The sequence below is a fragment of the Streptomyces sp. NPDC004667 genome (assembly GCF_040609475.1).
GTDB lineage: Bacteria > Actinomycetota > Actinomycetes > Streptomycetales > Streptomycetaceae > Streptomyces.
This window is the reverse complement of record NZ_JBEXKC010000048.1, coordinates 1-56239: the sequence shown is the minus strand read 5'-3', so window position 1 is coordinate 56239 and position 56239 is coordinate 1. Positions and strand designations below refer to the sequence as shown.

Genomic DNA, 56239 nt, shown 5'->3' with positions numbered 1-56239 from the left:
GCATCACCGACGTCCCCGTCATCATCGCCACCGCCCGCGACGACGAGGCCGAGATCGTCCGGCTGCTCAACGACGGCGCCGACGACTACCTGACCAAGCCTTTCTCCGTCGAGCACCTCTCCGCCCGGATGGCCGCCGTCCTGCGCCGCTCCCAGGCCGCCGCCGCCGAACCGCCCTCCCGCGTCCTGCGCGTCGGCGGACTCGCCATAGACCCGCTGCGCCGCCAGGCCGAACTCGACGGCTCCGTACTCGACCTCACCCGACGGGAGTTCGACCTGCTGGCCTTCCTCGCGGGCCGCCCCGGGGTGGTCGTGTCCCGGCGCGATCTGCTCGCCGAGGTGTGGCAGCAGTCGTACGGGGACGACCAGACCATCGACGTGCACCTGTCCTGGCTGCGCCGCAAACTCGGCGAGACCGCCGCACGACCCCGCTACCTGCACACGCTGCGCGGGGTCGGGGTGAAGCTGGAGCCGCCGCTGTGAGCCGGTCCCGATGAGGTGGTCCCGATGAGGTGGGCCCTGGTCAAGGTGTGCCTCGCGGTCACCACCATGGTGGTCCTGGCCTTCGCCGTACCCCTGGGACTGGTGGTGCGGGAGATGGCCAGCGACCGGGCCTTCTCCAACGCCGAGCGGCAGGCCGCCACCATGGGGCCGACCCTGTCCATCACCACCGACCCCGTACAGCTGCGCAAGGCCGTCGAGTCCACGCAGATGGGCGCCGCCCGCCGGATGGCCGTCCACGTCCCGGCCATCGGCGGCGCCGCCCCCGTGGACATCGGCGAAGGCTGGGCGGGCGCCCGCGCCGTGGCCGAGACCCGCAGCCTCGGCCGTGCGACCACCGCCCGGGTGACCGGCGGGGGTTCCGCGCTGCTCCAGCCGACCGCCCTGGGCTCCGGCGACATCGCCGTCATCGAGATCCTGGTCCCGGAGAGCGAGGTCAGCAACGGCGTCACCACCGCCTGGCTGGTCCTCGCCGGTGTCGGGCTCGCGCTGGTCGTGGGCTCCGTCGCGGTCGCCGACCGGCTCGGCGCCCGCCTGGTGCGGCCCGCCGAACGGCTCGCGGACGCCGCCCACCAGCTGGGCGACGGACGGCTCGGGGCGCGGGTCCCCGAGGACGGGCCGAAGGAACTGCGCTCGGCGGCCGTCGCGTTCAACGCCATGGCCGACCAGGTCGTGGAACTCCTCGCCAACGAGCGGGAGCTGGCCGCCGACCTCTCGCACCGGCTGCGCACCCCCCTGACGGTCCTCCGGCTCAACGCCGCCTCGCTCGGTGACGGCCCGGCCGCCGAACACACCCGGGCCGCCGTGGAGCAGCTGGAGCGGGAGGTCGACACGATCATCCGTACGGCCCGGGAACAGCGCCCCGCCACCACGCAGGCGGCCGGCTCGGCGGGCGCCGGCTGCGACGCCTCCGAGGTGATCCGCGACCGGATGGCCTTCTGGTCGGCGCTGGCCGAGGACGAGGGCCGCGAGGTCCGGCTGGCGGGCGTGGACCGTACCGTACGGATCCCCGTGGCCCGGCCGGAGCTCGCCGCGGCCCTCGACGCCCTGCTCGGCAACGTCTTCCGGCACACCCCCGAGGGCACCCCCTTCGCGGTGGACGTGCACGACGCCGGCGACGCCGTCATCGTCCTCGTCTCCGACGCCGGACCCGGCATCGCCGACCCGGACGCCGCCCTGCGGCGCGGCAACGACGGCCGCCGCGACGGCTCCACCGGCCTCGGCCTCGACATCGCCCGGCGGGTCGCGGAGTCCACCGGCGGCGACGTCCGGCTGGGGCGCTCCGTACTGGGCGGCACCGAGGTCCGGATCTGGATCGCCCTCGACGACCGGGCCCGGCGGGACGGCCGAGGACCCGGCGTCCGGCGCGGCCGGCGCAAGCGGCGGGGCAACTGACCGACCCCGGGGGCGCGCCGCACGGGAGGGAAGTGCGCAGGTCGGTACGGTCCGCCCCATGGACACCCCCGTCTTCGGCGGGCTCCTGGCCACCCTGATCGCGATGTACCGGGAGTCGTCCCGGACCGTGGTGCTCGGGGCCCGGCCCTGGTCGCCGTGACGGCGGGGTCGTTCGCGGCGGGGTCGGGTGGAATACCGTACGGGCCGGGCGAGTTGAGGCCGCCGGGTGCGCGGGTGCGTTCCCGGGCGGGTCCCGCCCCTCGCCCCACGTGCTGAAGCCCTCGCCTGATTGGAAACCGCATGCGTTACGCAATCCTCGGCACCGGCGTCGTCGGCCGGACGGTCGCCGCCCGGCTCGACTCCCTGGGCCACGAGGTGGTCATCGGCACCCGCGACCCCGCGGCCACCCTGGCCCGCGCCGAGTACGCCGCCTGGCAGGAGGCGCACCCGCGGGTCTCCCTCGCGGACTTCCCCGAGGCCGCCCGGCAGGGCGACACGCTCGTCAACGCCACCGGCGGGAAGGTGAGCGTCGCCGCCCTGACGGAGGCCGACGCCGCGCACCTGGACGGCAAGATCCTGATCGACATCGCGAACCCGCTGGACTTCTCGAAGGGCTTCCCGCCGAGCCTGGACCCCGTCGACACCGACAGCCTGGGCGAGCTGATCCAGCGGACGTTCCCGCAGCTGCGGGTGGTCAAGACCCTGAACACCATGAACTGCGAGATCATGGTCGACCCGGCCCGGGTGGAGGGCGACCACACCGTCTTCCTCTCCGGCGAGGACGCCGACGCGAAGAAGACCGTGCACGCCCTCCTCTCCTCCTTCGGGTGGCCGGACCGTTCGATCCTCGACCTCGGAGGCATCGAGACCGCCCGCGGCACCGAGATGCTCCTGCCGATCTGGCTGCGGCTGATGGGGGCCCTGGGGCACTCGGAGTTCAATTTCCACATCCAGGGAGCCTGAGCCGGCGCGCCCCCGTCCCGCCCCCGGGAGGGGTCTTCTCCCCGTCGGGGAGGCCGCGCCCGGACGGGGGCGCAGATGTTGCCGGGCCCGGGGGCCGCCCGGACCGTGGGGGTGACGGAAGGAGACGCGCATGAGAGTCATGCTCAGGGCCCACATGGACACCGCCGCGACCAACGAGGCCATCCCGACCGGTGCCCTGCCCCAGTCGATCCGGAGGCTGATGGACACGGTCAAGCCGGAGGCGGCGTACTTCGGGCTGCACGAGGGCGTACGGTCCTGCTGGATGGTTTTCGACCTCCAGGACAGTGCCCAGCTGCCGTCGCTGACGTGGGACCTGTTCCAGCAGTTCAACGCCGAGATCGAGGTCGCCCCGGTCATGAACGCCGCGGAGTTGGCGGCGGCGATGGGAGCGCTGCAGTCCTCGTAGCGGCGACGGCGACGGCGACGGCGACGGGGGCGGAGCCGGACCGGGCCCGCCCCGAGGCGGCCGGTGCCCCCTCCGCCGCCGTGGCGGCCGCTCCGCACGGCAGGGCGGACGGCGCCTGAGCGAGGACCGGCCCGCTGTCCACCACCGGCGAGACGCCCCGGAGCCCGGCCACCGCGAACGGCGGGGCCGGCTCCGTCATGTCCTGCGGGGAGCCCCTGTTCAAGGCGCGGTCAGGTGCGGTCCTCGGCGCGCAGCCGTTGCGTCTGGGCCCTTCCGACCTCGGCGGCGCGGCGGAGGTAGTCGGCCACCACGGCCAGCTCGGCGTCCGAGTAGCCGTCCAGTACGGCACCGAAGGCGCGGCCCGGGACGTCCCAGGCCGCGCCGATGCGTTCGCGGGCGGCGGGCGCGAGGACGACGAGGGAACGCCGCCGGTCCTCCGGGTCGGCCCGGCGTTCGACGACCCCGGCCTTCACCAGGCGGTCGACGAGGCGGGTGGCGGAGCCTGAGGTCAGGCCGGTGAGGCGGGCGATGTCACCGGTGGAGACGGGGCCGGGCTCCATGTCCAGGAGGGCCACGCACTGCATGTCCGTGGGGTGCAGGCCGACGTGGTCGGCCATGGCCTGGGTGAAGAGGGAGTAGTCGGCGTAGTGCCGCTGGCTCTCCGCGACGATGCGCGCCATCAGCTCGGCGCGGCTCCACTCACCCGAACGGGGGGAATCGGTTGACATCGGCTTCTCCATGCCTGAGATTTATCTGTGTCGCGCAGTTAATGCATGACGCGGAATCTGCACCACGTAACTCTTGCTCACCCTACCCGCGCCCGAGGGGCGTGGCACCGGCCACGACGGCAACACGCATGACGACACAGGCAGCACCACGACCCTGCGATCGCACCGGCAGCATCAACACCGATGAATCAGGAGTCCCACCATGTCCCTCCTCGTCACCGGCGGACGCGGCGCCGTCGCCCGCCACCTCGGCGGCCTCCTCTCGACCCGCGGGATTTCCCACCGCGTCGGGTCGCGCGAGCGGGACACCCCCGGCGCCGTGCACTGCGACCTTTCCGACCCCACCACCTTTCCCGCCGCCCTGGCCGGAATCCGGTCCGTCTTCCTCTACGCCGAGGCCTCCGCCGCCGAGGCCTTCGTCGAGGAGGCCGTCTCCGCCGGGGTGGAGCACGTGGTCCTGCTGTCCTCCTCCTCGGTGCTCGGCCCGGATCCGGCCGGGAACCCCTTGTCGGCCGGACACCTCGCCGTCGAGCGGGCCCTCCTCGCGTCCCCGCTGCGCAGCACCCTGCTGCGGCCCGGCTCCTTCGCGAGCAACGCCATCGGCTGGTCCTGGGCGCTGAAGTCCGGCCGCCCCATCCACCTGCCCTACCCGGGCGCCTATGCCGACCCCGTCCACGAGGCCGACCTCGCCGAAGCCGCCCTCGCCGTCCTGACCGACCCGGCCCTCGGCGGCGGCGCCCACACCCTGACCGGCCCGCAGTCGCTGACCTTCACCGCGCAGCTCGCGATACTCGGCTCCGTCCTCGGCCGGGCCGTGCCCTTCGCCGCCGTCACCCCCGAGGAGTGGAAGGCCGAGGTGGAGGGCTACATACCCGGCCCGTACGCCGACGCCCTCCTCGACTTCTGGGCCGCCTCCGACGGCCTGCCCGTACCGGTCACCGATGCCGTCGAGCGGCTCACGGGGCATCCCGCCCGTTCCTTCGAGACCTGGGCCCGGGACCACGCCGAGGCCTTCGCCGGCTGAGCGGTACCGACCTCCTTCCGCGGGCGCCGACGGGCCGGCCGGGAGTAGATTCGCAGCCTGGAGGCAGCGATGAAGGCTCACGGGCGCAGCGGGGGCCGACCGACCTTGGAGGAGGTCGCGCTCCGGGCCGGGGTCGGGCGCGGCACCGTCTCGCGGGTGGTCAACGGCTCGCCCGGGGTCAGTGCGCGGACCAGGGCCGCCGTCGAGGCCGCCGTCGCCGAGCTGGGATACGTACCCCACCGGGCCGCCCGGGCGCTGGCCGCCGACCGCGCCGACGCCGTCGCCCTGGTCGTCCCCGACCCGGAGGCACCCCTTTTCCCCGGCGGCTCCTTCATCGAGGTCGTGCGCGGGGTCGGTGCCGTCCTGGCCGACACCGACGTGCAGCTGGTGCTCGCCCTGGCGGGCGGCGAGCGGGAGCGCCACCGTCTGGAGGGGTTCCTCTCCGGGCGCCGGGTCGACGGGGTGCTGCTGGTGGCGGTGGGCGCCGGAGATCCGCTGCCGGAGCTGTCGACGCGGCTGGGCATCCCGGTGGTGCTCGGTGGGCGCCGCTCGGCCGCCGAGACGCTGCCGAGCGTGGACTGCGACGACCGGGAGGGCGCGGTCACGGCCGTACGCCACCTCCTGGAGCGGGGCCGGCGGGCGATAGCGGCGATCACCGGGCCGCTCGACGCGTACGGGGACCGGTGCCGGCTGGAGGGCTACCGGCAGGCCCTGGTGGCGGCGGGGCGCCCCGTGGACGAACTGCTGATCTCGGCGGGGAAGCCCACCGCGGAGGGCGGTCGGCGGGCCGTGCGCGAACTGCTGGAGCGTCGCCCCGAGCTGGACGCCGTCTTCGCCGCCTGTGACCCGCTGGCGGCCGGGGCGCTGGCCGGGCTGCGTGCGGCGGGCCGTCGGATACCGGGCGACGTGGCGCTGGTCGGCTTCGGCGACTCCGTGGCGGCCCGGTACCTGGATCCGCCGCTGACCAGCGTCCGCCAGCCCGGGGAGGAGATGGGCCGGGCCATGGCGCGGCTGCTGCTGGAGCGGATCGCGGGCGGCGGGGGAGTGCCGGGAGCGCCGGGGGAGGGGTCGGTGGTCCTGCCGACGCGGCTGGTGGTCCGCGGGTCCTCGTAGGACGTCGCCGGGGAGGGGGGGAGGGGCGGGGAGGGGAATGCAGAAGGCCCCGGTCCGCTTCCGCGTACCGGGGCCTTCCTGCAGGGTGAGTGACGGGACTTGAACCCGCGGCCACCTGGACCACAACCAGGTGCTCTACCAACTGAGCTACACCCACCATGTCCGGTCGCAGAACGACCGGCCGAAGAAAAGGGTACAGGGTCCGGGAGGGTGCTCGCTCCACCCTTTTCCCGCACCCCTCTCCGGGGGTCCTACTCGCCCGCCACCACGTGCTTGGCGGCGATGGTGCGGGCGGTGTCCGAGTCGGGTCCGGGCTGCGGTACGAAGACGGCCTCCCGGTAGTAGCGCAGCTCGGCGATGGACTCCTTGATGTCCGCGAGCGCCCGGTGGTTGCCGTTCTTCGGCGGGCTGTTGAAGTACGCCCGCGGGTACCAGCGGCGCGCCAGCTCCTTGACCGAGGAGACGTCCACGATCCGGTAGTGCAGGTAGCCCTCCAGCGCGGCCATGTCGCGCAGCAGGAATCCGCGGTCGGTGCCGACAGAGTTGCCGCACAGCGGCGCCTTGCGCGGCTCCTTGACGTGCTCGCGTACGTACGCGAGGACCTGGGCCTCGGCGTCGGCCAGGGTGGTGCCGGCGGCCAGCTCGTCGAGCAGACCGGAGGCGGTGTGCATCTCGCGCACCACGTCCGGCATGGTCTCCAGGGCCCGGTCCGGCGGGCGGATCACGATGTCCACGCCTTCGCCGAGCACGTTGAGTTCCGAGTCGGTGACCAGTGCGGCCACCTCGATAAGTGCGTCGTCCGTCAACGAGAGCCCGGTCATCTCGCAGTCGATCCACACCATGCGATCGTTCATGCGCCCCACCTTATGCCGAAGGTCCCCCACATTGGTGCTCGGCCGATGTGGGGGACCTTCGTCAGGCGGTGCCGGGAGTGGTCGCTACGCGTGCTCGCGCAGGACCCGTCCCGGGGAGTACAGCTCCGTCACGCTCGGACCGGAGGCGGCCAGGGCCGCCGCCGCCCGCTGGGGCTGCGGTGTGCGCTGGTGCGGCAGCGGACCGCCCGAGAGCTCGGACACCGGGGACACGTCGGCCTGCGGCCGGCGCGCCCGGTAGGCGGAGCGGTAGGCGGCCGGGGAGGACCCCAGCTGCCGGCGGAAGTGCCCGCGCAGCGCGACGGGGGAACGGAACCCGCAGCGTCCGGCGACCTCGTCGACCGAGTAGTCGGAGGTCTCCAGCAGCCGCTGTGCCTGGAGCACCCGCTGGGTGATCAGCCACTGGAGCGGCGCGCTGCCGGTGAGCGAGCGGAACCGCCGGTCGAAGGTGCGCCTGCTCATGTAGGCGCGGGCGGCCAGCGTCTCCACGTCGAACTGCTCGTGGAGGTGTTCCAGTGCCCAGGCGACGACCTCGGCGAGCGGGTCCGCGCCGATCTCCTCGGGCAGCGACCGGTCGAGGTAGCGCTCCTGGCCTCCCGTGCGGCGCGGCGGGACGACGAGCCGGCGGGCCAGTGCCCCGGCCGCCTCGCTGCCGTGGTCCGTGCGCACGATGTGCAGGCACAGGTCGATTCCGGCCGCGGTGCCCGCGGACGTCAGCACGTCGCCGTCGTCGACGAACAGCTCGCGCGGGTCGACGTGGACGGACGGGTAGCGCTTGGCCAGCGTCGGCGCGTACATCCAGTGCGTCGTCGCGGGCCGGCCGTCCAGCAGCCCGGCGGCGGCGAGCACGAACGCTCCCGTGCACAGGCCGACGATCCGGGCCCCCTCCTCGTGCGCCAGACGCAGTGCGTCCAGGGCCTCCGGCGGCGGCGGTGAAGTGATGGAGCGCCAGGCCGGAACGACGACCGTGCCTGCCCGGGCGATCGCCTCCAACCCGTACGGCGCGGTCAGTTCGAGTCCGCCGGTGGTCCGCAGCGGACCGTCCTCCCCGGCGCACACGAGCAGTCGATAGCGTGGAACTCCCGCGTCCTGCCGGTCGATGCCGAACACGGAAAGTGGAATGGAACTCTCGAAGATCGGCCCGCCGCTGAACAGCAGCACGGCGACGATCTCCCTGCGGCGACGCCCCGCGAGCTTCCGGCCCGCGTCGGCGACGACTGCGGCGGTGGAATCCTGGCTCATGGCGCTAAGCCCCCCTTGGGTGTCGCGACTCCTTGGTCTGGTCGCACCTGCACGTTTCCCCTCGGCCTTGCACGTGGATCCCCCGCCGTAAATACATGATCGAATCTACTGCGTCCCGTGGTGTCGGCGTGACAAGTTCAGCACGCAGCGCTATGTCGACTTGGCAACTTGGCGAAAAGCATTCGATCAGGAAGCGTTCCACTCCGCTACCCGGGTGGGAAGCTCGCCGCCCGGCCATGGCCAGTACCCGTAGGGTCTCGGCGCCCCCCGAGGCGTGTAGTCGCTGGTGGTAGGGGGGTTGGGGGGACATTCCGGCAAGGGGGGCACCCGGTCCGGAAGTTGGCTGAAAACAAGCGGGTGTGTACGTGCGAACCGGTCAGTCGTGAGGGGAGAGGGCGCCGGAACCGTGGCAACCGCGGTGCGAACCGGCCCCGCTGCGCGAGTGCCGGCCCCGGTGGCCGAGCGGAAGCGGATCCTCCGAGCGCACCCGCGCGGCGGCCCGCTCCGCCTTCTCCGAGTGCCTCAGCAGCACCCGGCAGGCGGCGGTGACGGCGGCCAGCCCCAGCGTCGCCACGGCGGCCCCGCCGTAGGAGGTCCCGTAGACGACCAGGACGACGGGGACGAGGAGGCAGCTGAAGGCGGCCCAGCGCACCACGTCACCCGCCGGGTCGTCAGGGGCGCGCCCGGCGGACCGCACGGACGGGTGAAGAACGGAGGGCGCGTGAGACCCGGCGGCGGAGTGGGGGGACGGGAGGGACTGCGTCGGCGGAGCGGGCTGGACGGGCTGGACGGGGTGAACCGGATGGCCGGGCACGGCGTACTCCCTGCGGGCTCTTCCTGGACGGTCGGACGTCTGTCCAACGCCTCGTCGCACGGCTCGGTCACTGCGCGCACGGGTGGCGCGCGGGCCTCTCGTCACTGGCTGTAGGGGACAGCCGCCATTGCCAAGGCGCCGTCGCTCCGGCATGCTCCCTGGGACGCTCTCCAAGGGCGGCATGCCCTGTGCAGGACAGGAGTGTCGCCGTACCCTGGTGGGTAAGGGCCTGGGAAGATGCTTCCCGGACAGAGCTCCGTCACCCTGCGTCGTCAAAAACCCGCGTCGTCAAAAACCTGCGTCGTCACACACCTGCGTCGTCGAAATCGCCCCTGTCGCTTCCCCCGAGGACTCTTCACCGAGACACCCATGGCCGGTCACGAATTCTCCGAACCCGCGGACCGCAAGCGCAAACCCCTCGCCGATTCCGTATCGAGCGACCTGCGCGCGGTGGAACAGACCCGACTCCCCTGCGACCCGGCCTTCCGGCACGGCGTGGTGGTGGGCTTCGACGGCTCCACGTCCAGTGAGCGAGCCCTCGCGTACGCGATCGGAATGGCCCGGCGCTCGGGCTCCGGTCTGATCATCGTGCACGTGGCCAACCGGCTCCCCACCACCGTGTGGGCGGGCTGCGAGCCACCCGTCTTCGTGGACGTGCCGGATCACCGCACCGAGGTGCTGGGGCTGGAGCTGGCCTGTGCCGACTACCTGTCCGAGGTGCCGTGGATCCTGGTCGAGCGCGGCGGGGACATCTGCCACGAGCTGGAGGAGGTCGGCCGCGAGTACTCGGCCGACGCCATCGTGGTCGGCTCCACGCACGGGATCGTCGGCCGGATCTTCGGCTCGGTGGCGGGCCGGCTGGCCAAGCGGGCGCAGCGACCCGTCGTTGTCATTCCGTAACCCTCTGTACGTCGGTTGTGCGGTTGTGAACCCTCTTGTAAAGGGTAGATAAATGCTGCTGGGACGCAGCAAACAACTGCAGATCGAAGGGAGCCCGCCGTGGACAACGGTGTCTCTGCGGGAAGCACGGCCTCGACCTCGACCCTGGGGAACATCGCCCTGGGGCTCACCCTTCTCGCGTTCGGTATCGGCCACACGGGCGTCGTCAGCGGCGTGACCGTGGCCGACTCCGTGTCGCTCGCCATGTACGTCGGCGGTCTCGCCCTGTTCGTCCTCGGACTCCTCGAATTCCGGGGTGGCAACGGCTTCAACGGCACGGCGTTCGCGGGCCTCGGGGCCTTCTGGTTCACCTGGGCCGGCGGCGCCGACGGAAAGGTTTCAGCACATGCGGCGGGCCTGTTCCTCGTCCTGTTCGCGCTGCTCGCGCTGACGCTCACCGTGAGCGCGGCGAGCGGACTGTTCGGCCAGGGCGTCTACGCCCTGCTCACCCTCTCCCTGGTGCTCCTCGCGATAGGCGCCTTCGCCGGCGGCGACGGGCTCGGCAAGGCGGCCGGCTGGGTGGCGGCGCTCTCCGGGCTGCTGGCCTGGTACGGGGCCACCGCCGCGCTGGCGCACTGGCCGACGGCGCTCGGCAAGGCCTCCGGCAGCGGCGCGGTCGCCGCGGGCTGAGCGGCCGGGCACCGTACGCGCGGAAGCGGCCCCCGGGGAATGCTCCCCGGGGGCCGCTTCGCGCGTGCCGTGGTGGTGGCGGTCCGACTACTCGACGGTGACCGACTTCGCCAGGTTGCGCGGCTTGTCGATGTCCCGGCCCAGGGCCAGGGCGGTGTGGTAAGCCAGCAGCTGGAGCGGGATGCCCATCAGGATCGGGTCCAGCTCGTCCTCGTTCTTGGGCACGAGGATGGTGTGGTCGGCCTTCTCCTGCTCGCGGTGGGCGACCGCGAGGATGCGGCCGCTGCGGGCCTTGATCTCCTCCAGCGCCGCGCGGTTCTTCTCCAGCAGGTCGTCGTCGGGGACGATCGCGACCGTCGGCATGGCGGGCTCGATGAGGGCGAGCGGGCCGTGCTTGAGCTCGGAGGCCGGGTAGGCCTCGGCGTGGATGTAGGAGATCTCCTTCAGCTTGAGGGAGGCCTCCAGGGCCACCGGGTAGCCGCGGACCCGGCCGATGAACATCATCGACTTGGCCTCGGCGTACTCGGCCGCCAGCTTCTTGATGTCCTCTTCGCCTTCGAGGATCTCCTGGATCTGCGCGGGCAGCTTGCGCAGGCCCTCGATGATGCGCTTGCCGTCGGTGACCGACAGGTCCCGGATCCGGCCCAGGTGCACGGCGAGCAGCGCGAAGGCCACGACCGTGTTGGTGAAGCACTTGGTGGAGACGACGCAGACCTCGGGGCCGGCGTGCACGTACACGCCGCCGTCGGCCTCGCGGGCGATCGCGGAACCGACCACGTTGACCACGCCGAGGACGCGGGCGCCCTTGCGCTTGAGCTCCTGCACGGCCGCGAGCACGTCGTACGTCTCACCGGACTGGGAGACGGCGATGTAGAGGGTGTCGGGGTCCACGACCGGGTTGCGGTAGCGGAACTCGGAGGCCGGCTCGGCGTCCGCGGGGATGCGGGCCATGCTCTCGATGAGGCCGGCGCCGATCAGGCCCGCGTGGTAGGAGGTGCCGCAGCCCAGGATTTTGACCCGGCGGATGCCGCGCGCCTCGCGCGGGTCCAGGTTCAGGCCGCCCAGGTGCACGGTGTTGAAGCGGTCGTCGATCCGGCCGCGCAGCACGCGGTCGACCGCGTCGGGCTGCTCGGAGATCTCCTTGTGCATGTACGTGTCGTGGCCGCCCATGTCGTAGGAGGCGGCCTCCCACTCCACGGTCTCCGGGGTGGAGGTGGTCTTCGTACCGCTGGTGGTGTAGGTGCGGAAGTCGTCGGCCTTGAGGGTGGCCATCTCGCCGTCGTTGAGGGTCACGACCTGGCGGGTGTGGGCGATCAGCGCGGCGACGTCGGAGGCGACGAGCATCTCCTTCTCGCCGATGCCGAGGATGACGGGGGAGCCGTTGCGGGCGACGACGATGCGGTCGGCGAAGTCGGCGTGCATCACGGCGATGCCGTAGGTGCCCTCGATGACCTTGAGCGCCTCGCGGACCTTCTCCTCCAGGCTGTCGGCCTGGGAGCGGGCGATCAGGTGGGTGATCACCTCGGTGTCGGTGTCGGAGACGAAGACGACGCCGTCCGCCACCAGCTTGGCGCGCAGCTCGTCGGCGTTGTCGACGATGCCGTTGTGGACGACGGCGACCTTGTTCTCGGGGTCCAGGTGCGGGTGCGAGTTGATGTCGCTCGGGGCGCCGTGGGTGGCCCAGCGGGTGTGGGCGATGCCGGTGGTGCCGGCGAACCGCTTGGGGACGCGGGACTCCAGCTCGCGGACCCGGCCCTTGGCCTTGACCATCTTCAGCGCCGAGGCCTTCGGGCTGTTGACGACGATGCCCGCCGAGTCGTAGCCCCGGTACTCCAGCCGCTGCAGACCCTCCAGCAGCAGCGGTGCCACGTCGCGCTTGCCGATGTAACCCACGATTCCGCACATACGGTATTGCCCCTCCTGTAGTTCGCTGTCCGTGCCCTGCGCCGTCCCGGTCGTCCGATCGTCCGGTGTCTCAGCCGTAGACGATGCGGCGCAGCTGCCGGAGCGAGAGCTCCGGGGGCGCCACGGCGCGGTGCGGCAGTTCGGCGGCGATCCGTTCGAAGATCTCCGCGTTGACCGCGCCGCCCGACTGGAGCTCGCGGTGACGACGACGGACGAACTCCTCGGTCGTCTCGTCGAAGTACGCGAGCACGTCGAGCACCACCCGGGCGGCCTCTCCGCGCTGCAGCGCGGTGCTGCGCACCAGGTGGTCGACGAGGTCGTCATGGGACGGGCGGCGGTCGAGCACCTGTAGATATTGACGGTCCAAGGGCCGGAACGCAAAGATCCTGCCCGGAATCGGGCAGGGTCCAGCTGGTCTGGACCAGAGGAATGGGTAATTCCGGTCGGGGTCGGTCAGAAACGGCCCAAAATGGCGGCCTTCGCGGCGCTGAACTCCTCGGCGGTCAGGATCCCCGTCCGGTGCAGCTCGCCCAGCTCGCGCAGGCGCCGCAGCAGGGTGTCGTGGTCCACCGGCTCGCCCGCCAGGGCCGCGCGCGCCTCGGACAGCGGCAGCGCCGCGGGCGCGGGCGCCGCCGGGTGCGGGATCCGCACCGCCACGGCCGCCGCGACCAGCGCCATCAGGGGGTCCTTCTTGAAACCGAAGAGCTCCAGGGTGTGCGGGTCGTACTTGGGCGCGGCCGCCGCCGTGACACCCGTCAGGGTGAACCGCAGCCAGCCGTTCTCCAGCCCCCTGGACGGCGTCCACTCCACCGACCGCACGTCGCCGAGGCGGAACTCCCTCGGTCCGCCGGAACGCTTCGCCTCCTCCGTCGTCCAGTTCCAGTCCAGCACGACCCGGTCGCCGTCGAAGGTCACCGAGCCGTCACCCGCGCCGACCGAGATCGGGACGGCGGGCCCCGGCAGCAGGTAGGCGTCCGAGGGGCCGGGATCGACCTGGTCCAGCAGCAGGGCGTTGCGCAGCTCGTCGACGAAGTACTCCGCGACCCCGGTCCGGTCCGGTTCCACCGTCAGGAGGTAGGGGTCCGAGGACTCCGGCAGCCGCCCTCCCGTCACCTGCAGCAGCGGGTCCGCCCCGTCCCGCAGCCGCAGCCGCAGCCGGCCCGCCCTGCGGCCCGGCTCGTGACTGACCCCCGCGACGGCCCGCAGCGGTACGACCACCTCGCCGAGGTGCTGCCGGAGCAGGCCCACCCCCTTGTCGCGGCCCGGCACGATGCGCACCGCGTCCCCGTCGAACGTCCAAGTGCCGTCCTTCTGGATGATTTCCGCCATGCGGGGATTCTCCCACCGGCATTCCAGGGCCGGTTGGCCTATACCTGGGCGCATGAGAGTCCTGCGACGCACGCTCGGCACCCTCCTCGCCCTCGGGGCGGTCGTCTCCTGCACCGCGGCCCACGGCGACGACGCCAAGGCCACCCGCCGCCCCGCCGCCCTCGCCCCCTACGAACGGCTCCTGCCCGCGCCCGCCTCCGCGCGGGCCGAAGGCGCCCCGTACGTCTTCGGGGCCGGCACGGTGATCCGTACGGGCGTGGGCGCGCCGGAGGAGGTCCGGCGGGTCGGCGAGCTCCTCGCGGAGCAGCTGCGCGGGCCCGGCGGGCTGCCGCTGCCGGTGGTCGACGGCGAGGACGGGGACGGGGTCCGGCTGCGGCTCGACCCCGGGGACGCGGAACTCGGCGCGGAGGGCTACCGGCTGCGCACCACCGCCGCCGGGATCACCCTGACCGCCCGCACCCCGGCCGGGCTCTTCCACGCGGGGCAGACGCTGCGCCAGCTGGTGCCGGTCCGGGGCGCGGGCGGCGTGCCCGGCGGGACGGTGGTGGACGTCCCGCGGTTCGCGTACCGGGGGGCGATGGTGGACGTGGCCCGCCACCACTTCCCGGTGGAGCAGGTGAAGCGGTACGTCGACCAGCTCGCCCAGTACAAGATCAACACCCTGCACCTGCACCTCACGGACGACCAGGGCTGGCGGCTCGCGATCGACTCCTGGCCCCGGCTCGCGGAGTACGGGGGCGCGAGCGAGGTCGGCGGAGGGCCCGGCGGCCACTGGACCAAGGAGGAGTACCGGGACCTGGTGGCGTACGCGGCCGAGCGGTACGTGGACGTGGTCCCGGAGATCGACATGCCCGGCCACGTGAACGCGGCGCTCGCCTCCTACCCGGAGCTGACCTGCGACGGGAAGGCCCCGGAGCGCTACACCGGGATCAAGGTCGGCTTCAGCTCGCTGTGCGTGGGCAAGGAGCGGACCTACGAGTTCATCGACCAGGTCCTCGGCGAGCTCGCGGAGCTGACCCCCGGCCGCTACCTGCACATCGGCGGCGACGAGGCCCACTCCACCCCGGCGGCGGACTACGCGGCCTTCATGGACCGGGCCCAGCAGGTGGTGGCGAAGCACGGCAAGACGGTGGTGGCCTGGCACCAGCTCGCGTCGGCCCGCCCGGCGCCGGGCGCGGTGCTCCAGTACTGGGGCCACGACAGGACGGCCGCCGCCGAGAAGGCGGCGGTCGTGGCGGCGGGGAAGTCCGGCCACCCGGTGATCCTCTCGCCGGCCGACCACGCCTACCTGGACATGAAGTACGACACGGCGACGAAGCCGGGCCTGGCCTGGGCGGGCTACGTCCCGGTGCAGCGCTCCTACTCCTGGAACCCGGGCTCCTACCTCCCGGGCCTCCCGGAGTCCGCCGTCCTCGGGGTCGAGGCCCCGCTGTGGACGGAGACCGTCGCGAACCGCTCCGACTGGGAACTGCTGGCCTTCCCCCGCGTCCTGGGCCTGGCGGAACTGGGCTGGTCCCCGGCGAGCGCCCTCGACTGGCCGGCGTACCGCGAACGCCTGGCGGCCCAGGCCCCCCGCCTGGACGCCCAGGAGATCGCCTACTACCGGGCTCCGGAGGTGCCCTGGGAGTAGCCGGGGCGGGTTCGTCGCCGTCCGTGCGACGATCTGATGGGCCGTGAGGCCCGTCGGCGGACGGCAAGAGGGGTAGCTCCGGGTGGGGTTCGACGAAGAGTGGGCGCAACTACGCGCCGCGGCGGCCGCACGAGCGGCATCACCGCCCGCGGAAGCGCCGAAGCCCGCCGGGGCGCCGGCGCCCGCCGGGGTCCGGACGGATCCGCGCGACGTGGCACACGAGGCGGCCGGGGCGCGGGCGGCGGAGTTCCGCGGCCGGGTGGTGCTGGTGCCGCTGGACGAGCGGGGCGGGCTGTGGACCGCCGAGCTGGGCGGTCTGGACTGGATCTGCGCGTTCTCGGACGAGGATGCCTTGGCCCGCTTCGCCGAGGCGCGCGGCGAGGCCGAGCGGGAGTGGCCGTACCGGCGGGTGGCCGGCGCCCGCCTGTTGGACGAGGTGGTCCCGGCACTGGACTTCCCGTGCGGGGCGGCGTTGGACGCGGCCGGGCCCGACGGCGCGGTGTTCCCGCCGGTGCGCGGGATCGTGCCGGATGCCGTGGCACTGGACGGGGAGGTGGCGGTGTGAGCGGGGACGGGGCCGATCTGGACGTGTCGAAGCAGGCACTGGGTCAGATAGCGCAGGGGATCACGCAGACGCTGGCGGAGCTGAAGGAACTGGGGATGGTCGGCTCGGCCAGCATGGGGCGGGGCTTCTCCGACCTGTCGCTGTCGGGCATGGAGACCGGGCACGACGGCCTGACCTCCTCCCTCGGGTCGTTCTGTCAGCGGTGGGAGTGGGGGGTGCGTTCCCTCGTCCAACAGGGCAACGACTTCGCCGCGAAGGTCGGCCTGTCGGCCGGCGCCCTGCACGAGCAGGACCAGTACCTCCAGGGGAGCTTCAAGGTGCTGGTGAACGCGGGGATGGGCAATCCGTACGCGTCCGAGGACGACATCACGGGGAAGGACTGGGGCGCGGTCCTGGCCGACAATCCGTACACGCAGGTCAGGGACGCGGACTACAGCGTGGAGTCCTCCGAGAAGGCGAACGAGAACATCAAGGAGACCTGGAAGGGCACGGTGCGGGACGTGAACAGCTCCCACATCTTCCTGCCCAACCAGATCATCGACGGCGCCGGTCTGCGCGACGAGATGGACAAGACCGTCGACGACATGCTCGGACCCGCGCCCGAACCCCGCGGTGGCGGTGAGCGCTGATGCCGGACTGGGGCGGGCTGGTCGACCGGGGCCTGGGCAAGCTGGAGGACGGCTGGGACTCCGCCAAGAAGGCGGTGGGCGAGGGCGTCGACAAGGCCGCCCACGGCGTCGGCGACGTCCTGGACCAGGTGGGCGCGCACGGCTGGGCGGACAAGGTCGACGACTGGGGCGACGACGTCGCCTCGGACCTGGGCGTCTCGGTGGGCGAGCAGCAGCTCGGCCAGTCGCAGCAGGCGAACGAGCTGGTCCACGGCAAGCCGTCGGCGATCCGGGAGTCGGCGAAGCACCTCACCGACTTCCAGGCCGCGTTCGACCGGGTCGGTCAGGGGATGAAGGCCCTGGACTCCAGCCACTGGAAGGGGGCCGCGGCCGACGCGTTCCGCGAAAAGTTCGCGATGCATCCCACGGACTGGCTCCACGCCTCCGACGCCTGCCAGGCGGCGGCGGGCGCCCTCACGCACTTCGCGGAGACGGTGGACTGGGCGCAGAAGCAGGCGCAGCAGGCCATCGACCTCTACCAGCGGGGAGTGAAGGCGTCGAAGGAGGCCGCCGATGCCTACAGGGCGAAGGCCGACGCCTACGAAGCCGCCGCCAAGGCCGGGCGTGACCCGGGTCCGTGCCCTTCGCCGGGCGCCGACCCGGGCGCCGAGGCCCGTGACAGTGCCCAGGAGATCCTTGCCGAGGCCCGCCGGCAGCGCGACGACGCCGCCGGCGCCGCGCAGCGGGCCATCGACGCGGCCACCGAGAAGGCCCCGGCCCTGCCGTCGGCCTCGGACCGGGCCTGGGGCAGCTTCCTCGACTACGAGGCCGGGCAGGTCGTCGAGCTGAACCACGTAGTGGGCGGCGCGGTCAAGGGCACCGCGGGCATGCTCGACTTCGCCCGGGGCCTCAATCCCTACGACCCGTACAACCTCACCCACCCCGCGGAGTACGCGCAGCACGTCAACATGACCCTGGCGGGCCTCGTCTCCACCGCCGCCCACCCCGAACGCGTCCCTGCCGGGCTGATCGACCCCTTCAAGGACGACCCCAGCGAAGGCCTCGGCCGCCTCCTCCCGGAACTCATCGGGACGAAGGGCATGGGCGGTGCCCGTACGGGGGTCCGCGTCGCGGAGACGGCGGCGGCGAAGCCGTCCGCCTGGTCCCACCTGGCGCAGCCGGCGAAGGGGGTGACGGAGCGGAACGCGATCCATGCCGACTCCGTCGCCATTGAAGACGCTCAGAGGTTCATCGACGAGGAGTACCCGTGGTTGAACGACATGAACAACACGCACCAGCCCGGCTATGAGTACAACTGCACGCACAACGTCGTAACTCTCGACCGGCGGTTGGACGGCATAGAGGTTTCGGCCGCGCCGAAGACCCAAGCGGGTGACATACCGTACAAGGAGCTCGGGGTGGAACCGAGCGCGAAGAAGGTCGTGGACAGCTATGACGACATCATCAAGGACCTTGAGATGCGGGGTGAGGGATCGCGCAGTGTGGTCGCCATCTCTCGTCATGGAGTTCCGGGCCATGTCTTCAACGCCGTGAATACCCCTCATGGGGTCGTGTTCTTGGACGGGCAAACCGGCACGCTCGCCAAGCTCGAAACGGTGAACATCAGAGAAATCGCCCATGTCCCCTACAAATAGCGCCGTCAGGGATCAGAAATGCTCACGTTGAACGAGGCCGTCGAGGCGGCCAGGCCCTATCTCGAGCAGGCGTTCGCACACGGCCCCTGGACGCTTGTCGTACAGCCGGAACTCAGCGAAGAGAACGAGCTGGCCTGGATCATCAGGATCGACTCCCAGGAGAGCATCGATGCCGGGGATCCGTGGGTGGGGCCCATGGAGAAGGCGGTACTCGTGCCGAAGGACGGGGCGGCCGTGCGCTTTCCCCCGACCCACCTGCCGCTCGACGAGTACTTCGCTTATGTGCGCCACGGCGGCTGGGACACGGCGGGCAGGGGCAAGACGAACAAGGCCGAGCCGTGGCAGAAGGCATTGCAGTGGCTTCTCGACACGTACCACGGGCTCGTCGAGCTGGTGGGCATCGAGCCGATCGCCGAGGACGCGGGGACGTGGCTGTTCGCCTGCCGGACCACTGAGCAGCCGGGGTATCCGCGGACGCCGATGCTGGCCGCCTCCCTGGTCGTGCCCAAGCGGCCGGGGACGCCCTTCCACCCCGCCTCCAACGATCCGTGGGGCGACGTGGCCGCGTACACGCAGGCCCCCGAGAGGCGGGACCCCGAGGTCCAGGCGCGGCGGTTGAACTCGCGCGGGTGTGTCGTGACCGTGGCCGCCGCCATCGCCGGGGCGCCGTCGACGCCGTTGCCGTGGCAGCCCGCGCACGAGGCGCCGGGGTGGTGGGAGCTGCTGCTCAAGCGGTACTTCCCGACCTCCGAGCAGATCCGCTGCGGGAGCTGGGACGAGGTGATCCGGCGGGCCGAGGAGACCGGGCCTGACACCCAGGGCGTCGTGTGGGTGCGGCGGGTGATCGGCGGCACCGAGGTCAGCGGGCACCTGCTGTACGCGCACAACCACAACGGCAGCGTCGTGTTCCTGGACGGCATGACCGGTGGCCTGGCGCGGCTGGACACCGTCGGCGTGCTGGAGCTGGTGTTCGCGCGGCTGGCTGCCGCCCGGTAGCAGGCCCGGCACTCCCCGAAGGGACCGTGTTCGGGGAGTGCCGGCCCGGGGCCGTCAGCGCCGGGTGAAGGGCGCGACGGGGTTCTTGAGGGTGCCGATCAGCTGGAGGGCCGCCGACGGGTCGGCGAGGTCGACCATCTGCTTGTTGTTGCGCAGCTGCAGGCGGTTGAGGCAGGACAGCTGGAACTCCGGCGCGAAGAGGTCGTAGCGCTCGAAGCGGTCAGCGAGGGCCGGGACCGAGTCCTGGTAGGCGTGGGCGCAGTCGGCCACGGCCTTCCAGAAGGTGTCCTCCTCGCAGATGCCCTCGGTGGCGAGGATCGGGCCGAGGAAGCGGAAGAAGCAGTCGAAGACGTCCGTGAAGACCGACAGCAGCTTCATGTCCTCCGGGATGTCCGCCCGGACCCGCTCGACCGCGGGCGGCAGGACCGCGTCCGCGTCCATGACCACGATCTCCTCGGCGATGTCCTTGAAGATCGCTCGCTGGACGACGCCGTCCTTGATGACCAGGATGGTGTTCTCGCCGTGCGGCATGTACGCGAGGTCGTACTGGTAGAAGCAGTGCAGGAGCGGGACGAGGTAGGCCCGGAGGTAGGAGGCCAGCCACTCGGCCGGGGTGAGGCCCGACTCCTCGATCAGGGCGCCGACGAACGACTTGCCGTCCGCGTCCACGTGCAGGAGGGAGGCCATCGTCGCCAGCCGCTCGTCGCCCTCGACGAAGTTCACCGGGGACTCGCGCCACAGCGCGGCGAGCATCTTGCGGTACGGGGAGTAGCGGTCCGTCGCGCGCTCGTACTGGCGGTGGTGGTAGCCGATCGCGGCGCGCTCGCGGATGATCGAGAAGTCGACGGACCGCAGGACCTCGTCGTTCTCGATCAGCTGGTGCAGCCAGTCGTTGATGGCCGGGGTGGCCTCCATGTACGCCGCCGAAAGGCCGCGCATGAAGCCCATGTTGAGGACCGAGATGGCGGTCTTCACGTAGTGCTTCGTGGGGGTGGTGGTGTTGAAGAAGGTGCGGATCGACTGCTGCGCCAGGTAGGCGTCGGAGCCCTCGCCCAGCAGGACCAGGCGGCGGTTGGCGATCTCGGCGGCGAAGGTGACCGTGGTCTTGTTCCACCACTGCCAGGGGTGCACGGGCAGCAGGTGGTAGTCCGCGAGGTCCAGGCCGAGGGAGGCCATCTTCGCCGAGAAGAGCGTGAGGGCGTCCTCGCCGAGCTCCTCGCGGACGAAGGCGTCGTAGTCCAGGCCCGCGCCCGCCGTGAAGGTGGACACGTCCCTGCGGGCGGCGACCCACACCAGGTGGACCGGGCTCGCGGTCTCCGGGGCGTACGAGAGGTACTCGTGCACGCCGAAGCCGAGACGGCCGTTGTTGGCGACGAAGCAGGGGTGGCCCTCGGTCATGCCGGTCTCGATGTCCTGGAAGGAGGACTTCGCGAGGACGGCGGAGGAGACCTGCGGCTTCGTGTACTTGTAGCCCGAGCCCGCCAGGGTGGAGGAGATCTCCTCCAGGTAGACGGGGAGGACCTCCGCGCTCAGGCCCAGGGTCTCCCGGAGCTCGATGTGGAAGTCGAGGGCGTCCAGCTCGGCCGGCCCGCCGTCACGGTGGCGGGTGATGGACTCCTCGTCCACCGACCAGTGGTCCAGCGCGTGGAGGGTCGCGGCGAAGCGGTACTCGACGGTGGCGTCGTCGCTGAGGACCGAGTACAGGCCCGAGTCCAGGAGCTTCGGGGTCAGCAGGCGCTCGTGGGAGAACTCGGCGAGTGCCTTGCGGACCAGGGCGCGGTTCGCGCGGGCCCACAGCTCCGGGGAGAGGTGGGAGATGGCGTCGGACAGGCTCATATCGACTCCTGCTGGGTGGCCTCGAACTGCTCGCGGGTGCAGAAGCTGAGCAGGGCGGTCTTCTCCGGCTTGACGACCTCGCGCTCGGGGACGAAGCCGACGGCCTCGTTGAGGGCGTGGACGGCCTTGTTGCGGACGTCCGGCTCGACGACGACGCGGCGGTTCGCCGGGTCGGCGAAGAGCGAGGCCATCACCGTGGTGATCACGGCGCGGGTGAACCCGCTGACCGGGGTGTCGGTCGGGGCGACCAGGAAGTGCATGCCGACGTCGCCGGGCTCGGCGTCGTACAGGCCGACCAGCTCCAGGTGCGCCGGGTCGTAGCTCTCCATGAGGAAGGCGGGCCGGCCCTCGTGCAGGCCGATGAAGGCCTGGTGGTGCTCGTGCGTGGTGATGCGCACGTACTCGCGCTCCACCTCGGTGAGGGTGGCGTCCTGCATCATCCAGAACGCGGCCTTCGGGTCGGTGACCCAGCCGTGCAGCAGCTCCGCGTCGGCGAACGGGTCCAGGGGACGGATCGCGAAGGTCCCGAGGACGGCGTCGGTGCGGGTGAAGAGGATCTCGGTGGTGGTGCTCATGCGTGCGTGCCTTCCGGGGCCGCGAACTGCTGGAACGCGATGGACTTCTCGACCTTGTAGTACTCGCGGCCGAGCAGCTCACCGACGATGTACGCGTTGCGGTACGCGGCCATGCCCAGGTCGGGCGAGGTGATGGAGTGGTTGTGGGTCGTGCCGTTCTGGAGGTAGACGCCCCGGCCGGTCGTGTCCACGCTGTAGTTGCGGCCCGCGTCGAGGCGGCCGTGGCCGTCGAAGTTCAGCCGGTCGCGGACCGGGTCCAGGAACCGGGGTACGACGTACTTGTAGCCGGTGGCGAGCACCAGGCCCTCGGTGGAGAGGGAGAAGTCCCGCTCCTGTTCCTCCTGGCGCAGCCCCAGGGTGTAGGTGCCCGTGGTGGTGTCGTACGCCGTGCTGTTCAGGGAGGTGTTGGTCAGCAGGGTGGTCGGGACGGGGCCCGGCATGCTGATCTTCTTCTGGTAGAGCAGGTCGAAGATCTCGTTGATCAGGTCGCCGTCGATGCCCTTGAAGAGGTTCTTCTGCTGGGTCTCCAGGCGGTAGCGGGTGTCCTCCGGGAGGGCGTGGAAGTAGTCCACGTACTCCGGGGAGGTCATCTCCAGCGTCAGCTTGGTGTATTCGAGGGGGAAGAAGCGCGGGGAGCGGGTGACCCAGTTCAGCTGGTAGCCGTACGCGTCGATCTCGGCCAGGAGGTCGTAGTAGATCTCGGCCGCGCTCTGGCCGGAGCCGATCAGGGTGATCGACTTCTTCTTCTGCAGCTCCGCCTTGTTCTGCATGTAGGCCGAGTTGTGCAGGAAGTCGCCGCCGAGGTCCCCGCAGGCCTGCGGGACGTGGGGCGAGGTGCCGGTGCCCAGGACCAGGCGGCGGGCGAGGTGGGTCTCGCCCTTGTCCGTGTGGACCTCGTAGAGACCGGCGGCCTCGTCGTAGGTGACCTCGGTGACCGAGGTGGAGTACAGGACGTTGTCGAGCCGGTCGGCGGCCCAGCGGCAGTAGTCGTTGTACTCGGCGCGCAGCGGGTAGAAGTTCTCCCGGATGTAGAAGGAGTACAGCCGGTCCTTGTCCTTCAGGTAGTTCAGGAAGGAGAAGGGCGAGGTCGGGTCGGCGAGGGTGACCAGGTCCGACATGAACGGCGTCTGCAGGTGCGCACCGTCGAGGAACATGCCGGCGTGCCACTCGAAGTGCGGCTTCGACTCGATGAAGAGGCCGTCGAGCTCGTCGATCGGCGCGGTCAGGCAGGCGAGTCCCAGGTTGAAGGGACCGAGGCCGATGCCGATGAAGTCGCGGGGCTTAACGGTGGACGGCAAGGGATTCTCCCAGGAACTGCTCGGCGTGTGCGGCGAGGAGGTCGAGGACGGCCGCGATGTCGGACGTCGTGGTCTGCGGGTTGAGGAGGGTGAACTTCAGGTACTGGCGGCCGTCCACCTTGGTGCCGGCCACGACGGCCTCACCGGAGGCGAACAGGGCCTTGCGGGCGTGCAGCTGGGCCTCGTCGAGGAGGTCCGCGCGGTACTCGCCGTCGGTGGGGACGTAGCGGAAGACCAGGGTGGAGATCTGCGGGCGGACGACGACCTCGAAGCGCGGGTCGGCCTCGATGACCTCGTAGCCGGCCGCGGCCAGGTCGATGACCTCGTCGAAGAGCGAGCCGAGGCCGTCGGCGCCCATGACGCGCAGGGTCATCCAGAGCTTGAGGGCGTCGAAACGGCGCGTGGTCTGGATCGACTTGTCCACCTGGTTCGGGATCCGCTCCTCGGCCATCCGGCGCGGGTTGAGGTAGTCCGCGTGGTACGTGGCGTGCTTGAGGGTGTCGCGGTCGCGGACCAGCATCGCGCTGGAACTCACCGGCTGGAAGAAGGACTTGTGGTAGTCCACCGTGACCGAGTCGGCGCGCTCGATGCCGTCGAGGAGGTGCCGGCGGGTGGGGGAGACCAGCAGTCCGCAGCCGTAGGCGGCGTCCACGTGCATCCACGCGGAGTGCTCGGAGGCCAGGCGGGCGATCTCGGGGAGCGGGTCGATGGACCCGAAGTCGGTGGTGCCGGCGGTGGCGACGACGGCCATCGGGAAGAGGCCCTCGGAGGCGAGGTTCTCCAGCTCCAGGGCGAGCACCGAGGTGTCCATGCGGCGGTTGCGGTCGACCGGGACGGAGATGACCGCCTCGTAGCCGAGGCCGAGCATGGCGGCCGACTTCTGGACGCTGAAGTGACTGGCCTCGGAGGTGAAGATGCGCAGCTTCGGCAGCAGTTCGGCCTTGGTGAGCTCGACGCCCTCGTCCAGGGCGCGCTTCATGACGATGCGGCAGGCCTCGTCGCGGGCCAGGAGCAGCGCGTGGAAGTTCGACTGGCTGCCACCGGAGGTGAAGATGCCGTCGGCGCCCTCGCCCAGGCCGATGCGGCGGGCGGTCCAGTCGATCAGGCGGCGCTCGATGAGCGTGCCGCCGATGGACTGGTCCCAGGTGTCGAGCGAGGAGTTGACGGCCGAGAGGACCGCTTCGCCGACCACCGCGGGGATGACCACCGGGCAGTTGAGGTGGCCCAGGTAGCGGGGGTGGTGGAAGTAGACCGCGTCGCGGAGGTAGACGCCTTCGAGCTCGTCGAGTGCGGCCGCGGTGTCGGCCAGCGGGGTGTCGAGGTCGATCGAGGCGATGACCGGGGCGAGCTCGTCGACGGATATGCCGGTGTGGGGTTGTTCCGTGGTCGCGAGTTTGGCGGCGACGCGGTCGACGCCCTCGGTGACGGAGCGCCGGTAGAGGTCCGCGGTCGTCTCGTTCAGCAGATGCGAGCGCATCAACTTTCCTCCGGGCAGGGGGAGAAGCGGGTGGGGTGTAATGATTAGGTTAGCCTAACCTAATCATTCGGCCAAATGGAGAAGGGCCCCGGCGACTGCCGGGGCCCTTCTCCCAAATGCCGGTTGTGGCGCGCGTGTTGCTACAGCTCGGACGCGGGGTCCTCGCTGGCGGCCTTGCCCGCGTACGCCTCGGCGAGCAGCTGCTCCTCGCTCGCGCCGAGGCGCCAGTAGCCGGTGAACCGCACCGCGCGCCGGTCGACGGAACGTTCCTGCACCAGGTGGCGGCGTACCGCGCGGATGGTGCCGGCCTCGCCCGCGATCCAGGCGTACGGGGCCTCGGCGGCGGGCAGCGTGCTCGCCCGCACTCGCTCCACGACCTCTTCGGTCCGTTCCCGCCCGGCGCCCTTCTCGCGCACGATCCAGGTGACGTCCGCGTCCGCCCGGGTCGCCAGGGCGATCCGGTCGTCCTCGTGCGGGACCTCGAACCAGGCCTTCACCGCGGTTCCGGCGGGGAGCCGGTCCAGGATCGCCGCGGCGGCCGGCAGGGCCGTCTCGTCCGCGTACATCAGCACCGCGTCGGTGCCCGCGGGTGGCTGGAAGCGTACGGACTTGTTCTCCGCGACGGCCGGGCCGATCGCCATGATCCGGCGGCCGGTCACCGCCCCGCCCGCCCAGCGGGAGGCCGGGGAGGAGTCCCCGTGCAGGACGAAGTCGATGTCGACCTCGTCCGCGCCGTCGGGCGTGCGCCGCTGCTCGCGCACGGTGTACGAGCGCATCACGGGCCGCTCCTCCTCCGGCATCCCCCGCCACTCGGCGAACCAGGTGTCCTCGGCGGTGGAGGGGAGTTCGGTGTGCTCCCGGTGCCCGGGCGGCAGGAAGAGCGAGAGGCTCTGGTCGAAGCCCCCCGACCGGAAGCCGGCGAGGGACTCCCCGCCGAAGGTGACGCGCAGGAACGAGTGGCCGAGGCGCCGCGTGCGCAGGACTTCGAGCGTGAAGAAGCCGAAGTGCGCGGCGGATTCGGTGGCGGTCATGCGGAGGATCCCCCCTGGGATTTTCGCCGGAGCGGCGGTGGTCAGCTGACCTTCTTGGCGTTCTGGACGGTCTTCGCGAGGTCTTCCAGGAGCTGCGCGCACTTCTCGTACGAGTAGATCGGCTCCGTCACGCGCGGGGCGACCTGGCCGGCCTTGACGGCGGGCAGCGCGGCCCAGGTGGGCTTCTCCTTCGTCAGCTGCTCGTTCTGCAGGGTGCCGGTGCGGTTGTCGAGCAGGATGACGTCGGCCTTGTACTTGGCGGCGTTCTCCCAGCTGAGGCTCTCGAAGAAGACGCTGCCCTGGTCGAGGTTGTCCGGGGTCACGAACTCCACGCCGAGGGACTCGAAGTACTTCAGGTCGGCCGAGGTCTTCGGGGTGGAGACGTAGAGGTGGTCCGGGTCGCCCGAGCCGACGAGCACCTTGATGCCCGGGTTGGCCTTGGTGGCCTCGCGGACCTTGGCGGCGGCGGCCTCGAAGCGGGCCTTGGCGTCGACGGTCTTCTGGTTCTTCGGGTCGGCGCCGAGGGACTGGGCGAGCTCCGCCGTGCGGGCGAGGGCCTTGTCCATCGAGGCGTCGCTGCCGGTGGCGATCGCGGCGGCCGGGGCCAGCTTCAGGATCTTGTCCTTGGAGGCCGCGGGGACGTACCAGTACGAGCCGTCCCAGGTGTTGGTCAGCAGCACGTCGGGCCGCAGGGCCGCGTACTTCTCGACGTTGAACTCGTCGTAGACGTTGCCCAGGATCTCGACCTTGGAGATGTCCATGGAGCCGGCCTGCGGGTCGGGCTTGCCGTCGGCGAGCTTGGTCGGGCCGAACACGCCCTTGACCTGGACGCCGTAGTCGTAGAGGGCGGCGGCCGTGCCGGTGAAGGCGACGATGTTCTTCGGCGTGGACTTGGTGCTGACGTCCTTGCCGAGGTCGTCCTTGAACGTCCAGGGGCCGGAAGCGGCCGCGGAGGCCCCGCCCTTGTCGCCCGCGCCGTCCTTCGCCGTGCCGGTGTTGCCGCCGCAGGCGCTGAGCGCCGCGACGAGGCCGAGGGCGCCGCCCGCGGCGACGAGTCCGCGACGGGAGAGGAAGGAGGTTCCGGGCTTGGGCATGTCGATGTCCGCTTTCGTACGCGCAGGGGCGGCCACCGGGGGTGTGACCGTTCGGGGGAAGGTTAGCCTAACCTTGGCCGAAAACAGTAAGGGGACCCTAATTTTCTTGGGTCCCCTTGCCGTTCCCCGCGCGTCGCGGGAGGTCCGTCAGCCGGCGAAGCCCAGCTCGCGGGCGATGAGCATGCGCTGCACCTCGCTCGTGCCCTCACCGATTTCCAGGATCTTGGAGTCCCGCCACATGCGGGCCACGGGGTACTCGTTCATGAAGCCGTAGCCGCCGTGGATCTGCGTGGCGTCACGGGCGTTGTCCACGGCCACGGTCGAGGAGTACAGCTTCGCGATCGCCGCCTCCTTCTTGAACGGCTCCCCGGCCACCAGGCGGGAGGCCGCGTCGCGCCAGCCGATGCGGGCCATGTGCGCGCGCATCTCCATGTCCGCCAGCTTGAACTGGATGGCCTGGTTGTCGCCGATCGCCTTGCCGAAGGCGTGTCGTTCCTTCGCGTACTTGACCGACTCGTCCACGCAGCCCTGCGCGAGGCCCGTGGCGAGCGCCGAGATGGCGATGCGGCCCTCGTCCAGGATCCGCAGGAACTGGGCGTAGCCGCGGCCCTCGTCGCCGACCAGGTTGGCCAGCGGGACGCGGACGCCGTCGAAGGACAGCTCGCGGGTGTCCGAGGAGTTCCAGCCGACCTTGGAGTAGGGCGCGGCGACCGTGAACCCGGGGGTGCCCGACGGGACGATGATCGAGGAGATCTCCGGACGGCCGTCGGCCTTGCGCCCGGTCACGGCGGTGACGGTGACCAGACCGGTGATGTCCGTACCGGAGTTGGTGATGAAGCACTTCGAGCCGTTGATGACCCACTCGTCGCCGTCCTTGACGGCGGTGGTGCGGGTGCCGCCGGCGTCGCTGCCCGCGCCGGGCTCGGTCAGGCCGAACGCGCCCAGGACCTCCCCGGAGCACATCTTGGGCAGCCACTGCCGCTTCTGCTCCTCGGAGCCGAAGAGGTAGAGCGGCATGGCGCCCAGCGAGACGCCCGCCTCCAGGGTGATGGCGACCGAGGAGTCGACGCGGGCCAGCTCCTCCAGGGCGATGCCGAGGGCGAGGTAGTCGCCGCCCATGCCGCCGTACTCCTCCGGGAAGGGCAGGCCGAACAGGCCCATGCGGCCCATCTCGCGGACGATCTCGTACGGGAACTCGTGGCGCTCGTACAGGTCGCCGATCTTCGGGGCGATGACGTCGTGGGCGAACGCCTCGACGGTGCGGCGGAGTTCCTCGTGCTCGGGGGTGAGCCGGTGGTCGAGGGCCATGATCTTCGTTACTCCTTGTGGGAGAGGGCGCGGACGGTACGGGAGGGGCTGGGACGGCCCAGCTGTTCGGCCATCCACACGCTCGTGGCGGTGAGGGCGGCCAGGTCGACCCCGGTCTCGATGCCGAGGCCGTCGAGCATCCACACCAGGTCCTCGGTGGCGAGGTTGCCGGTGGCGCTCTTCGCGTACGGGCAGCCGCCGAGGCCGCCCGCGGAGGCGTCGACGGTGGTCACCCCGTGCTGGAGCGCGGCGAGGGTGTTGGACAGCGCCTGGCCGTAGGTGTCGTGGAAGTGCACGCCGATCCGGTCGGTGGGCACGCCCTCCTCGTTGAGCTCGCTGAGGAGGGTCTGGACGTGGCCCGGGGTGGCGACGCCGATGGTGTCGCCGAGGCTGAGCTCGTCGCAGCCGAGGTCGAGCAGGGCCTTGGCGACTCGGACCACCTGGTGGACCGGGACCGGGCCCTCCCAGGGGTCGCCGAAGCACATGGAGAGGTAGCCGCGCACGTGCGCCCCGCTCTCCTTGGCGCGGGCCACGACGGGCTCGAACATGGCGAGGGACCCGTCGACGGTCCGGTTCAGGTTGCGGGAGGCGAAGGTCTCGGTGGCCGAGCCGAACACGGCGATGCGGTCCGCGCCGAGCGCCAGCGCGCGGTCCAGGCCGCGCTCGTTGGGGACGAGGACCGGCAGGTGCACCCCGGCCAGGTCCCGCAGCTGCGGGAACAGCTCCTCGGCGTCCGCCAGCTGGGGCACCCACTTGGGGTGCACGAAGCTGGTCGCCTCGACGGTCGTCAGACCGGCGGCGGCGAGGCGGTGGACGAACTCGGCCTTGACGGCGGTGGGTACGGCCGTCTTCTCGTTCTGGAGGCCGTCGCGGGCGCCGACCTCGTGGATGCGGACCCGGGCCGGCAGCCCGGGGGCCGGGACGGTCATGGGCAGTCCGTTCACCGGTCGCCCTCCTCTTCCTCGTCCGGGGTGACGACGGCCAGGACCTGGTCCATGGCGACGGTGGTGCCCGGGGTGACGTCGAGTTCGGTGACGGTGCCGGCGTGCGGCGCGGAGATGACGTGCTCCATCTTCATCGCCTCGACGACCAGCAGGCTCTGGCCCGCCGCCACCTTGTCCCCGACGGCCACCTTGACGACGGTGACGGTGCCGGGCATCGGCGCGGCGAGGGTGTCGGCGCCGGTCCGGCCGGCCCCGCCGAGCAGGGCGGCGACGGGGTCGTGCCGCTGCACGTGCCAGGCGTCGCCGTCGCGGCCGAGCCAGGTCCCCTCCGGGGAGGCGGCGTGGCTGAACCGGTGCGTGACGCCGTCCAGTTCGACGGTGACCAGGTCGCCGGTGCGGGCCACGATCCGGCCCGTGGCGCAGGCGCCGGGGCCGTCGCCGTCCGGGGCGAGCAGCAGCTCCGTACCGGTCCCGGACGGGCGGGTGCGGACCTCCACCGGGTCCCGGCCGGGGAGGCGGAAGTGGTGCACCGTCCAGGCCGGGGTCCCGCCCAGGCGCCAGCCGTCGGCGGCGTCGAACGGGTCGGCCCAGCCCCGCGGCCGGGCGGGCCGGGCCGCCGCCAGCAGCGCGGCCGCCGCGTACACCTCGGCCGGGACCCCCTCCGGGAGCAGGGCCTGCAGGTCGCGTTCGACCAGACCCGTGTCCAGGTCCCCGCTGACCACGTCCGGGTGGGCCAGGAGCCTGCGCAGGAAGCCGGTGTTGGTCTGGACGCCCAGGATCACGGTGTCGGCCAGGGCCGCCCGCAGGGACCGCAGGGCCGAGGCCCGGTCGGGTCCGTACGCGATGACCTTCGACAGCATCGGGTCGTAGGTGGAGCCGGTGTCCACGCCGGCCGTCAGCCCGGAGTCGGTGCGCACCGCCCCGCCCTCCGGCTCCGACAGGGCCAGGACCGTACCGCCGGACGGCAGGAAGCCGCGGGCCGGGTCCTCGGCGCAGACGCGGGCCTCGATGGCGTGGCCGGTCAGCCGCACGTCCTGCTGCCCGAATCCCAGGGGAGCCCCCGCCGCCACCCGCAGCTGCTGTTCCACCAGGTCCAGGCCCGTGATCAGCTCGGTCACCGGGTGCTCGACCTGGAGGCGGGTGTTCATCTCCATGAAGTAGTACGAGGACGGGTCCCCGCCCGGCACGATGAACTCCACGGTGCCCGCGCCGACGTACCCGCAACTGCGGGCCGCCTCCACGGCCGCCGCGCCCATCGCCGCACGGACCTCCTCGTCGAGCAGGACCGAGGGGGCCTCCTCGATGACCTTCTGGTGGCGCCGCTGGAGGGAGCACTCGCGCTCCCCGAGGTGGACCACGTTGCCGTGCGCGTCCGCCAGCACCTGGATCTCGATGTGCCGGGGCCGGTCGACCCACCGCTCCACGAGCAGGGTGTCGTCGCCGAAGGAGGACTTCGCCTCGCGGCGGGCGGCGGCGATCTCCTCGGCCAGCACGGCCGCGTCGCGGACCAGCCGCATGCCCTTGCCGCCGCCGCCGGCGGAGGGCTTCAGCAGGACGGGCATGCCGATCTCCTCGGCCGCGGAGACCAGCTCGGCGTCGGTGAGACCGCTTCCGGAGGAGCCGGGGACCACGGGCACGCCCGCCGCCTTCACCGTCTCCTTGGCCCGGATCTTGTCGCCCATCAGGGAGATGGCGCTCGCGGGCGGGCCGATGAAGGCCAGCCCGGCGTCGGCGCAGGCCCGGGCGAAGCCGGCGTTCTCCGCGAGGAAGCCGTAGCCGGGGTGGACGGCCTCGGCGCCGGTGCGGCGGGCGGCGTCCAGGAGCCGCTCCACCGACAGGTAGCTCTCGGTGGCGGCCGCCGGGCCGATCCGGACGGCCGTGTCGGCCTCCCGTACGTGCCGGGCGTCCGCGTCGGCGTCGCTGAAGACGGCCACGGAGCGGATGCCGAGCTGCCGCAGCGTGCGGATGACCCGTACCGCGATCTCGCCCCGGTTCGCGACCAGAACAGTGCTGAACATCGAAGAGGTCCTCACGTCACATCACGTCACATACGGAAGATGCCGAAAGCGGGGTCGCCCAGCGGGGCGTTCGCGCACGCGGTCAGGGCCAGTCCCAGCACCTGCCGGGTCTCCATCGGGTCGATGACCCCGTCGTCCCAGAGCCGGGCGGTGGCGTAGTAGGCGTTGCCCTGTTCCTCGTACTGGGCGCGGACCGGGGCCTTGAAGGCCTCTTCGTCCTCGGCGGGCCACTCCTGGCCCGCGCCCTCGATCTGGTCGCGCTTGACCGTGGCCAGGACGGAGGCGGCCTGCTCCCCGCCCATCACGGAGATCTTGGCGTTGGGCCACATCCACAGGAAGCGGGGGCTGTAGGCCCGCCCGCACATCGAGTAGTTGCCCGCGCCGTAGCTGCCGCCGACGACCACCGTGAGCTTGGGGACCCGGGCGCAGGCCACGGCCGTGACCATCTTGGCGCCGTGCTTGGCGATGCCGCCCGCCTCGTAGTCCCGGCCGACCATGAAGCCGGAGATGTTCTGGAGGAAGAGGAGGGGGATGCCGCGCTGGTCGCACAGCTCGATGAAGTGGGCGCCCTTCTGCGCGGACTCGGAGAAGAGGATGCCGTTGTTGGCGATGATCCCGACCGGGTGGCCGTGGATCCGGGCGAAGCCGGTGACCAGGGTCTGGCCGAACTCGGACTTGAACTCCTGGAAGCGGGAGCCGTCGACGATCCGGGAGATGACCTCGCGGGCGTCGTAGGGGGTCCGGGAGTCGACGGGGACCGCGCCGTAGAGACCGGACGGGTCGACCTTGGGCTCCTCGGGCGCCTCGACCGACCAGGGCAGGGCCCCGCGGTCGGGCAGGGTCGCCACGATGTTCCGTACGATCCGCAGCGCGTGCGCGTCGTCCTCGGCGAGGTGGTCGGTCACTCCCGAGACGCGGGAGTGGACCTCGCCGCCGCCCAGCTCCTCGGCCGTGACCACCTCGCCGGTGGCGGCCTTCACCAGCGGCGGACCGCCGAGGAAGATGGTGCCCTGGCCGCGCACGATGACGGCCTCGTCGCTCATCGCGGGGACGTACGCGCCGCCCGCCGTGCAGGAGCCGAGGACGGCGGCGATCTGCGGGATGCCGGCCCCCGACATGCGGGCCTGGTTGTAGAAGATGCGGCCGAAGTGCTCGCGGTCGGGGAAGACCTCGTCCTGCATGGGCAGGAAGGCGCCGCCGGAGTCGACCAGGTAGAGGCAGGGGAGACGGTTCTCCAGGGCCACTTCCTGGGCCCGCAGGTGCTTCTTGACGGTCATCGGGTAGTACGTGCCGCCCTTGACGGTGGCGTCGTTGGCGACGATCACGCACTCGCGGCCGCTGACCCGGCCGATGCCCGCGATCACGCCCGCGGCCGGCGCCGCGCCCCCGTACATCCCCTCGGCGGCCAGCGGGGCCAGCTCCAGGAAGGGGGACCCGGGGTCCAGGAGGGCGTCCACGCGGTCGCGGGGAAGCAGCTTCCCGCGGGCGGTGTGGCGGGCGCGGGCCTTCTCCCCGCCGCCGAGCCGGGCCGCGTCGAGCCGGGAGCGCAGGCCCTCGGCGAGCTCGCGGTGGGCGGCCTCATTGGTCCGCCAGGCCTCGGACGCCGGGTCCGCGGCGCTCGTCAGCACTGGTGCCTGCTGCATCGGTCGAGCTCCCTTGCTCGGTGCACGCTTGTTAATGACCGTTAACGCGTATGCGCCCAGGTTAACGAGCGCTAACGGCCCTGTCTAGAATGGATTCCCATGAGCACCAGAGCCGCCGCCCCCACCCGTCGCGAGCAGATCCTCCGTGAGGCCGCTCGGCTCTTCGCGGAGCGCGGGTTCCACGGCGTGGGAGTGGACGAGATAGGGGCCGCGGTCGGCATCAGCGGCCCCGGTCTGTACCGCCACTTCGCCGGCAAGGACGCCATGCTGGCCGAGCTGCTGGTGGGCATCAGCGAGCGGCTGCTGACGGGCGGGCGGCGGCGGGTCGAGGAGGCCGGCGGGAACCCGCGCGAGGTGCTGACCTCCCTCGTCGAGGGCCACATCGACTTCGCGCTGGACGACCGGGCGCTGATCACCCTCCACGACCGGGAGCTGGACCGGCTGCGCGAGGCCGACCGCAAGCTGGTGCGCCAGCTCCAGCGCCAGTACGTGGAACTGTGGGTGGCCGTCGTACGGGAGCTGCACCCCCAGGTCGGCGAGACGGAGGTACGGGTCTGCGTGCACGCGGTCTTCGGGCTGCTGAACTCCACCCCGCATCTGGCGGTCCTCGGCCGGGACGCGACCGAGTCCCTGCTGCGCAGGCTCGCCGACGGCGCCTTCGGGGCGCTGTCGGGGTGAGGCGGGTGCTGCGGCTGCCGGGGCGGAACGGACGACTCCGGCCCAGCGGCGGCAGAATGGGCCGCATGCCGATAGAGACGCCCGTACCCAGCCGCGCCGAACTCGTCGAACACCTCGTCCGTACGCGGATCGCGGGGGAGGTGGCCACCCCGCGCGAGAACAACCTGAGCCACTACCGCAAGCTCGCCAACGGCGACCGCCACTACTGGCTGGGCCTGGAGCTCGGCGACCGCTGGACGGACGAGCAGGACGTCCTGGCCGTCATGGCGGAGCGGTGCGGGGTCGTCGACGACCCCGAGCACCGCTCCGGCCAGGACACCATCGACCCGGAGCTGACGGTCGCGGGCCTGGACCGGCTGGCCGCCCGGCTGCGCAAGGCCGCGTCCGACCGCCAGCGCGTGCTGCTGGCCACCGGGCACCCGGGCGGGCTGCTCGACGTCCACCGCGCCACCGCCGACGCCCTGCGCGCCGCGGGCTGCGAGATCGTCCGGATCCCGCAGGGGCTGACCGCCGACGAGGGGTCGGTGTGGCAGTTCGCGGACATCGCCGTGCTGGAGCGCGGGGCCACGCTGTGGCACACCCACTCCCCGGCGCCGATGGCCGCGATCCTGGACGGCCTCGCGGCGGAGGGCCGCCCGCAGCCGGACCTGGTCGTCGCCGACCACGGCTGGGCGGGCTGCGCCGCGCAGCGCGGGCTCGACGCCGTCGGGTACGCGGACTGCAACGACCCGGCGCTCTTCCTCGGCGAGGCCGAGGGCACCCTCCAGGTGGCGGTCCCGCTGGACGACCACGTCCGCGACCCCCGCTACTACGACCCGATGGTCGCCTACCTCCTCGCGACGGCCGGCCTCACCGCCTGACCCCGCCGCCACCCGGCCGGTCAGGGGCCGTCCGGCCCGGCCGGGCCCGCCCGGCCCGGAGGCGGCGCCGACGCGGGTCCGGTCGCCGGTCCGGCCGTCGGCCCGGTCGGGGGTCCGGACGTCGGTCCGGTCGTCGGTCCGGTCGTCGGTCCGGTTGCGGGCCCGGTTGCGGGCCCGGATGTCGGCCCGGCCACGGGTCCGGTCGCGGGTCCGGCCGTCGGCCCGGTCGCCGGTCCGGTCGAGGGTCCTGCCGTCGGCCCGGTCGCCGGCCAGGGCGTCGGGTCCAGGTAGACGCGGCGGATCGCCGGAAAGCGCTCGCGGAGCTGGTCCTCGGCGTCCTCGCAGGCCGCCTCCACCTGGCGGGCCGACGCCAGGTCGTGAAAGTCGATCTTCGCGGCGATCAGCACCTCGTCGGGGCCCTGCACCAGGGTCGTCAGCTCCAGCACCCCCTCGATGTGCGGCACCGTCAGCAGCTCCTCGCGGACCTCCGCCCGCATCCCGGCGGGCAGCGGTCGCCCGATCAGGTACTGCGCGTTCGAGCGCCCCAGCTCCCAGGCCACCGCCACCAGCAGGGCGCCGATCAGCAGCGAGGCCACGCCGTCGTACGCCCCGGATCCCGTCAGCTGCGCCCCCAGCAGGCCGCCCGCCGCCAGTACGAGCCCGATCAGCGCGGCCACGTTCTCCAGCAGGACGGCCTTCACCGCCGTGTCCGGGGTGTGCTTCACGTACAGGCCCAGCGGCACCCGCAGCCGTTCCGCCTCACCCGTCATCTGCCGCCGGGCCACCAGCAGCGAGTAGCCCTCCAGCAGGAAGGCGACGGCGAGGATGACGTACGAGACCGTCGGATCGCCCGGCTGCTCCCCGTGGACCAGGGTGTGGACGCCGTCGTAGAACGCGAAGACCGCGCCGCCGACGAAGGTCGCGACCGAGGCGAGCAGCGCCCACACGTAGCGCTCGGGCCCGTATCCCAGGGGATGCGCCTCGTCGGCCGGCCGGGCGCTGCGCTTGAGGGCGGTCAGCAGCAGCAGCTCCGTCACCGTGTCGGCCACCGAGTGCGCGGCTTCGGAGAACATCGCGCTGGACCCGCTGACGACCCCGCCGACCGCCTTGGCCACCGCGATTCCGAGGTTGGTGGCGGTGGCGACGACGACGGTGCCGACGCTCTCGGATTTTTCGGACATGTGGTGACGTTATGTCCGCGACGCGGGCCCGGTGGTCAGTGACACCCGGCCCGCCGAACCGTCAGGCCCGCGGTACGCGGACGACGCCCTCCTGGATGACGGTCACCGCGAGGCGGCCATCCTGGGTCCAGATGCGGGCCTGGCCCAGGCCCCGGCCGGCCGCGGCCGAGGGGGACTCCTGGTCGTACAGGAGCCACTCGTCGGCGCGGAAGGGCCGGTGGAACCACATGGCGTGGTCGAGCGAGGCGCCGACCACGTCGCCGACCGCCCAGCCGCCCCGGCCGTGCGCGAGCAGCACCGAGTCCAGCAGGGTCATGTCCGAGACGTACGTGGCCAGGCAGGTGTGCAGGAGCGGATCGGCGCCCTCCAGCTTGCCCGCCGTGCGGAACCACACCTGGGAGCGGGGTTCGACCGGCTCGCCGACGCTGCCCCACGGCGGGGTCGTCGCGTACCGCAGGTCCACGGCGGCCCGCGCGTCGATCAGCCGCTCCACCGTGCCCGGGTCCCGGAAGGTCTCCCGGTACGCGGGCAGTGACTCCTCGGCGGTCGGCAGGGTCTCCGGATCCGGGGCGGAGGGCATGACGGCCTGGTGGTCGAGGCCCTCCTCGTACGTCTGGAACGACGCCGAGAGGTGGAAGATCGGCTGCCCGTGCTGGACGGCGACGACCCGGCGCGTGGTGAAGGAGCGCCCGTCGCGGATCCGGTCCACGGAGTAGACGATGGGCGCGCCGGGGTCACCGGCGCGCAGGAAGTACGAGTGCAGCGAGTGCGCCGTGCGGTCCTCGGGCACGGTGCGCCCGGCCGCGACCAGCGCCTGGGCCGCGACCTGACCGCCGAAGACGCGCGGTACCAGCGCCGAACGGCTGGTACCGCGGAAGATGTTCTCCTCGATCCGCTCCAGGTCGAGCAGATCGAGCAGCGTCGTCAGTGCCTCGTTCATGGGGGGAAGGGTAAGTCCCTTACAGGCCCATCGACTTGGCGATGATGGACTTCATGACCTCGCTGGTGCCGCCGTAGATGCGGTTCACGCGGTTGTCGGCGTACAGGCGGGCGATCGGGTACTCGTTCATGTAGCCGTAGCCGCCGTGCAGCTGGAGGCACTTGTCGATGACGCGGTGCGCGACCTCGGTGCAGAACAGCTTCGCGGAGGCGGCCTCGGCGGCGGTCAGCTCGCCGGCGTCCAGGGCCTCCAGGGCGCGGTCGGCGACCGCCTCGGCGGCGTCCACCTCGGCCTGGCAGGAGGCCAGTTCGAACTTGGTGTTCTGGAAGTGCGCGACCGGCTTGCCGAAGACGGTGCGGTCGGTCACGTACTGCTGGGCGAACCGGACGGCGGCCTTGGCCTGCGCGTACGCGCCGAAGGCGATGCCCCAGCGCTCGGAGGGCAGGTTCGCGCCGAGGTAGTAGAAGCCCTTGTTCTCCTCGCCGAGCAGGTCCTCGACCGGCACCTTCACGTCGACGAACGCCAGCTCGGCGGTGTCGGAGGTGCGCAGGCCCAGCTTGTCCAGCTTGCGGCCGATGGAGTAGCCCTCGGACTTGGTGTCCACGGCGAAGAGGGAGATGCCGAAGCGGCGGTCCTGCTCGCCCGGGGCGGAGGTGCGGGCGCAGACGATCACGCGGTCGGCGTGGACGCCACCGGTGATGAAGGTCTTGGAGCCGTTGAGGACGTAGTGCGTGCCGTCCTCGGAGAGCTTGGCGGTGGTCTTCATGCCCGCGACGTCGGAGCCGGTGCCCGGCTCGGTCATCGCGAGGGCCCACATCTCCTCGCCGGAGACGAACTTCGGCAGGTAGCGCTTCTTCTGCTCGTCGGTGGCGAGCATCTTGATGTAGGGCAGGGCGAGCAGCACGTGCACGCCGGAGCCGCCGAAGTTCACGCCGGCGCGCGAGGTCTCCTCGTACAGGACGGCCTCGAACTTGTGGGTGTCCAGGCCCGCGCCGCCGAACTCCTCGGGGACGTTGATCCCGAAGACGCCCAGCTCGCCGAGCTTGTAGTAGAAGTCGCGCGGGGCCTGGCCGGCCTGGAACCACTCGTCGTAGACGGGGACGACCTCGGCCTCGATGAAGGCGCGGATGGTCTCGCGGAACGCCTCGTGGTCCTCGTCGAAAACGGTACGGCGCACAGCCGGCCCCTCTCTGCGGCTGAACCGCCGCCCGCTCTCGCGGGGGTGGTCGTGCGCCGTCGTGGTTGCTCGAATGATTGCTTATGCCTAAGCGCTTGCTCAGATTAAGTTACCGGCGGGTTGTTCTCCCTGTCCAGAGTGAGGAGCAGCACGCTGCCGCCGCGACGGGGTGTGGCGGGCGGGCCGGGCGGGTGCGCTCAGTCCGCGGCGGGGCCGAGGTGCTCGGCCAGCACCTGCTGGGTGAGGTGGATCCCGGCGCGCAGCACGGCGTCGCGGGCGCCGGGGTGCGCGGCCCGGTGCGCGGCTTCGAGCTCCCGGGCCGCGCGCAGCCGGTCCGCGCAGGGCCCGCCCCGCAGGGCCTCGTCCAGCGCCCGGCCGGTCGCCTCGATCAGCGGGGCCATGGCGCGCGCCGACGCGTCGTCGGCGGCGGGCCGGGTCTCCACCTCCCGGGTGAGGAACTGCAGGGCCGGGGCCGTCCGCGCCGCCAGCCGCAGGCGCGGCCGCAGCGGGCCCGCCTGCCCGGCCGCATCCCGCCGGGGAGGCAGCAGCAGCACCCGCCCGGCCGTGCGCTCCAGCGCGGCGGACAGTTCGTACGGGCGGTGCCACAGGGCGAAGGCGGCCACGGGAGCGGCGGCGGGAACGCCGGCCGGAGCGGGCGCGGCGGCGCGGGCGGCGGTCCGCGCGAGGCGGTCGGCGAGGCCGGCGCGGTACTCCTCCAGGCCGAGCGCCGTCTCCCGGTACGGGTCCGGAGGCCAGAGCAGCGGGCCGAGGAGCGCCACGACGGCGATGCCGACCGCGCTCTCCACCAGCCGGGCCAGGGGGTACCCGGGCACCGGCGTGGAGTAGATCACCAGGGCGGTGATGATCACCTGTTGGTTGGGGGAGCCCCCGTGGCGCAGCAGGTACATCCCGGCGCAGGCGCACACCAGGAGGACCGGGAACGACAGCGGGCCCGTGGGCAGCCAGTGCAGGACCGCCACGCTCAGCAGTACCCCGACGGCCACCCCGACCAGGCGTTCCAGGGCCGCCCGCGGCGCCGCGAACAGGTCCCCGCGCAGGATCAGTACGGCGGGCAGCGCGGCCGCCACCGGGGCCGTGCTCGTACCGAGCCACACGCACGCGTACCAGGGGAGGGCGGCGCACACGAGGAGCCGGGCGGCCGGCGCGAGGCGCCCGCCGGAGCCGTGGCCGCTGCCGCGCACCGGTCCGGACATGCGGAACATGTCGAGCATGCCGGACATCGTAGGGCGGGGTGGTACCGGGACGGCCCGACCTCCGGGGGGCCGGGCGGGCCCCGGTGACGGCGCGGCCGAGCGTCAGGGCCGGTCGGCGGGTGGTGGGGTGGCCGGGGGCTTCGGGCCGGGTTCGTGCCGCAGGGCGAACCACAGGTCCATCCGGGTGTCGGGGTCGTCCGGGTCGACGCCCAGCAGCCCGGCGGCGCGGGCGACGCGCTGGCGGACGGTGTTGCGGTGGACGCCGAGGGCGGCGGCGGTGCGGTCCCAGCTGCCGTGGTGGGCCAGCCAGGCGCGCAGGGTGTCCCGCAGCGCGGGGGAGAGGGGACCGAGCAGGGCCTCCGCGTGCGCCCGCGCCTCCGCCTCGCCGACCAGGCCCGCGAGGCCGGGCTCGGTGTGCCGGGCCAGCGGGGTCCGGGCCGCCTCCGCGCGCTCCAGCGCCCGGCGCGCCTGGGCCCCGGCCGTGCCCAGCCCGGCGGGCGCGGCGGGGGCGCTCACCCCGAGCCGCCAGCCGGGCTGGGGGGCGGGATCCCGGTCGGTCAGCAGCCGTACGCCGTCCCCGCGCGGGTCCAGCAGTACGGTGCCCAGCGCGGCGGCCAGCGCCTGCGGGTCCCCGCCGCCCCGGGCGTGCACGGCGTACCAGGGCCCGGGGGAGAGCGCCCCGGCCGGATCGCCGTCCAGCAGGAGCCGGGTCAGGGAGGCGGCCTCGTCCCCCGCCGGGCGGCTCGCGGTGAGCAGGGTCAGCAGTACGGCGGCGACCGAGGCGATGGTGTGGTCCCCCGGGGCCCGGGACGGGGTGGCGAGGGCGAGCGCCCGGCCGCCGCCCACGGCGTACGCCGCCAGGTGCGTGCCGCCCAGGGTGTCGGTGGCCGTCGCGACACCCCCGGCCGCCACCCGCGCCGCCAGCCCCGCCAGCGCACCCCGCACCCCTTCCCCCGGATCCGCCCCGGCCCCGGCCACGCCGCCGACCGGGCGCACCCCACCCCCGGCCGGGGCCGGGGGCGTACCGGTCATGCGGGTAGCCGCCGGGCCGGGTCGGGCCGTGCCCGCGGCCGCCGTGCCCGTGCCGGTCGGGCCCGGGGGCGTGCCGGTGACGCGGCTACCCGACGGGCCCGTTCGGGCCGTGTCCGTGCCGGCCCGGCCTCCGCCCGCGTCCTCGGGGCCCGGACCGGCCGCGGCGTCCGTGTGGGGGCTTCCGGCCGGTCCCGGGACCGCGCCGTCCCGGGCGCCCGCTCCCGGCGGCGGGGTCAGCAGGGCCGCCCAGCCGTTCAGGCTGGCCGCCAGGCGGGACAGGACCGCCGCCACCGGGTGGGGGCGGGCGGCGGCCGACGCCAGGGACTGCTGCGCTTCGGTCACCCGGCGCAGCTCCCGGGTCCGGGCCTCGGCCATCAGCCGCCAGACCGCCCGGCCGACCGCCGTGAAGGGGGTGCCCGGCGGGACTTCCACCAGCGGCAGCCCGTACCGCTCGCAGGCCTCCACGAGGGCCGGCGGCACCGTCTCGTGCACCGGGGTGACCCCGAACCCGACCGCACCCACTCCGGCCCGGACCAGCCGGGCCACGTACTCCGCGGGATCCGCCGAATCCGCGCCCCCCGGAGCGCCGGGATCCCCGGGAGCCGCGCCCCCGGGAGCCACACCCGTGCCCGCCTCCCCCGCGCCCGGGGCAGCCCCGCCCGGGGCAGCCGCGCCCGGGGCAGCCGCGCCCGCGAGCCCCGCCCCGGCCGTCAGGAGGAGCTCGCCGCCCAGCAGGTAGGGCGACGGGTCGGCCATCTCCGAGGCGTGCACCCCGTACACGTCCGCGTCGGCGGGCCCCGCGAGGAGCCGCAGCCCCAGCTCCCGGTCGGCGGTCAGGGCGGCCAGCGGAACCGGCGGGGTGAGCGGGGCCTCCATGGGTACTCCGTACATATCGGTGCCGAACAGTGGATGAAACGTACACTTCGCGCCCCGCCGACGCCCGCTTACGCTCGAAAGACCGCACCTCGCAGGACCACCAGAAGGGCACCCCCCCATGAGCACGCAGCCGCGCGGCCCCGTCGACTCCTCCCGCATCCCGCGCTACGCGGGCCCGGCGACCTTCGCCCGGCTGCCCCGCCTCGACGAGGTCGGCTCCGCCGACGTCGCCGTCGTCGGCGTGCCCTTCGACTCCGGTGTCTCCTACCGCCCCGGCGCCCGCTTCGGCGGCAACGCCATCCGCGAGGCCTCCCGCCTGCTGCGCCCGTACAACCCGGCCCAGGACGCCTCCCCCTTCGCCCTCGCCCAGGTCGCGGACGCCGGCGACATCGCCTGCAACCCGTTCAACATCAACGAGGCCGTCGAGACGGTCGAGGCCGCCGCCGACGAGCTGATCGGCAACGGCTCCCGCCTGATGACCCTCGGCGGCGACCACACCATCGCCCTCCCGCTGCTCCGCTCCGTCGCGAAGAAGCACGGCCCGGTCGCCCTGCTCCACTTCGACGCCCACCTGGACACCTGGGACACCTACTTCGGCGCCGAGTACACGCACGGCACCCCGTTCCGCCGCGCCGTCGAGGAGGGCATCCTCGACACCGAGGCGCTGTCCCACGTCGGCACCCGCGGCCCGCTGTACGGCAAGCAGGACCTGGACGACGACGCCAAGATGGGCTTCGGCATCGTCACCTCGGCCGACGTCTACCGCCGCGGCGCCGACGAGGTCGCCGACCAGCTGCGCCAGCGCATCGGCGACCGCCCCCTCTACATCTCCATCGACATCGACGTGCTCGACCCGGCCCACGCGCCCGGCACCGGCACCCCCGAGGCGGGCGGCATGACCTCCCGCGAGCTCCTGGAGATCATCCGGGGCCTGTCCTCCTGCAACCTCGTTTCCGCCGACGTCGTCGAGGTCGCCCCGGCGTACGATCACGCGGAGATCACCTCGGTCGCGGCCTCGCACACCGCGTACGAGCTCACCACGATCATGAGCCGTCAGATCGCTGCCTCCCGGCAGGATCGCTAAGCACCGGGCGGCGGCGAAGGCGAAGGGCGGCCAAGCACCGTGACGCACGACCACGACCTCGTACTGCGCCCCACCGAGGCCCAGACGGCGGCCGCACTCGCGCCGCCGCCGGGCCGCACGGGCGGGGACCTGGTCGTGGAAACGCTGCGCGGTCTCGGCGCCACCACCGTCTTCGGCCTCCCGGGCCAGCACGCGCTCGCCCTCTTCGACGCGGTCGGCCGCTCCGACCTGCGCCTCGTGGGCCTGCGTACGGAGAACAACGCGGGCTTCGCCGCCGACGGCTACGGCCGCCTCACCGGCGAGGCCGTGCCGCTGCTCCTCTCCACGGGACCCGGCGCCCTGATGTCCCTGCCGGCCCTCGCCGAGGCGGCGGCGGCCTCCGCCCCCGTCCTCGCGATCTCCTCCCAGGTCCCGTCCCCGGGCCTGGGCGGAGGCCGCCGGGGCCACCTGCACGAGCTGCGCGACCAGTCCGCCTCCTTCCGGGACGTGGTCAAGTCCGTCCACACCGCCCGGACCCCCTCTCAGATCCCGTCCGTCATCGCGGCGGCCTGGGAATCGGCCCTCACCGTCCCCTTCGGCCCGGTGTGGGTGGAGATCCCGGAGGACGTGCTCCGCGCGGAAACGGTCATCCCGCAGGTCACGGGCATGGACGCGACCCCGCACGAACTGGCCCCCCGCCCCGAACTCACGGCCCTCGCCGCGCACTGGCTCTCCCACGCCTCCCGCCCGGTGATCATCGCGGGCGGCGGAGTGATCCGCGCGGACGCGGCGGGCAAGCTCAAGCAGCTCGCGGAACTGCTCAACGCCCCGGTCGTCACCACCTTCGGCGGCAAGGGCGCCTTCCCCTGGACGCACCCGCTGTCCCTGCGGTCCTGGCTGGAGGACCGCCACACCACGGACTTCCTGGAGGACGCGGACGTCGTCCTGGTCGTCGGCTCCGGCCTCGGGGAACTCTCCTCGAACTACCACACGTTCTTCCCCACGGGCCGGGTCGTCCAGATCGAGGCCGACCTCGGCAAGCTGGAGTCCAACCACCCCGCCCTCGGCATCCACGCCGACGCCCGCCTCGCCCTCCAGGCCCTCCTGGAAACGGTGACCCCCCGGCAGGACCCGGGTGCCCCCGAGCGGGTCGCGTCCCTCCTCGCGGCGGTCGAGGAGCGCCTCGCCTCCCAGGACCTCGCCCTGGAGCAGGAGGTCCTGGCCTCGGTCCGCGCGGCCCTTCCGCCCCGCTCCCCGTCCTTCTGGGACATGACGATCCTGGCGTACTGGGCCTGGTCCGCCTTCGACCCCAGGTACCCGAACACCATGCACTCCGCCCAGGGCGCCGGCGGCCTCGGCTACGCCTTCCCGGCGGCTCTGGGCGCGGCCGTCGCGGAGCCGGACACGCCGGTCCTCGCGGTGTCGGGCGACGGCGGCGCCATGTACTCGATCGCCGACCTGGCCACCGCCCGCCAGCACGACCTCGACGTCACCTGGCTGATCGTCGACGACGGCGGCTACGGCATCCTGCGCGAGTACGGCTGCGCCACCGGCACCGACCTCGCCCGACCCGACTTCGCAGCCCTGGCCGTCTCCTTCGGCGTCCCGGCGACGGTCACCACCCCGGAAACCCTGCGGGCGGACCTCACCCGGGCCCTCAAGACCCCGGGCCCGTCGGTGGTCGTCCTCCCGGCCACCCTGAAGATGTTCGCGCCGACCCACCTCTGAGGACGACGACGCAGGTCCCGCCGCTGAGCGTGAGGTCCAGCTCCGCCTCCAGCGCCCGCGCGAGCCGTGCCAGCAGCGGTACGGCGGGCAGGGTCCCGCCGAGTTCGATCCCGGAGACCTCGGGCCGGGTCAGCCCGGCCCGCCGCGCCAGTTCCTCCTGGGAGATCCCGAGCTCGGCGCGCCGGTCGTAGAGGGCCTGCCCGATCGTGAAGGCGAGCCGGACCTCTTCCAGGATCCTCAGCACGTGACCCCCTCCGGTGCCCCGGTGATCTCGGCCCAGACGGCCTTGCCGATCCCGTGGCGCCGGGGGCACTGGCCCCAGCGCACCGACAGCGCCGCGACGATGGCCAGACCCCGCCCGCGCTCGTCGCAGGCACCGGCGGCCCGCGGCACCAGCTCCACGGGGTCCCCGGCGTCGGCCACCTCCACCTGCAGCACCCCGTCGTACCGGGCCACCCGCACCCCGATGTCCCGCCCCTGCGGAGCCCCGGCGTGCCGGACGGCGTTGGTCACCAGCTCGGAGAGCAGCAGCTCCGCCGTGTCCGCGGGATCCCCCTCGACCTTCCACTCGCGCAGCTGCGAACGCAGCAGCGCGCGGGCCCGGCCGGGGGCGCGGGCGCTTCGGGGCACGAACCAGAAGGCCTCGTGGGCCTGTTGCGACGCCATGCAACCTCACTTGTCTAGATACCTGCCCTCAGTGAAGCGGGTCCCCCATCCGCCCCGGGAGAGATATCTAGATATGTTCGAGGTTGATCGATGTTGAGCGACAGCCGCCCCACGGCTGCGGCCCGCGCCTAGGCTGGCGCGAGCGCAACCAGGAGGACGCATGCCGAAGGACGTCGCGAAGCGGCAGCCCAAGTACCGGATCATCGCCGACGCGCTCAAGGAGGCCATCGCGTCCGGGGAGTACGGCCCCGGCGACCGCCTGCCGGGCGAGAGCGACCTGATGGCCGCCTACGGCGTCGCCCGCATGACCGCGCGCCAGGCTTTCGCCGCCCTTCAGGCCGAAGGGCTGACGGAGGCCCGCAAGGGTGCCGGGGTGTTCGTGCGGCAGTTCAAGGTGGTCATCCGGCGGCGCGGCATCCAACGGCTGTCCGTCGAGGTGTGGGGCGCGGGCGGATCCATCTGGGACGTGGACACCAAGGGCCGCGAGCCCGTCGTCGAGTTCCTCTCCGTGGGGGACGAACCCTCGCGGGGTGCCGTGGCCAAGGCCCTCGGGCTGGCGGAGGGGGCTCCGGTCTGCGTGCGCCGGCGCAGGTTCCTGCTCGGCGGCAGGCCCGTCATGCTCGCCACCTCCTACCTCGACGCCGACCTCGTGGCCGGCACGCCCATCTCCGAGCCCGACACCGGTCCCGGCGGCATCTACGCCCGGCTGGCCGACATCGGCCACGGGCCCGCCCGGTTCCGCGAGGAGGTCCGCTCCAGGATGCCCAGCGGGGACGAGGCCGCCCGCCTCGGCCTGGCGGCCGGAACCCCCGTGGTCCTGATCTGCCGGACGGCCTTCACGGCCGACGGCCGGGCCGTCGAGGTCAACGAGATGGTCCTCGACGCCTCCGCGTACGTGCTGGAGTACGAGTTCGACGCTCCGTGACCCGACGGGGTGGTCCGTTACCCCGCCCAGCCCACCCGCCGGGTGGGTGATCGCTGAGGCGACCCGCGTCCCGGAGTCCCGCTCGACACCCGGTCGGATCACGCTCGCGCGCCGCCCCCGTACGGCCGTGCGATTGTTGCGGCGGGATGAAATCCGCCGGTCGGAGCGTTGGGGTGGCGGCAGGACAGGACCTACGGGGAGGTACCACGTGACGGCGGCCGGCGGGAAACAGGGCTGGGGCAGGCGGCTGACCGCCTACACCTGGCGGTACAGGCGCAACGTGCTGCTCGCGCTCGGGTCCTCACTGGCCGGCATGGCCGTCATGGCGCTCGTGCCGCTCGTCACCCGCGTGATCATCGACGACGTCGTCGGGAACAAGACGAAGGACATGGCCCCCTGGGCCGGCCTGTTCATAGGCGCCGCCCTGCTCGTGTACGTCATGACCTACATACGCAGGTACTACGGCGGCCGCCTCGCCCTCGACGTCCAGCACGACCTGCGCACCGACATGTACGACACGATCGCCCGCCTCGACGGGCGGCGTCAGGACGAGCTGTCCACCGGACAGGTCGTCGGCCGGGCCACCAGCGACCTCCAGCTGATCCAGGGCCTGCTGTTCATGCTCCCCATGACCATCGGGAACTTCCTCCTCTTCGGGATATCCCTCGGCGTCATGCTCTGGCTGTCCCCGCTGCTGACCCTGGTCGCCCTGCTGATGGCCCCCGCGCTCTGGTTCATCGCCAAGCGCAGCCGCAAGAAGCTCTTCCCCGCCACCTGGTACGCCCAGGCCCAGGCCGCCGCCGTGGCCACCGTCGTCGACGGCGCCGTGACCGGAGTCCGCGTCGTCAAGGGCTTCGGGCAGGAGGAGCAGGAGACCGGCAAGCTCCGCGAGGCCGGCCGCAGGCTGTTCGGCGGCCGGATGCGCGCCATCCGGCTCAACTCCCGGTACACCCCCGCCCTCCAGGCCGTTCCCGCCCTCGGGCAGGTCGCGATGCTGGCCCTCGGCGGCTGGATGGCCACCCGGGGACAGATCACCCTCGGCACCTTCGTCGCCTTCTCCACCTACCTCGCCCAGCTCGTCGGCCCCGTCCGCATGCTCGCCATGGTCCTCACCGTCGCCCAGCAGGCCCGGGCCGGCGCCGAGCGGGTCTTCGAGCTCATCGACACCGAGCCCGTGATCCGCGAGGGCACCCGCGAGCTGCCCGCCGATGCCCCCGCCACCGTCGAGTTCGACGACGTCCGCTTCGGCTACGACCCCGAGCGGCCCGTCCTCGACGGGTTCTCGCTCACCATCGCCGAGGGCGAGACCGTGGCCGTCGTCGGCTCCTCCGGCAGCGGCAAGTCCACCGTGGCCCTGCTCCTGCCCCGCTTCTACGACGCCGACCACGGCGCCGTCCGCGTCGGCGGCCACGACGTCCGCGAGCTGACCTACGACTCCCTGCGCGCCGCCATCGGCCTGGTGCCCGAGGACTCCTTCCTCTTCTCCGACACCATCCGCGCCAACATCGCCTTCGGCCGCCCCGACGCCTCCGACGAGGAGATCCGCGCCGCCGCCCGCGCCGCCCAGGCCGAAGGCTTCATCGAGGCCCTCGCCGCCGGGTTCGACACCCGCGTCGGGGAGCAGGGCCTCACCCTCTCCGGCGGCCAGCGCCAGCGCATCGCGCTCGCCCGGGCCATCCTCACCGACCCCCGGCTGCTCCTCCTCGACGACGCCACCTCCGCCGTCGACGCCCGCGTCGAGCACGAGATCCACGAGGCGCTGCGGGCCGTCATGGCGGGCCGCACCACCCTCCTCATCGCCCACCGCCGTTCCACCCTCGCGCTGGCCGACCGGATCGCCGTACTCGACCGCGGGCAGCTCGCCGACATCGGCACCCACGAGGAGCTGGAACGCCGCTGCGAGCTGTACCGCAGGCTGCTGACCGACCCCGACGCCCTCGGCGCCGCCTCCCCGCGCACCCCCGACGCACCGGCGATGGCCGAGTTCGAGCGGGACATCGAGCGGGACATCGAGCGGGACCTGGAACTCGAAGCGGAGATCGACTCCGAGCCGGTCAACGCCAAGCGCCGGGTCGCGGACGGGGTCACCCCCGAGCTGTGGCGGCGCGAGGAGAGCGGCAGGTCCGCCACCACCCCCGCGGCCCCCGGCATGCCCGCCACCCCCGAACTCCTCGCGCAGGTGGCGGCCCTGCCGCCGGCCGCCGACGAACCGGCGGTGGACGAGGTCCGGGCCGCCGCCGCCGAGGACAGCTACGGCCTGCGCCGCCTGCTGCGCGGCTTCTGGGCGCCGCTCGCCATCAGCCTGGGCCTGGTCACCCTCGACGCCGGCTCCGGACTGCTGCTGCCCGTACTGATCCGGCACGGCATCGACCAGGGCGTCGAACAGGCCGCCCTCGGAGCCGTCTGGGCGGCCTCCGGCCTCGCCCTGCTGCTGGTCCTCGGCCAGTGGGCCGCGCAGTTCGCCGAGACCCGGATGACGGGCCGCACCGGCGAGCGCGTCCTGTACGCCCTGCGCGTGAAGATCTTCGCCCAGCTCCAGCGCCTCGGCCTGGACTACTACGAGCGCGAGCTCACCGGCAAGATCATGACCAGGATGACCACCGACGTGGACTCCCTGTCCAGCTTCCTGCAGACCGGGCTCGTCACCGCCGTGGTCTCCGTCCTCACCTTCTTCGGGATCCTGATCGCCCTGCTCGTCCTCGACGTCGAGCTCGCGCTGATCGTCTTCGCCACCCTGCCCGTGCTGGTCCTCGCCACCGTCGTCTTCCGCCGCAAGTCGGTCGCCGCCTACGAGCTCGCCCGCGACCGGGTCAGCGTGGTCAACGCCGACCTCCAGGAGTCCGTGGCCGGGCTCCGCCTCGTGCAGGCCTTCCGCCGCCAGTCCACCGGCGCCGCCCGCTTCGCCGAGCGCAGCGACTCGTACCGCCAGGCCCGGGTGCGCGGCCAGTGGCTGATATCCGTCTACTTCCCCTTCGTACAGCTGCTGTCCTCCGGCGCGGCCGCGGCCGTGCTGATCGTCGGCGCGGGCCGGGTGGGGGCGGCCACCCTCACCACCGGCGCGCTGGTCGCGTACCTGCTGTACATCGACCTCTTCTTCGCCCCGGTCCAGCAGCTCTCCCAGGTCTTCGACGGCTACCAGCAGGCCACCGTCTCCCTCGGCCGGATCCAGGAGCTGCTGCGCGAGCCCACCACCACCCCGCGTCCCGCCGCCCCCGTCGAGGTGGCGAAGCTGCGCGGCGAGATCGCCTTCGAGGACGTGCGCTTCCGGTACGGCACCGCCGAGGAGCGCGGGGAGACGGGCGAGGCGCTGGCCGGGATCAGCCTGCGAATACCCGCCGGTCAGACCGTCGCCTTCGTCGGCGAGACCGGGGCCGGCAAGTCCACGCTGGTCAAGATGGTCGCCCGGTTCTACGACCCGACCTCCGGCCGGGTCACCGCCGACGGCGCCGACCTGCGGGAGCTGGACCTGACGGCGTACCGCCACCGCCTCGGCGTGGTCCCCCAGGAGCCCTACCTCTTCCCGGGTACGGTCCGCGACGCCATCGCCTACGGGCGGACCGGCGCGAGCGACGCCGAGGTGGAGGCCGCCGCCCGGGCGGTCGGCGCCCACGACATGATCGCCACCCTCGACGGCGGCTACCTGCACACCGTCGCCGAGCGGGGCCGCAACCTCTCGGCGGGCCAGCGCCAGCTGATCGCGCTGGCCCGCGCCGAGCTCGTCGACCCGGACGTCCTGCTCCTCGACGAGGCCACCGCCGCCCTGGACCTGGCCACCGAGGCGCAGGTCAACCAGGCCACCGACCGGCTCGCGGGCAAGCGCACCACCCTGGTCGTCGCGCACCGGCTGACCACCGCGGCCCGCGCCGACCGGGTGGTGGTCATGGACCGCGGCCGGGTCGTCGAGGACGGCAGCCACCTCGAACTGCTGGCCCGCGGCGGCCGCTACGCCGAGCTGTGGCGGACCTTCGCCGGGGAGGACGAGCCCGCGGCGGCCGCGTGAGGGCCTGCGGTCAGAGCTCGCCGAAGAGCAGGTTGCCGGGGGCGTCCTCGTCGTCCCCGGTGTAGTACTCGCGTACGGCGTCGAGGAGTTCGTCCAGCGACAGGTAGCCGTCGTGGTTCTTGTCGATCCTCGCGAAGAGGACGTCCGCGTCGGCGGGCTCCAGCCTGGTGTCGAAGGCCAGCTGCGCCGTGTGGAACTCCTCGGGGCTGATCTGCCCGTCGCCGTTGGTGTCGACGACCGTGAGGATCGCCTTCATCATCGGCCGGAAGGACTTCTCGTACGCGGGGCCGCCGTCCTTGTAGAGGCGGGTCATGCCGTCCCGGTACTGCTCGGGCGTGAGCTTCTGGTCCTCGCCGACGCCCAGCTCGTTGAAGAGGTCCACCCAGAAGTCCGTGAGGCCGCGGAACACGTCGGCCGCCTTGGGGGAGGTGGCCGGCTCCGACAGGGCCGAGAGCAGGCGGGACCCGAGCGCGATCATGTCCTGCTCGTCGATCACGCCGTTGGAGTCCGCGTCCAGGTGCGCGAACGCGCGCTCCAGCTTGCGGTCGAGCAGGTCGTTCGTCATGTCAGATGCCCTTCACGGCTACCACGGATACACTGAGCGGTCGTTCGGCCACCTAGCGTAATCTGTCCGTTGATCACCAACTCCCGCTCTCCCGCCGGGAAGCCGGGGATGCACTCTTACGGGGTATGGCCGGGCCCGTACGTGCGGGCCCCCTGTTGCGGCTGCCGCGCGCAACCTTCCGCGGCGTCCGAGCGTCGTACGTGCGTACGTGTTGCGTACGGCCGATCGGGGGGTCAGGGTGCTGCGTCAGGGGCAGAGGGTGCGCGAGGTGTGGGGCGGAAAGGGGCGTGGCCGGGGGAGGGTCGTGTCCCTGGGGGCGGTCGGGGCGGCGCTCTGGCTCGTCGTGGGAGGGGTGTTCGCGGCCCCTCCGGCGCAGGCCGCGACCGGCGGGTGCGAGGGCGAGCTGGTCAAGGCGCTGCCCTTCGTCACCGGAGAGCTGCGGGTGTACAAGAGCCGGGACCGGGCGTGCGCGGTGACGGTGGCCCTGCGAGCCGGGGAGCGCCGTCACATGTGGGTCAGTATTCAGCCACGTGGTGGCGTCCCGGTGGGCGATGCGGGGCAATTCACTCGGTACGCGGGCCCCGTCAGCGTGGGTGCGATCAACCGATGTGTGTATGTAAAGGGCGGAGTGGCGGCCGGATCCGTCGATTCCGGCTGGATCCTGTGCTGAGCTCGCGGCCCAACTGGGACTGTTCATGGGCGTGTTGCCCCCGCTAGGTTCACGGCGACCACAGTGAACTCAAGGGGAGGGTGAATGCGCAAGACGCTCGGATGGCTGCTGTCGCTCGTGGTGCTGATCGGCACCATGGGCGCGGCCGGCGCCACGGCACAAGCGGCCACCGCCGCGGGGCCTGCCGCCGCCACGGACATCAAGGACCAGATCCTCAGCATTCCGGGGATGAGCCTGATCGAGGAGAAGCCGTACCCGGGGTACCGCTTCTTCGTACTGAACTACGAGCAGCCGGTCGACCACCGGCAGCCGTGGAAGGGCACCTTCAAGCAGCGCCTGACCCTGCTGCACAAGGACGTCTCGCGGCCCACGGTGTTCTTCACCTCGGGCTACAACGTCAACACCAGCCCGCGCCGCAGTGAGCCGACGACCATCGTCGACGGCAACCAGATCTCTCTGGAGTATCGATTCTTCACCCCCTCCCGGCCCGCCCCGGCCAACTGGGGGAACCTGGACATCTGGCAGGCCGCCAGCGACCAGCACCGCATCTTCACCGCGCTGAAGAAGATCTACCCCAAGAACTGGCTGGCCACGGGCGGCAGCAAGGGCGGTATGACGGCGACGTACTACGAGCGCTACTACCCGCGTGACATGGACGGCGTCGTCGCGTACGTCGCGCCCAACGACGTCGTCAACAAGGAGGACTCGGCCTACGACCGGTTCTTCACCAAGGTCGGCACCAAGGAGTGCCGCGACAAGCTGAACAACGTGCAGCGCGAGGCCCTGATCCGCCGCGAGCCGCTGGAGGCCAAGTACACGGCCGCCGCCGCCGCGAACGGCTGGACCTTCAACACGGTCGGCAGCCTCGACAGGGCCTTCGAGGCCGTCGTCCTCGACTACACCTGGGCCTTCTGGCAGTACAGCCTGCTCTCCGACTGCGCGGCGATCCCGACCGCCGCCACCGCGAGCGACCAGGAGATCTGGGACACGGTGGACACCATCTCCGGCTTCTCGGCCTACGCCGACCAGGGCCTGGAGACCTACACGCCGTACTACTACCAGGCCGGCACGCAGCTCGGTTCGCCCGACATCAAGCAGCCCCACCTCAAGGGCCTGAGCCGCTACGGCTACCAGCCGCCGCGCAACTTCGTGCCCCGCGACATCCCGATGACCTTCCAGCCGGGCGTCATGGCGGACGTGGACAACTGGGTCCGCAACAACGCGAACCAGATGCTCTTCGTCTACGGGCAGAACGACCCGTGGGGCGCCGAGCCCTTCCACCTCGGGTACACCGTGCGCGACAGCTACGTGATGATCGCGCCGGGCGCCAACCACGGGGCCAACGTCGCCAAGCTCCAGGAGGGCGAGAAGGCCCTCGCGACCGCGAAGATCCTCCAGTGGGCCGGGGTCGCCCCCGCCCAGACCCTGTCCGGCCGGGCCCAGGCCCCCGCGCCGCTGGCCGCGCCGGACCCGGTGCTCGACCAGGTCGACCTCAGGCACGAGCCGCAGCTGCGGCCGTAGTCCTCGGGAGCTACCGGGCCACGGGCGGGTACGACAGCCCGTGGCCCAGGGGGTAGCGGCCCGGGACGGGGACCGGGAGGCGGCCGGCGGGCCGCCTCGCACCCGTCAGCACCCGGGCCGCCGCCCGCATCTCCACGTCCGTCCAGGAGTACGTCGCCAGCTCCGCCGCGCACTGCGGCAGCCGTGCCGGGTCGTACGGGTTGCGGATCGCCACGAGAACCACCGGCACGCCCGTCGCAACCAGGTCCGCCACCAGCGTGCGCTGCGGACTCTCCCCCTCCGGGACGTTGTACGTGCACACCAGCACCGCCGCGTGGCCCGGGGCCGCCGCCGGCGCCCCGGCGGGCGCGAGCGCCGTCGCCCGGCAGCCCAGCGCGGTCAGCTCCCGCGCCAGGACCGTCGTGGGGGGTCCGGTGGTACCCGTGGGGGAGACCGGGTCGGTCCCGGTGACCAGCAGCTTCGGCCCGGCGGCCGCGTCCAGCGGCAGCAGGCCCCGCGGATTGGCCAGCAGGGTGGTCGTGGCCGCCGCGATCTCGTCCGCCGCCTCCAGGTGCCCGGCCGTGCCGACCTCCGCTTCCACCCGGGCCGCGGAGGTGTACGGGTCGTCGAACAGGCCGCGGCGGGCCTTGAGTTCCAGGATCCGCAGCACCGACTCCCCGATCCGCTCCCGCGTCAGCTCGCCCGCCTCCACCGCCGCCAGCACGCTGCGCTGCGCGAGGGCGAGGTCCGGGGCGTTCAGCAGCTGGTCGCAGCCCGCCTTCAGGGCCAGCACCGGGACCCGGTCGTCCCCGTACTTCTGGCGGACCCCCGCCATGTCGAGGGCGTCGGTCACCACCACCCCCCGGAAGCCGAGGCGTTCGCGCAGGATGCCGGTGACGATCGGCCGCGAGAGGGTCGCCGGATCCCCCGAGGGATCGAGCGCGGGGAAGACGATGTGCGCCGTCATCACGGCGTCCACGCCGGCCTCCACCACCGCCCGGAACGGCGGCTCGTCCAGCTCCTCCCACTGCGCGCGGGTGTGCCGCATCACCGGCAGCCCGACGTGGCTGTCGGTCTCCGTGTCCCCGTGCCCCGGGAAGTGCTTGGCCGTCGCGGCCACCCCCGCCGCCTGGTAGCCGCGCACCTGGGCCGCGGCCAGGGCCGCCACCGCGCGCGGGTCCGCGCCGAAGGACCGTACGCCGATCACCGGATTGGCCGGGTTCACGTTCACGTCCGACACCGGGGCGTAGTCCTGCCGCACGCCCAGCGCCGCCAGCTCGGCCCCCGCCACGCGCGCCGCCCGGCGGGCATCGGCCGCGGACCCGCCCGCGCCCAGTGCCATCGCCCCCGGCAGCAGGGTGGCCGGCCGGCCGATCCGGGCGACGGCCCCGTGTTCCTGGTCGGTGGAGAGCAGCAGCGGGATCCCGGCGCCCGAGCCGGCCGCCGCCCGCTGGAGGCCGTCGGACAGCCCGGCGATCTGGTGCGGGGTCCGGGTGTTGTGGGCCCAGCCGAAGTAGACGACCCCGCCCAGGCGGTAGCGGGTGACCACCTCGGCGGCCGTGCGCACCCCGAACTGGGCCAGGTTCAGCTCGGCGTCCGCCGCGTCGGGATCGGTCGCGGAGTGTCCGTAGGCCCGGGACACGAACAGCTGCCCCACCTGTTCGGGCAGGCTCATCCGGGAGACCAGCGCGCGCAGCAGGGCCCGGTCCGGGCCGCGGCCGGGCGGCTCCTGCGGGGAGCGGGAGTCGTCCGGTGCGGTGCCGCGGGAGCCCACGGCGGCGGAGGAGGCCCCGGCGGCCGTGACGGCGGCCATGGCGGCGGCGGCGAGCAGGGCCCGGCGGGAGGCGTGGTACGGCACCCGCCGGACCCTACTGGCGCCCCGCTCCGTCCGCCCGGGGGACACTCGGCAGGTCCCCCGGAAGGGGGGCCGCGGCGGGCCAGTGCTCCTGGAGGGCGCGCACGGCCTCGGTGATCGCCGGCCGGCGGGCCGCCCCCGTCCGCCACAGGGCGTACAACCGGCGTACGGGGCCCGGCTCCAGCGGCACCGCCACCGCGCCGGGCGGCAGCGCGCCCGTCCCCAGCCGCGGCACGACGGCGATGCCCAGCCCGGCCGCGACCAGCGCCACGATGGTGTGGTTCTCCTCGGCCACGTGCACGATGTCCGGCTCCAGCCCGGCCGTGCGCAGGGTCCGCACCAGCCAGTCGTGGCAGACCCGCCCGGGCGGCTGGCACACCCACCGCTGCCCCGCGAGGTCCGCCCGCCGCACCGCCGCGCGGGTGGTGAAGGGGTGCCCGGCCGGGACCACCAGGTCGCACCGGTCGTCCCCGATCACCGCCTGCTCCACCCCCTCGGGCGCCGGCAGCGGGGCGATGTCCCAGTCGTGCGCCACCGCCAGGTCGGTGACCCCGCGGGCCACCAGGTCCACCGAGAGGTGCGGGTCCACCTCCGTGAGGCGTACGTCCAGCGCGGGATGCCGGCGGGCCAGGTCGGCCAGCACCCCCGGCAGCAGACCGCGCGCCGCCGAGGCGAACGCGGCCACCGTCAGCAGACCGCTCGGCTGCCCGCGCCGCTCCTCCAGCGTGGTCTCCGCCCGCTCCACGATGGCCAGCAGCTCCCGGGCCGTGTCGGCCAGGTGCCGGGCCTCCTCGGTGAGGGCGACCCCCCGGCCGCGCCGTTCCAGCAGCGTGGTGCGGGTCTCCCGCTCCAGTTTCGCGATCTGCTGGGAGACCGCGGAGGGGGTGTAGCCGAGGGCGGCCGCGGCGCCCGCGACCGAGCCGTGGACGGAGACGGCGTGCAGGGCGCGCAGCCGGGAGAGGTCGAGCATGCGGCCAATCGTAAGCATCGCTTCATCCAACGGGGAAGAGATCCGCGCTGGTGCTACATGGTCGGGGTCGCCGATGCTCGGGACATGCGTCCCGTACACACCGCACTCGCCGTACTCGTCGCCGCCGTCTGGGGCTTCAACTTCGTCGTCATCGAGATCGGCCTCGGCCACTTCCCGCCGCTGCTGCTGTCCGCCCTGCGCTTCCTGGCCGCCGCACTGCCCGCCGTGTTTTTCGTCGGGCGCCCCAAGGTCGCCTGGAAGTGGATCCTCGGCGTCGGCGCGGCCCTCGGCATCGCCAAGTTCGGGCTGCTGTTCACCGGCATGGCCGCCGGGATGCCGGCCGGGCTGTCCTCCCTGGTCCTGCAGATCCAGGCCGTCTTCACCGCCGTCCTCGCCGCCGTCGTGCTGCGCGAGAGGCCCGGCCCGGTCCGCGTGCTGGGCATGTCCGTGGCCCTGGCCGGGATCGCGGTCGCCGCCGTCGACCGGGGCGTCTCGGGGCCGGTCACCGGCTTCGTCCTGGTCGTCGCGGCCGCCGCCTGCTGGGGCGTGTCCAACGTGCTCACCCGCAAGGCCGCCCCGCCGGACGCCCTGAACTTCATGGTGTGGGTGTGCACCGTCCCCGTGATCCCGCTGTTCGCGCTCTCGCTGCTGCTGGAGGGGCCCGACCGGGACCTGGCCGCGCTGCGCGCCCTGGACTGGTCGGGGGTCGCCGTCATCGGCTACGTCGCCTGGGTGTCCACCGTCTTCGGCTTCGGCGCCTGGGGCTACCTGCTGCGCCGCTACCCGGCCTCCTCCGTGGCGCCGTTCTCCCTGCTCGTGCCGGTCTTCGGGATGTCCTCGGCCGCCCTGGTGCTCGGCGAGGGGATCTCGGGGCCGCGCTGGCTGGCGGCGGTACTGCTGGTCGGCGGCGTCGGGCTGACCTCCCTGGCCCCCGCGCGGGCCGGCCGGCGGGCCGCCGTCAGCGCGGGGCGTGCTCCCGCAGCGGCAGCCGCCAGTCCTGCCCCGTGAGGTCGGCCCCGTACGAGCGGTGCGCGCGCTCCGCGACCAGGGTGAACCCGGCCCGCAGATAGAGGGAACGGGCCGAGACCAGCACGTCGTTGGTCCACAGCACCAGCTCGCGGTAGCCCACCGAACGGGCGAAGGCCACGACGGCGTCCACGAGCCGGGCGCCCACCCCCAGACCGCGCGCGGCGGGGTCGACCAGCAGCAGCCGCAGCCGGGCGGTGCCGGGGGCGCCCTCCTCGCGCACGCACATCACCGAACCGACCGGCCGGCCCTCGTGCTCGGCGATCCAGACCCGCTCCAGGTGGGGGTCGTGGTCCCCGGCGAAGTCCGCGACGATCCGGGCGACCAGGCCCTCGAACTCCTGGTTCCAGCCGTACTCGGCCGCGTAGAGCGCGCCGTGGCGCTGCACGATCCAGCCCAGGTCGCCGGGCTCGGGATCCCGCAGCCGCACCGGCCGGCCGGGGCTGTCCTCAGGGAGCGCAGGGGGCTTCATGGCGCCCGAGGATAGCGCGCGGCGCCGACCGGGGGGACGGCGCGCGGCGCGGACCGGGGGACGGCGCGCGGTGCGGGCGGCGCGGACCGGCGTGCGGTGCGGACCGGGGGACGCGTGCGGTGCCGGCGTGCGGTGCGGACCGGGGGGACGGCCCGCCCGTTCCGGTCCGCGCCGCACGCCGTGCCGTGGGGGCTACTTCTTGCCGCCGCCCAGGATCTGGCCGAGCAGGTCGCCGAGCCCGCCACCGTCCGCGCCCGCCGCCGGGGCCGCGCCGGGGGCCGG

At 72.8% G+C, this 56239-nt stretch carries 48 protein-coding genes, 1 tRNA gene and 2 pseudogenes (1 of these 51 cut by a window edge); 22 read left to right on the top strand and 29 right to left on the bottom strand.

What is annotated here, in order from left to right:
* The 4 genes from ABZW32_RS24905 to ABZW32_RS24890 form a co-directional block, all read left to right on the top strand.
* Positions 1-482, top strand: the 3' portion of a protein-coding gene (locus tag ABZW32_RS24905) for a response regulator transcription factor (RefSeq protein WP_030229444.1). The gene continues 205 nt to the left of window position 1, outside the view; 482 of the gene's 687 nt are visible here — the last part of the coding sequence; the start codon falls outside the window, past its left edge; its stop codon occupies positions 480-482.
* Between the two features lie 24 nt (positions 483-506).
* Entirely contained in the window at positions 507-1895 is a 1389-nt protein-coding gene (locus tag ABZW32_RS24900; RefSeq protein WP_356219452.1) for a HAMP domain-containing sensor histidine kinase, read from the top strand.
* A 300-nt stretch (positions 1896-2195) separates the two neighbouring features.
* A complete protein-coding gene (locus ABZW32_RS24895; RefSeq protein ID WP_356219450.1) occupies positions 2196-2858 on the top strand; it encodes an NAD(P)-binding domain-containing protein in 663 nt (220 codons plus the stop codon).
* Positions 2859-2988: 130 nt separating this feature from the next.
* Positions 2989-3285, top strand: a complete 297-nt coding sequence (locus tag ABZW32_RS24890) for a DUF3303 family protein (RefSeq protein ID WP_356219448.1) — start codon at positions 2989-2991, stop codon at positions 3283-3285.
* A gap of 230 nt (positions 3286-3515) precedes the next feature.
* Here the strand turns inward: ABZW32_RS24890 and ABZW32_RS24885 are convergent, their stop codons facing one another.
* Complete coding sequence (locus tag ABZW32_RS24885; protein WP_356219446.1) at positions 3516-4013, bottom strand: MarR family transcriptional regulator; 498 nt, start codon at positions 4011-4013, stop codon at positions 3516-3518.
* Between the two features lie 202 nt (positions 4014-4215).
* Here ABZW32_RS24885 and ABZW32_RS24880 point away from each other — a divergent pair, with 202 nt between their 5' ends.
* Both ABZW32_RS24880 and ABZW32_RS24875 read left to right on the top strand, forming a co-directional pair.
* A complete protein-coding gene (locus ABZW32_RS24880) occupies positions 4216-5037 on the top strand; it encodes an NAD(P)H-binding protein (protein ID WP_356219443.1) in 822 nt (273 codons plus the stop codon).
* 69 nt (positions 5038-5106) lie between these two features.
* Positions 5107-6150, top strand: coding sequence for a LacI family DNA-binding transcriptional regulator (locus ABZW32_RS24875; protein WP_356219440.1), 1044 nt, complete (start codon positions 5107-5109; stop codon positions 6148-6150).
* A gap of 84 nt (positions 6151-6234) precedes the next feature.
* Here the strand turns inward: ABZW32_RS24875 and ABZW32_RS24870 are convergent.
* The 4 genes from ABZW32_RS24870 to ABZW32_RS24855 all read right to left on the bottom strand — a co-directional run bounded on the left by ABZW32_RS24870 (position 6235) and on the right by ABZW32_RS24855 (position 8961).
* A tRNA-His gene (locus tag ABZW32_RS24870) sits at positions 6235-6307 on the bottom strand.
* A gap of 94 nt (positions 6308-6401) precedes the next feature.
* Positions 6402-7004, bottom strand: coding sequence for an oligoribonuclease (orn, locus tag ABZW32_RS24865; RefSeq protein WP_266839171.1), 603 nt, complete (start codon positions 7002-7004; stop codon positions 6402-6404).
* An 84-nt stretch (positions 7005-7088) separates the two neighbouring features.
* Positions 7089-8264 carry a helix-turn-helix domain-containing protein gene (locus ABZW32_RS24860; RefSeq protein WP_100660955.1) on the bottom strand — a complete coding sequence of 392 codons (1176 nt, stop codon included), beginning with the start codon at positions 8262-8264 and terminating at the stop codon, positions 7089-7091.
* 376 nt (positions 8265-8640) lie between these two features.
* The gene (locus tag ABZW32_RS24855) at positions 8641-8961 is read right to left on the bottom strand and encodes a hypothetical protein (protein ID WP_266841642.1); all 321 of its coding nucleotides are present in this window, start codon (positions 8959-8961) and stop codon (positions 8641-8643) included.
* A gap of 486 nt (positions 8962-9447) precedes the next feature.
* Here ABZW32_RS24855 and ABZW32_RS24850 point away from each other — a divergent pair, with 486 nt between their 5' ends.
* Entirely contained in the window at positions 9448-9978 is a 531-nt protein-coding gene (locus tag ABZW32_RS24850) for a universal stress protein (RefSeq protein ID WP_030229460.1), read from the top strand.
* Positions 9979-10077: 99 nt separating this feature from the next.
* Entirely contained in the window at positions 10078-10647 is a 570-nt protein-coding gene (locus tag ABZW32_RS24845) for a GPR1/FUN34/YaaH family transporter (RefSeq protein ID WP_356219435.1), read from the top strand.
* Positions 10648-10734: 87 nt separating this feature from the next.
* Here ABZW32_RS24845 and glmS read toward each other — a convergent pair whose 3' ends face one another.
* From glmS to ABZW32_RS24830, 3 genes are all read right to left on the bottom strand, one after another.
* The gene (gene glmS, locus ABZW32_RS24840) at positions 10735-12552 is read right to left on the bottom strand and encodes a glutamine--fructose-6-phosphate transaminase (isomerizing) (RefSeq protein ID WP_356219432.1); all 1818 of its coding nucleotides are present in this window, start codon (positions 12550-12552) and stop codon (positions 10735-10737) included.
* Positions 12553-12622: 70 nt separating this feature from the next.
* Positions 12623-12898: a hypothetical protein gene (locus tag ABZW32_RS24835; RefSeq protein WP_030008735.1), complete on the bottom strand. Its 276-nt coding sequence runs from the start codon at positions 12896-12898 to the stop codon at positions 12623-12625.
* Positions 12899-13005: 107 nt separating this feature from the next.
* Positions 13006-13881: a DUF4429 domain-containing protein gene (locus ABZW32_RS24830; protein ID WP_356219429.1), complete on the bottom strand. Its 876-nt coding sequence runs from the start codon at positions 13879-13881 to the stop codon at positions 13006-13008.
* A gap of 52 nt (positions 13882-13933) precedes the next feature.
* Here ABZW32_RS24830 and ABZW32_RS24825 point away from each other — a divergent pair, with 52 nt between their 5' ends.
* The 5 genes from ABZW32_RS24825 to ABZW32_RS24805 all read left to right on the top strand — a co-directional run bounded on the left by ABZW32_RS24825 (position 13934) and on the right by ABZW32_RS24805 (position 19335).
* Complete coding sequence (locus ABZW32_RS24825; RefSeq protein WP_356219427.1) at positions 13934-15511, top strand: beta-N-acetylhexosaminidase; 1578 nt, start codon at positions 13934-13936, stop codon at positions 15509-15511.
* Positions 15512-15593: 82 nt separating this feature from the next.
* Complete coding sequence (locus tag ABZW32_RS24820) at positions 15594-16076, top strand: SseB family protein (protein WP_356219424.1); 483 nt, start codon at positions 15594-15596, stop codon at positions 16074-16076.
* A complete protein-coding gene (locus ABZW32_RS24815; RefSeq protein WP_356219421.1) occupies positions 16073-16705 on the top strand; it encodes a hypothetical protein in 633 nt (210 codons plus the stop codon). The genes ABZW32_RS24820 and ABZW32_RS24815 overlap by 4 nt, the downstream gene beginning before the upstream one ends.
* Positions 16705-18339, top strand: a complete 1635-nt coding sequence (locus ABZW32_RS24810) for a putative T7SS-secreted protein (RefSeq protein ID WP_356219419.1) — start codon at positions 16705-16707, stop codon at positions 18337-18339. Before ABZW32_RS24815 ends, ABZW32_RS24810 begins: the two co-directional genes overlap by 1 nt.
* A gap of 18 nt (positions 18340-18357) precedes the next feature.
* Positions 18358-19335: a toxin glutamine deamidase domain-containing protein gene (locus ABZW32_RS24805; RefSeq protein WP_356219416.1), complete on the top strand. Its 978-nt coding sequence runs from the start codon at positions 18358-18360 to the stop codon at positions 19333-19335.
* Between the two features lie 54 nt (positions 19336-19389).
* Here the strand turns inward: ABZW32_RS24805 and ABZW32_RS24800 are convergent, their stop codons facing one another.
* From ABZW32_RS24800 to ABZW32_RS24755, 10 genes are all read right to left on the bottom strand, one after another.
* Positions 19390-21171, bottom strand: a complete 1782-nt coding sequence (locus ABZW32_RS24800) for an IucA/IucC family siderophore biosynthesis protein (protein WP_356219413.1) — start codon at positions 21169-21171, stop codon at positions 19390-19392.
* On the bottom strand, positions 21168-21746 hold the full coding sequence (locus ABZW32_RS24795) for a GNAT family N-acetyltransferase (protein ID WP_356219411.1): 579 nt from the start codon (positions 21744-21746) through the stop codon (positions 21168-21170). Before ABZW32_RS24795 ends, ABZW32_RS24800 begins: the two co-directional genes overlap by 4 nt.
* Entirely contained in the window at positions 21743-23044 is a 1302-nt protein-coding gene (locus ABZW32_RS24790) for a SidA/IucD/PvdA family monooxygenase (RefSeq protein ID WP_356219409.1), read from the bottom strand. Before ABZW32_RS24790 ends, ABZW32_RS24795 begins: the two co-directional genes overlap by 4 nt.
* Positions 23028-24521 (bottom strand): aspartate aminotransferase family protein, encoded by a 1494-nt coding sequence (locus ABZW32_RS24785; RefSeq protein ID WP_356219406.1) that lies wholly within the window; start codon positions 24519-24521, stop codon positions 23028-23030. Before ABZW32_RS24785 ends, ABZW32_RS24790 begins: the two co-directional genes overlap by 17 nt.
* 140 nt (positions 24522-24661) lie before the next feature.
* Positions 24662-25552, bottom strand: coding sequence for a siderophore-interacting protein (locus ABZW32_RS24780; RefSeq protein ID WP_356219404.1), 891 nt, complete (start codon positions 25550-25552; stop codon positions 24662-24664).
* A gap of 41 nt (positions 25553-25593) precedes the next feature.
* Complete coding sequence (locus ABZW32_RS24775; RefSeq protein WP_356219401.1) at positions 25594-26646, bottom strand: ABC transporter substrate-binding protein; 1053 nt, start codon at positions 26644-26646, stop codon at positions 25594-25596.
* 147 nt (positions 26647-26793) lie between these two features.
* Positions 26794-27954, bottom strand: coding sequence for an acyl-CoA dehydrogenase family protein (locus tag ABZW32_RS24770; RefSeq protein WP_356219398.1), 1161 nt, complete (start codon positions 27952-27954; stop codon positions 26794-26796).
* 8 nt (positions 27955-27962) lie between these two features.
* Entirely contained in the window at positions 27963-28883 is a 921-nt protein-coding gene (locus ABZW32_RS24765; protein ID WP_356219466.1) for a hydroxymethylglutaryl-CoA lyase, read from the bottom strand.
* An 11-nt stretch (positions 28884-28894) separates the two neighbouring features.
* On the bottom strand, positions 28895-30916 hold the full coding sequence (locus ABZW32_RS24760; RefSeq protein WP_356219395.1) for a biotin carboxylase N-terminal domain-containing protein: 2022 nt from the start codon (positions 30914-30916) through the stop codon (positions 28895-28897).
* A 26-nt stretch (positions 30917-30942) separates the two neighbouring features.
* Complete coding sequence (locus ABZW32_RS24755; RefSeq protein WP_356219393.1) at positions 30943-32559, bottom strand: carboxyl transferase domain-containing protein; 1617 nt, start codon at positions 32557-32559, stop codon at positions 30943-30945.
* Between the two features lie 99 nt (positions 32560-32658).
* Between ABZW32_RS24755 and ABZW32_RS24750 the strand changes: the two genes are divergently transcribed.
* Together ABZW32_RS24750 and ABZW32_RS24745 are read left to right on the top strand one after the other, a co-directional pair.
* On the top strand, positions 32659-33237 hold the full coding sequence (locus ABZW32_RS24750; RefSeq protein WP_266839146.1) for a TetR/AcrR family transcriptional regulator: 579 nt from the start codon (positions 32659-32661) through the stop codon (positions 33235-33237).
* Between the two features lie 56 nt (positions 33238-33293).
* Complete coding sequence (locus ABZW32_RS24745; protein WP_356219390.1) at positions 33294-34097, top strand: phosphatase; 804 nt, start codon at positions 33294-33296, stop codon at positions 34095-34097.
* A 272-nt stretch (positions 34098-34369) separates the two neighbouring features.
* Here ABZW32_RS24745 and ABZW32_RS24740 read toward each other — a convergent pair.
* From ABZW32_RS24740 to ABZW32_RS24720, 5 genes and pseudogenes are all read right to left on the bottom strand, one after another.
* Positions 34370-35278 (bottom strand): annotated as a pseudogene (locus ABZW32_RS24740) (cation diffusion facilitator family transporter); the annotation flags it as partial.
* A 61-nt stretch (positions 35279-35339) separates the two neighbouring features.
* A complete protein-coding gene (locus ABZW32_RS24735; RefSeq protein ID WP_280915151.1) occupies positions 35340-36218 on the bottom strand; it encodes an acyl-CoA thioesterase II in 879 nt (292 codons plus the stop codon).
* A 19-nt stretch (positions 36219-36237) separates the two neighbouring features.
* Positions 36238-37395, bottom strand: coding sequence for an acyl-CoA dehydrogenase family protein (locus tag ABZW32_RS24730; RefSeq protein WP_030229495.1), 1158 nt, complete (start codon positions 37393-37395; stop codon positions 36238-36240).
* Between the two features lie 197 nt (positions 37396-37592).
* Complete coding sequence (locus tag ABZW32_RS24725; RefSeq protein ID WP_356219386.1) at positions 37593-38627, bottom strand: FUSC family protein; 1035 nt, start codon at positions 38625-38627, stop codon at positions 37593-37595.
* Positions 38628-38711: 84 nt separating this feature from the next.
* A complete protein-coding gene (locus ABZW32_RS24720; RefSeq protein ID WP_356219384.1) occupies positions 38712-40517 on the bottom strand; it encodes a helix-turn-helix domain-containing protein in 1806 nt (601 codons plus the stop codon).
* 118 nt (positions 40518-40635) lie between these two features.
* Between ABZW32_RS24720 and speB the strand changes: the two genes are divergently transcribed.
* Together speB and ABZW32_RS24710 are read left to right on the top strand one after the other, a co-directional pair.
* Positions 40636-41601 carry an agmatinase gene (speB, locus tag ABZW32_RS24715; protein WP_356219381.1) on the top strand — a complete coding sequence of 322 codons (966 nt, stop codon included), beginning with the start codon at positions 40636-40638 and terminating at the stop codon, positions 41599-41601.
* Positions 41602-41640: 39 nt separating this feature from the next.
* Positions 41641-43308 (top strand): thiamine pyrophosphate-binding protein, encoded by a 1668-nt coding sequence (locus ABZW32_RS24710; RefSeq protein ID WP_356219378.1) that lies wholly within the window; start codon positions 41641-41643, stop codon positions 43306-43308.
* Here the strand turns inward: ABZW32_RS24710 and ABZW32_RS24705 are convergent.
* Both ABZW32_RS24705 and ABZW32_RS24700 read right to left on the bottom strand, forming a co-directional pair.
* Positions 43238-43552 (bottom strand): helix-turn-helix transcriptional regulator, encoded by a 315-nt coding sequence (locus ABZW32_RS24705; RefSeq protein ID WP_356219375.1) that lies wholly within the window; start codon positions 43550-43552, stop codon positions 43238-43240. The two genes, ABZW32_RS24710 and ABZW32_RS24705, sit on opposite strands and share 71 nt — an antisense overlap.
* Positions 43546-43974, bottom strand: a complete 429-nt coding sequence (locus ABZW32_RS24700) for an ATP-binding protein (RefSeq protein WP_356219372.1) — start codon at positions 43972-43974, stop codon at positions 43546-43548. Before ABZW32_RS24700 ends, ABZW32_RS24705 begins: the two co-directional genes overlap by 7 nt.
* Before the next feature lie 160 nt (positions 43975-44134).
* On the opposite strand from ABZW32_RS24700, the gene ABZW32_RS24695 reads away from it, so the two are divergent.
* Positions 44135-44899, top strand: coding sequence for a GntR family transcriptional regulator (locus ABZW32_RS24695; RefSeq protein WP_356219369.1), 765 nt, complete (start codon positions 44135-44137; stop codon positions 44897-44899).
* A 208-nt stretch (positions 44900-45107) separates the two neighbouring features.
* Positions 45108-48899: an ABC transporter ATP-binding protein gene (locus tag ABZW32_RS24690; RefSeq protein ID WP_356219366.1), complete on the top strand. Its 3792-nt coding sequence runs from the start codon at positions 45108-45110 to the stop codon at positions 48897-48899.
* A 10-nt stretch (positions 48900-48909) separates the two neighbouring features.
* Here ABZW32_RS24690 and ABZW32_RS24685 read toward each other — a convergent pair whose 3' ends face one another.
* Positions 48910-49464, bottom strand: coding sequence for an EF-hand domain-containing protein (locus tag ABZW32_RS24685; protein ID WP_356219364.1), 555 nt, complete (start codon positions 49462-49464; stop codon positions 48910-48912).
* A gap of 304 nt (positions 49465-49768) precedes the next feature.
* Here ABZW32_RS24685 and ABZW32_RS24680 point away from each other — a divergent pair, with 304 nt between their 5' ends.
* Positions 49769-50134 carry a hypothetical protein gene (locus ABZW32_RS24680; protein ID WP_356219361.1) on the top strand — a complete coding sequence of 122 codons (366 nt, stop codon included), beginning with the start codon at positions 49769-49771 and terminating at the stop codon, positions 50132-50134.
* Between the two features lie 84 nt (positions 50135-50218).
* Positions 50219-51655: a S28 family serine protease gene (locus ABZW32_RS24675; protein WP_356219358.1), complete on the top strand. Its 1437-nt coding sequence runs from the start codon at positions 50219-50221 to the stop codon at positions 51653-51655.
* A gap of 10 nt (positions 51656-51665) precedes the next feature.
* Here ABZW32_RS24675 and ABZW32_RS24670 read toward each other — a convergent pair whose 3' ends face one another.
* Positions 51666-53447 (bottom strand): glycoside hydrolase family 3 N-terminal domain-containing protein, encoded by a 1782-nt coding sequence (locus ABZW32_RS24670; RefSeq protein ID WP_356219464.1) that lies wholly within the window; start codon positions 53445-53447, stop codon positions 51666-51668.
* A gap of 55 nt (positions 53448-53502) precedes the next feature.
* Positions 53503-54459, bottom strand: coding sequence for a LysR substrate-binding domain-containing protein (locus tag ABZW32_RS24665; protein ID WP_356219355.1), 957 nt, complete (start codon positions 54457-54459; stop codon positions 53503-53505).
* An 84-nt stretch (positions 54460-54543) separates the two neighbouring features.
* Here ABZW32_RS24665 and ABZW32_RS24660 point away from each other — a divergent pair, with 84 nt between their 5' ends.
* Complete coding sequence (locus ABZW32_RS24660; RefSeq protein WP_356219352.1) at positions 54544-55467, top strand: EamA family transporter; 924 nt, start codon at positions 54544-54546, stop codon at positions 55465-55467.
* Here the strand turns inward: ABZW32_RS24660 and ABZW32_RS24655 are convergent.
* Positions 55418-55909, bottom strand: a pseudogene (locus ABZW32_RS24655) (GNAT family N-acetyltransferase); the annotation flags it as partial. The gene ABZW32_RS24660 and the pseudogene ABZW32_RS24655 sit on opposite strands and share 50 nt — an antisense overlap.
* Between the last annotated feature and the right edge of the window lie 330 nt (positions 55910-56239).

Coding starts and splice junctions, on each gene's coding strand:
- ABZW32_RS24900 (WP_356219452.1), top strand. CDS start 507: ATGAGGTGGGCCCTGGTCAAGGTGTGCCTCGCGGTCACCACCATGGTG.
- ABZW32_RS24895 (WP_356219450.1), top strand. CDS start 2,196: ATGCGTTACGCAATCCTCGGCACCGGCGTCGTCGGCCGGACGGTCGCC.
- ABZW32_RS24890 (WP_356219448.1), top strand. CDS start 2,989: ATGAGAGTCATGCTCAGGGCCCACATGGACACCGCCGCGACCAACGAG.
- ABZW32_RS24885 (WP_356219446.1), bottom strand. CDS start 4,013: ATGTCAACCGATTCCCCCCGTTCGGGTGAGTGGAGCCGCGCCGAGCTG.
- ABZW32_RS24880 (WP_356219443.1), top strand. CDS start 4,216: ATGTCCCTCCTCGTCACCGGCGGACGCGGCGCCGTCGCCCGCCACCTC.
- ABZW32_RS24875 (WP_356219440.1), top strand. CDS start 5,107: ATGAAGGCTCACGGGCGCAGCGGGGGCCGACCGACCTTGGAGGAGGTC.
- orn (WP_266839171.1), bottom strand. CDS start 7,004: ATGAACGATCGCATGGTGTGGATCGACTGCGAGATGACCGGGCTCTCG.
- ABZW32_RS24860 (WP_100660955.1), bottom strand. CDS start 8,264: ATGAGCCAGGATTCCACCGCCGCAGTCGTCGCCGACGCGGGCCGGAAG.
- ABZW32_RS24850 (WP_030229460.1), top strand. CDS start 9,448: ATGGCCGGTCACGAATTCTCCGAACCCGCGGACCGCAAGCGCAAACCC.
- glmS (WP_356219432.1), bottom strand. CDS start 12,552: ATGTGCGGAATCGTGGGTTACATCGGCAAGCGCGACGTGGCACCGCTG.
- ABZW32_RS24830 (WP_356219429.1), bottom strand. CDS start 13,881: ATGGCGGAAATCATCCAGAAGGACGGCACTTGGACGTTCGACGGGGAC.
- ABZW32_RS24825 (WP_356219427.1), top strand. CDS start 13,934: ATGAGAGTCCTGCGACGCACGCTCGGCACCCTCCTCGCCCTCGGGGCG.
- ABZW32_RS24810 (WP_356219419.1), top strand. CDS start 16,705: ATGCCGGACTGGGGCGGGCTGGTCGACCGGGGCCTGGGCAAGCTGGAG.
- ABZW32_RS24805 (WP_356219416.1), top strand. CDS start 18,358: ATGCTCACGTTGAACGAGGCCGTCGAGGCGGCCAGGCCCTATCTCGAG.
- ABZW32_RS24800 (WP_356219413.1), bottom strand. CDS start 21,171: ATGAGCCTGTCCGACGCCATCTCCCACCTCTCCCCGGAGCTGTGGGCC.
- ABZW32_RS24795 (WP_356219411.1), bottom strand. CDS start 21,746: ATGAGCACCACCACCGAGATCCTCTTCACCCGCACCGACGCCGTCCTC.
- ABZW32_RS24785 (WP_356219406.1), bottom strand. CDS start 24,521: ATGCGCTCGCATCTGCTGAACGAGACGACCGCGGACCTCTACCGGCGC.
- ABZW32_RS24780 (WP_356219404.1), bottom strand. CDS start 25,552: ATGACCGCCACCGAATCCGCCGCGCACTTCGGCTTCTTCACGCTCGAA.
- ABZW32_RS24775 (WP_356219401.1), bottom strand. CDS start 26,646: ATGCCCAAGCCCGGAACCTCCTTCCTCTCCCGTCGCGGACTCGTCGCC.
- ABZW32_RS24770 (WP_356219398.1), bottom strand. CDS start 27,954: ATGGCCCTCGACCACCGGCTCACCCCCGAGCACGAGGAACTCCGCCGC.
- ABZW32_RS24765 (WP_356219466.1), bottom strand. CDS start 28,883: ATGACCGTCCCGGCCCCCGGGCTGCCGGCCCGGGTCCGCATCCACGAG.
- ABZW32_RS24760 (WP_356219395.1), bottom strand. CDS start 30,916: ATGTTCAGCACTGTTCTGGTCGCGAACCGGGGCGAGATCGCGGTACGG.
- ABZW32_RS24755 (WP_356219393.1), bottom strand. CDS start 32,559: ATGCAGCAGGCACCAGTGCTGACGAGCGCCGCGGACCCGGCGTCCGAG.
- ABZW32_RS24750 (WP_266839146.1), top strand. CDS start 32,659: ATGAGCACCAGAGCCGCCGCCCCCACCCGTCGCGAGCAGATCCTCCGT.
- ABZW32_RS24745 (WP_356219390.1), top strand. CDS start 33,294: ATGGGCCGCATGCCGATAGAGACGCCCGTACCCAGCCGCGCCGAACTC.
- ABZW32_RS24735 (WP_280915151.1), bottom strand. CDS start 36,218: ATGAACGAGGCACTGACGACGCTGCTCGATCTGCTCGACCTGGAGCGG.
- ABZW32_RS24725 (WP_356219386.1), bottom strand. CDS start 38,627: ATGCTCGACATGTTCCGCATGTCCGGACCGGTGCGCGGCAGCGGCCAC.
- ABZW32_RS24720 (WP_356219384.1), bottom strand. CDS start 40,517: ATGGAGGCCCCGCTCACCCCGCCGGTTCCGCTGGCCGCCCTGACCGCC.
- speB (WP_356219381.1), top strand. CDS start 40,636: ATGAGCACGCAGCCGCGCGGCCCCGTCGACTCCTCCCGCATCCCGCGC.
- ABZW32_RS24700 (WP_356219372.1), bottom strand. CDS start 43,974: ATGGCGTCGCAACAGGCCCACGAGGCCTTCTGGTTCGTGCCCCGAAGC.
- ABZW32_RS24695 (WP_356219369.1), top strand. CDS start 44,135: ATGCCGAAGGACGTCGCGAAGCGGCAGCCCAAGTACCGGATCATCGCC.
- ABZW32_RS24685 (WP_356219364.1), bottom strand. CDS start 49,464: ATGACGAACGACCTGCTCGACCGCAAGCTGGAGCGCGCGTTCGCGCAC.
- ABZW32_RS24675 (WP_356219358.1), top strand. CDS start 50,219: ATGCGCAAGACGCTCGGATGGCTGCTGTCGCTCGTGGTGCTGATCGGC.
- ABZW32_RS24670 (WP_356219464.1), bottom strand. CDS start 53,447: ATGGCCGCCGTCACGGCCGCCGGGGCCTCCTCCGCCGCCGTGGGCTCC.
- ABZW32_RS24665 (WP_356219355.1), bottom strand. CDS start 54,459: ATGCTCGACCTCTCCCGGCTGCGCGCCCTGCACGCCGTCTCCGTCCAC.
- ABZW32_RS24660 (WP_356219352.1), top strand. CDS start 54,544: ATGCGTCCCGTACACACCGCACTCGCCGTACTCGTCGCCGCCGTCTGG.